This is a genomic window from Calditrichia bacterium (assembly GCA_020634975.1).
In the GTDB taxonomy this organism is placed as follows: Bacteria; Calditrichota; Calditrichia; order RBG-13-44-9; family J075; genus JACKAQ01.
On record JACKAQ010000002.1, the window covers coordinates 173015 to 230685 of the forward strand.

General features: G+C 45.9%; 63 protein-coding genes, 1 tRNA gene and 1 other RNA gene (2 of these 65 running past the window's edge). 36 read left to right on the forward strand and 29 right to left on the reverse strand.

The features are described from left to right. The 8 genes from H6629_14945 to H6629_14980 form a co-directional block, all read right to left on the reverse strand. Positions 1 to 149 carry the 5' end (the start) of a hypothetical protein gene (locus H6629_14945; GenBank protein ID MCB9069092.1) on the reverse strand. The gene continues 421 nt to the left of window position 1, outside the view, so 149 of the gene's 570 nt are visible here — the first part of the coding sequence; it begins with the start codon at positions 147 to 149; its stop codon lies off the left edge, out of view. Positions 150 to 232: 83 nt separating this feature from the next. Continuing rightward, complete coding sequence (locus H6629_14950) at positions 233 to 463, reverse strand: hypothetical protein (GenBank protein ID MCB9069093.1); 231 nt, start codon at positions 461 to 463, stop codon at positions 233 to 235. Positions 464 to 588: 125 nt separating this feature from the next. Next, a complete protein-coding gene (locus H6629_14955; GenBank protein ID MCB9069094.1) occupies positions 589 to 1062 on the reverse strand; it encodes a T9SS type A sorting domain-containing protein in 474 nt (157 codons plus the stop codon). A 2-nt stretch (positions 1063 to 1064) separates the two neighbouring features. Next, positions 1065 to 2105: a hypothetical protein gene (locus H6629_14960; protein ID MCB9069095.1), complete on the reverse strand. Its 1041-nt coding sequence runs from the start codon at positions 2103 to 2105 to the stop codon at positions 1065 to 1067. A 53-nt stretch (positions 2106 to 2158) separates the two neighbouring features. Then, positions 2159 to 2434 (reverse strand): hypothetical protein, encoded by a 276-nt coding sequence (locus tag H6629_14965; protein MCB9069096.1) that lies wholly within the window; start codon positions 2432 to 2434, stop codon positions 2159 to 2161. 29 nt (positions 2435 to 2463) lie between these two features. Then, positions 2464 to 4251: a VCBS repeat-containing protein gene (locus H6629_14970; protein ID MCB9069097.1), complete on the reverse strand. Its 1788-nt coding sequence runs from the start codon at positions 4249 to 4251 to the stop codon at positions 2464 to 2466. A 753-nt stretch (positions 4252 to 5004) separates the two neighbouring features. Then, positions 5005 to 5388, reverse strand: a complete 384-nt coding sequence (locus tag H6629_14975) for an HU family DNA-binding protein (GenBank protein MCB9069098.1) — start codon at positions 5386 to 5388, stop codon at positions 5005 to 5007. Between the two features lie 253 nt (positions 5389 to 5641). Continuing rightward, positions 5642 to 6409: a hypothetical protein gene (locus tag H6629_14980; GenBank protein ID MCB9069099.1), complete on the reverse strand. Its 768-nt coding sequence runs from the start codon at positions 6407 to 6409 to the stop codon at positions 5642 to 5644. A 330-nt stretch (positions 6410 to 6739) separates the two neighbouring features. Here H6629_14980 and H6629_14985 point away from each other — a divergent pair, with 330 nt between their 5' ends. From H6629_14985 to lspA (H6629_15020), 8 genes are all read left to right on the forward strand, one after another. Next, positions 6740 to 7852, forward strand: a complete 1113-nt coding sequence (locus H6629_14985; GenBank protein ID MCB9069100.1) for an ABC transporter ATP-binding protein — start codon at positions 6740 to 6742, stop codon at positions 7850 to 7852. After that, a complete protein-coding gene (locus H6629_14990) occupies positions 7852 to 8703 on the forward strand; it encodes an ABC transporter permease (protein MCB9069101.1) in 852 nt (283 codons plus the stop codon). The genes H6629_14985 and H6629_14990 overlap by 1 nt, the downstream gene beginning before the upstream one ends. Further along, positions 8700 to 9479 carry an ABC transporter permease gene (locus H6629_14995; protein ID MCB9069102.1) on the forward strand — a complete coding sequence of 260 codons (780 nt, stop codon included), beginning with the start codon at positions 8700 to 8702 and terminating at the stop codon, positions 9477 to 9479. The genes H6629_14990 and H6629_14995 overlap by 4 nt, the downstream gene beginning before the upstream one ends. A gap of 245 nt (positions 9480 to 9724) precedes the next feature. After that, complete coding sequence (locus H6629_15000) at positions 9725 to 10858, forward strand: spermidine/putrescine ABC transporter substrate-binding protein (GenBank protein ID MCB9069103.1); 1134 nt, start codon at positions 9725 to 9727, stop codon at positions 10856 to 10858. A gap of 109 nt (positions 10859 to 10967) precedes the next feature. Then, the gene (locus H6629_15005; protein ID MCB9069104.1) at positions 10968 to 12362 is read left to right on the forward strand and encodes an MBL fold metallo-hydrolase; all 1395 of its coding nucleotides are present in this window, start codon (positions 10968 to 10970) and stop codon (positions 12360 to 12362) included. 33 nt (positions 12363 to 12395) lie between these two features. Beyond that, entirely contained in the window at positions 12396 to 13034 is a 639-nt protein-coding gene (locus H6629_15010) for a CDGSH iron-sulfur domain-containing protein (protein ID MCB9069105.1), read from the forward strand. Between the two features lie 44 nt (positions 13035 to 13078). After that, the gene (locus tag H6629_15015; GenBank protein MCB9069106.1) at positions 13079 to 13690 is read left to right on the forward strand and encodes a methyltransferase domain-containing protein; all 612 of its coding nucleotides are present in this window, start codon (positions 13079 to 13081) and stop codon (positions 13688 to 13690) included. A gap of 122 nt (positions 13691 to 13812) precedes the next feature. Beyond that, on the forward strand, positions 13813 to 14415 hold the full coding sequence (lspA, locus tag H6629_15020) for a signal peptidase II (protein ID MCB9069107.1): 603 nt from the start codon (positions 13813 to 13815) through the stop codon (positions 14413 to 14415). A gap of 4 nt (positions 14416 to 14419) precedes the next feature. Here lspA (H6629_15020) and H6629_15025 read toward each other — a convergent pair whose 3' ends face one another. The 16 genes from H6629_15025 to H6629_15100 all read right to left on the reverse strand — a co-directional run bounded on the left by H6629_15025 (position 14420) and on the right by H6629_15100 (position 27444). After that, entirely contained in the window at positions 14420 to 15322 is a 903-nt protein-coding gene (locus H6629_15025; protein MCB9069108.1) for an MBL fold metallo-hydrolase, read from the reverse strand. Next, complete coding sequence (locus H6629_15030) at positions 15303 to 15746, reverse strand: response regulator (protein ID MCB9069109.1); 444 nt, start codon at positions 15744 to 15746, stop codon at positions 15303 to 15305. Before H6629_15030 ends, H6629_15025 begins: the two co-directional genes overlap by 20 nt. A 306-nt stretch (positions 15747 to 16052) precedes the next feature. Further along, positions 16053 to 16496, reverse strand: coding sequence for a DoxX family membrane protein (locus H6629_15035; protein MCB9069110.1), 444 nt, complete (start codon positions 16494 to 16496; stop codon positions 16053 to 16055). A gap of 15 nt (positions 16497 to 16511) precedes the next feature. Continuing rightward, the gene (locus tag H6629_15040) at positions 16512 to 16922 is read right to left on the reverse strand and encodes a rhodanese-like domain-containing protein (GenBank protein ID MCB9069111.1); all 411 of its coding nucleotides are present in this window, start codon (positions 16920 to 16922) and stop codon (positions 16512 to 16514) included. A gap of 112 nt (positions 16923 to 17034) precedes the next feature. After that, positions 17035 to 17736 carry a DUF1573 domain-containing protein gene (locus H6629_15045; protein MCB9069112.1) on the reverse strand — a complete coding sequence of 234 codons (702 nt, stop codon included), beginning with the start codon at positions 17734 to 17736 and terminating at the stop codon, positions 17035 to 17037. After that, complete coding sequence (locus H6629_15050; protein MCB9069113.1) at positions 17733 to 18716, reverse strand: RluA family pseudouridine synthase; 984 nt, start codon at positions 18714 to 18716, stop codon at positions 17733 to 17735. The genes H6629_15045 and H6629_15050 overlap by 4 nt, the downstream gene beginning before the upstream one ends. Next, positions 18713 to 19261 carry a signal peptidase II gene (gene lspA / locus H6629_15055; GenBank protein MCB9069114.1) on the reverse strand — a complete coding sequence of 183 codons (549 nt, stop codon included), beginning with the start codon at positions 19259 to 19261 and terminating at the stop codon, positions 18713 to 18715. Before lspA (H6629_15055) ends, H6629_15050 begins: the two co-directional genes overlap by 4 nt. Positions 19262 to 19265: 4 nt before the next feature. Next, on the reverse strand, positions 19266 to 19643 hold the full coding sequence (locus H6629_15060) for a TraR/DksA C4-type zinc finger protein (GenBank protein MCB9069115.1): 378 nt from the start codon (positions 19641 to 19643) through the stop codon (positions 19266 to 19268). Between the two features lie 60 nt (positions 19644 to 19703). Continuing rightward, positions 19704 to 20147, reverse strand: coding sequence for a TraR/DksA family transcriptional regulator (locus H6629_15065; GenBank protein MCB9069116.1), 444 nt, complete (start codon positions 20145 to 20147; stop codon positions 19704 to 19706). Between the two features lie 256 nt (positions 20148 to 20403). Further along, entirely contained in the window at positions 20404 to 23673 is a 3270-nt protein-coding gene (locus tag H6629_15070) for an isoleucine--tRNA ligase (protein MCB9069117.1), read from the reverse strand. A 31-nt stretch (positions 23674 to 23704) separates the two neighbouring features. Continuing rightward, positions 23705 to 23929, reverse strand: a complete 225-nt coding sequence (locus H6629_15075; GenBank protein ID MCB9069118.1) for a DUF2905 domain-containing protein — start codon at positions 23927 to 23929, stop codon at positions 23705 to 23707. A 17-nt stretch (positions 23930 to 23946) separates the two neighbouring features. Continuing rightward, positions 23947 to 24768, reverse strand: a complete 822-nt coding sequence (locus H6629_15080) for a purine-nucleoside phosphorylase (protein MCB9069119.1) — start codon at positions 24766 to 24768, stop codon at positions 23947 to 23949. Between the two features lie 7 nt (positions 24769 to 24775). Continuing rightward, complete coding sequence (locus H6629_15085; protein ID MCB9069120.1) at positions 24776 to 25405, reverse strand: hypothetical protein; 630 nt, start codon at positions 25403 to 25405, stop codon at positions 24776 to 24778. Between the two features lie 33 nt (positions 25406 to 25438). Beyond that, entirely contained in the window at positions 25439 to 26215 is a 777-nt protein-coding gene (locus H6629_15090; protein MCB9069121.1) for a DivIVA domain-containing protein, read from the reverse strand. A 177-nt stretch (positions 26216 to 26392) separates the two neighbouring features. Then, positions 26393 to 27100 carry a YggS family pyridoxal phosphate-dependent enzyme gene (locus H6629_15095; GenBank protein ID MCB9069122.1) on the reverse strand — a complete coding sequence of 236 codons (708 nt, stop codon included), beginning with the start codon at positions 27098 to 27100 and terminating at the stop codon, positions 26393 to 26395. A 14-nt stretch (positions 27101 to 27114) separates the two neighbouring features. Next, entirely contained in the window at positions 27115 to 27444 is a 330-nt protein-coding gene (locus H6629_15100) for a DUF3467 domain-containing protein (protein MCB9069123.1), read from the reverse strand. 179 nt (positions 27445 to 27623) lie between these two features. Between H6629_15100 and H6629_15105 the strand changes: the two genes are divergently transcribed. The 6 genes from H6629_15105 to H6629_15130 all read left to right on the forward strand — a co-directional run bounded on the left by H6629_15105 (position 27624) and on the right by H6629_15130 (position 33928). After that, positions 27624 to 29474 (forward strand): DNA primase, encoded by a 1851-nt coding sequence (locus tag H6629_15105; protein MCB9069124.1) that lies wholly within the window; start codon positions 27624 to 27626, stop codon positions 29472 to 29474. Between the two features lie 102 nt (positions 29475 to 29576). Further along, positions 29577 to 30062, forward strand: a complete 486-nt coding sequence (locus H6629_15110; protein ID MCB9069125.1) for a hypothetical protein — start codon at positions 29577 to 29579, stop codon at positions 30060 to 30062. Positions 30063 to 30240: 178 nt separating this feature from the next. Further along, positions 30241 to 30894: a LytR C-terminal domain-containing protein gene (locus tag H6629_15115; GenBank protein MCB9069126.1), complete on the forward strand. Its 654-nt coding sequence runs from the start codon at positions 30241 to 30243 to the stop codon at positions 30892 to 30894. A gap of 61 nt (positions 30895 to 30955) precedes the next feature. Beyond that, a complete protein-coding gene (gene rsfS, locus H6629_15120) occupies positions 30956 to 31336 on the forward strand; it encodes a ribosome silencing factor (GenBank protein ID MCB9069127.1) in 381 nt (126 codons plus the stop codon). Beyond that, complete coding sequence (locus H6629_15125) at positions 31299 to 32942, forward strand: arginine--tRNA ligase (protein MCB9069128.1); 1644 nt, start codon at positions 31299 to 31301, stop codon at positions 32940 to 32942. Before rsfS ends, H6629_15125 begins: the two co-directional genes overlap by 38 nt. Before the next feature lie 86 nt (positions 32943 to 33028). Further along, on the forward strand, positions 33029 to 33928 hold the full coding sequence (locus tag H6629_15130) for a sugar kinase (GenBank protein MCB9069129.1): 900 nt from the start codon (positions 33029 to 33031) through the stop codon (positions 33926 to 33928). On the opposite strand, the gene H6629_15135 is transcribed toward H6629_15130, so the two are convergent. Further along, positions 33929 to 35086 (reverse strand): aminotransferase class I/II-fold pyridoxal phosphate-dependent enzyme, encoded by a 1158-nt coding sequence (locus tag H6629_15135; GenBank protein ID MCB9069130.1) that lies wholly within the window; start codon positions 35084 to 35086, stop codon positions 33929 to 33931. It abuts the gene before it with no gap. 129 nt (positions 35087 to 35215) lie between these two features. On the opposite strand from H6629_15135, the gene H6629_15140 reads away from it, so the two are divergent. Further along, positions 35216 to 35443, forward strand: a complete 228-nt coding sequence (locus H6629_15140; protein ID MCB9069131.1) for a hypothetical protein — start codon at positions 35216 to 35218, stop codon at positions 35441 to 35443. Between the two features lie 176 nt (positions 35444 to 35619). Next, positions 35620 to 36741, forward strand: coding sequence for a hypothetical protein (locus H6629_15145; protein ID MCB9069132.1), 1122 nt, complete (start codon positions 35620 to 35622; stop codon positions 36739 to 36741). On the opposite strand, the gene H6629_15150 is transcribed toward H6629_15145, so the two are convergent. From H6629_15150 to H6629_15160, 3 genes are read right to left on the reverse strand one after another with little or no spacing between them, the layout of a single operon-like run. Beyond that, positions 36738 to 38054 carry an MATE family efflux transporter gene (locus tag H6629_15150; GenBank protein MCB9069133.1) on the reverse strand — a complete coding sequence of 439 codons (1317 nt, stop codon included), beginning with the start codon at positions 38052 to 38054 and terminating at the stop codon, positions 36738 to 36740. The two genes, H6629_15145 and H6629_15150, sit on opposite strands and share 4 nt — an antisense overlap. A 10-nt stretch (positions 38055 to 38064) precedes the next feature. Continuing rightward, positions 38065 to 39060 (reverse strand): glycosyltransferase, encoded by a 996-nt coding sequence (locus H6629_15155; GenBank protein ID MCB9069134.1) that lies wholly within the window; start codon positions 39058 to 39060, stop codon positions 38065 to 38067. Further along, complete coding sequence (locus H6629_15160) at positions 39060 to 39491, reverse strand: gamma-glutamylcyclotransferase (protein ID MCB9069135.1); 432 nt, start codon at positions 39489 to 39491, stop codon at positions 39060 to 39062. The genes H6629_15155 and H6629_15160 overlap by 1 nt, the downstream gene beginning before the upstream one ends. Before the next feature lie 313 nt (positions 39492 to 39804). Here H6629_15160 and H6629_15165 point away from each other — a divergent pair, with 313 nt between their 5' ends. The 14 genes from H6629_15165 to folD all read left to right on the forward strand — a co-directional run bounded on the left by H6629_15165 (position 39805) and on the right by folD (position 51830). After that, a complete protein-coding gene (locus tag H6629_15165) occupies positions 39805 to 40530 on the forward strand; it encodes a DUF2927 domain-containing protein (GenBank protein ID MCB9069136.1) in 726 nt (241 codons plus the stop codon). A 94-nt stretch (positions 40531 to 40624) separates the two neighbouring features. Beyond that, positions 40625 to 40698: transfer RNA gene (locus H6629_15170), tRNA-Val, on the forward strand. A gap of 99 nt (positions 40699 to 40797) precedes the next feature. After that, positions 40798 to 42735 (forward strand): threonine--tRNA ligase, encoded by a 1938-nt coding sequence (gene thrS, locus H6629_15175; GenBank protein ID MCB9069137.1) that lies wholly within the window; start codon positions 40798 to 40800, stop codon positions 42733 to 42735. Positions 42736 to 42751: 16 nt separating this feature from the next. Continuing rightward, a complete protein-coding gene (locus H6629_15180) occupies positions 42752 to 43270 on the forward strand; it encodes a translation initiation factor IF-3 (GenBank protein ID MCB9069138.1) in 519 nt (172 codons plus the stop codon). 81 nt (positions 43271 to 43351) lie between these two features. Then, entirely contained in the window at positions 43352 to 43549 is a 198-nt protein-coding gene (gene rpmI, locus H6629_15185; protein MCB9069139.1) for a 50S ribosomal protein L35, read from the forward strand. Between the two features lie 63 nt (positions 43550 to 43612). Continuing rightward, positions 43613 to 43960 carry a 50S ribosomal protein L20 gene (gene rplT, locus H6629_15190; GenBank protein ID MCB9069140.1) on the forward strand — a complete coding sequence of 116 codons (348 nt, stop codon included), beginning with the start codon at positions 43613 to 43615 and terminating at the stop codon, positions 43958 to 43960. A 131-nt stretch (positions 43961 to 44091) separates the two neighbouring features. Continuing rightward, positions 44092 to 45072 carry a phenylalanine--tRNA ligase subunit alpha gene (gene pheS / locus H6629_15195; GenBank protein MCB9069141.1) on the forward strand — a complete coding sequence of 327 codons (981 nt, stop codon included), beginning with the start codon at positions 44092 to 44094 and terminating at the stop codon, positions 45070 to 45072. 67 nt (positions 45073 to 45139) lie between these two features. Further along, complete coding sequence (locus H6629_15200; GenBank protein MCB9069142.1) at positions 45140 to 47518, forward strand: phenylalanine--tRNA ligase subunit beta; 2379 nt, start codon at positions 45140 to 45142, stop codon at positions 47516 to 47518. 3 nt (positions 47519 to 47521) lie between these two features. Next, positions 47522 to 47797: a hypothetical protein gene (locus H6629_15205; protein ID MCB9069143.1), complete on the forward strand. Its 276-nt coding sequence runs from the start codon at positions 47522 to 47524 to the stop codon at positions 47795 to 47797. Between the two features lie 31 nt (positions 47798 to 47828). Beyond that, entirely contained in the window at positions 47829 to 48152 is a 324-nt protein-coding gene (locus H6629_15210) for a cell division protein ZapA (GenBank protein MCB9069144.1), read from the forward strand. Between the two features lie 2 nt (positions 48153 to 48154). Continuing rightward, positions 48155 to 48337: non-coding RNA, 6S RNA (gene ssrS / locus H6629_15215), on the forward strand. 184 nt (positions 48338 to 48521) lie between these two features. After that, positions 48522 to 50075, forward strand: a complete 1554-nt coding sequence (gene rny, locus H6629_15220) for a ribonuclease Y (GenBank protein MCB9069145.1) — start codon at positions 48522 to 48524, stop codon at positions 50073 to 50075. 83 nt (positions 50076 to 50158) lie between these two features. Then, positions 50159 to 50959 (forward strand): TIGR00282 family metallophosphoesterase, encoded by an 801-nt coding sequence (locus H6629_15225; GenBank protein ID MCB9069146.1) that lies wholly within the window; start codon positions 50159 to 50161, stop codon positions 50957 to 50959. Further along, the gene (folD, locus tag H6629_15230; GenBank protein ID MCB9069147.1) at positions 50949 to 51830 is read left to right on the forward strand and encodes a bifunctional methylenetetrahydrofolate dehydrogenase/methenyltetrahydrofolate cyclohydrolase FolD; all 882 of its coding nucleotides are present in this window, start codon (positions 50949 to 50951) and stop codon (positions 51828 to 51830) included. Before H6629_15225 ends, folD begins: the two co-directional genes overlap by 11 nt. A gap of 16 nt (positions 51831 to 51846) precedes the next feature. On the opposite strand, the gene H6629_15235 is transcribed toward folD, so the two are convergent. Next, entirely contained in the window at positions 51847 to 53091 is a 1245-nt protein-coding gene (locus H6629_15235) for an endonuclease/exonuclease/phosphatase family protein (protein MCB9069148.1), read from the reverse strand. A gap of 89 nt (positions 53092 to 53180) precedes the next feature. On the opposite strand from H6629_15235, the gene H6629_15240 reads away from it, so the two are divergent. The 6 genes in view from H6629_15240 to H6629_15265 are tightly spaced (at most 28 nt apart) and all read left to right on the forward strand, a layout consistent with a single transcriptional unit that may run on beyond the window. Beyond that, entirely contained in the window at positions 53181 to 53762 is a 582-nt protein-coding gene (locus H6629_15240) for an RDD family protein (protein MCB9069149.1), read from the forward strand. Between the two features lie 11 nt (positions 53763 to 53773). Then, positions 53774 to 54190, forward strand: a complete 417-nt coding sequence (locus tag H6629_15245; GenBank protein MCB9069150.1) for a hypothetical protein — start codon at positions 53774 to 53776, stop codon at positions 54188 to 54190. A gap of 23 nt (positions 54191 to 54213) precedes the next feature. Further along, positions 54214 to 54603 carry a hypothetical protein gene (locus H6629_15250; GenBank protein ID MCB9069151.1) on the forward strand — a complete coding sequence of 130 codons (390 nt, stop codon included), beginning with the start codon at positions 54214 to 54216 and terminating at the stop codon, positions 54601 to 54603. Positions 54604 to 54631: 28 nt separating this feature from the next. After that, positions 54632 to 56134: an acetyl-CoA carboxylase biotin carboxylase subunit gene (accC, locus tag H6629_15255; protein MCB9069152.1), complete on the forward strand. Its 1503-nt coding sequence runs from the start codon at positions 54632 to 54634 to the stop codon at positions 56132 to 56134. 11 nt (positions 56135 to 56145) lie between these two features. Beyond that, entirely contained in the window at positions 56146 to 56652 is a 507-nt protein-coding gene (locus H6629_15260) for an acetyl-CoA carboxylase biotin carboxyl carrier protein subunit (protein MCB9069153.1), read from the forward strand. Positions 56653 to 56677: 25 nt separating this feature from the next. Beyond that, positions 56678 to 57671, forward strand: the 5' portion of a protein-coding gene (locus H6629_15265) for a hypothetical protein (GenBank protein ID MCB9069154.1). Its footprint extends 272 nt past the window's final position; 994 of the gene's 1266 nt are visible here — the first part of the coding sequence; its start codon is at positions 56678 to 56680; the stop codon falls past the right edge of the window.

Genomic DNA, 57671 nt, shown 5'->3' on the forward strand with positions numbered 1-57671 from the left:
TTTGAAACGGGGTCGTATTCATAATACCGGATGCTGATTCCGGAGACGTTGAGTGTTTTATGCCGCCCAATAATTTCATCACGTCCGTTGCCATCTGTGTCTGCAAGAGTTATGGGTTGGCTGGCGCCATAAACCGCAGCGGTGCCCATCAATCGAAATTTACCGCTATACAAGGATGTATCAATCGCCCAGCTATCTATGATGATGACGGTATCAGCCAGCAGGGTATCAATTACCGGGTATTTATGCGGGCATTTCCTCCCGGTGCGAGACGCTTTTGAAAGGTAGTTTGGGTTTCCCGATCCCTCCAGATCAGCACGCCATCCGCTTCGCTCACCACTTCGTATTGCTCATGCCAGTGCGTTGGCAGTTGCAGCTTATCTATTAACGTTTGGGCGTTGATTTGCGGAGCGGAGAATAGAATCCAGCCAAAAGCAACCAGAAATACTAAACGGTGCATCATGTTAATGCTCCCTTAATGCTAAACGTCGCAATGATTATTGATAATATGCTATATTAACGGCAGGAACAGTATCCCAATAAAGCTTGTTTTAGTAATCGGTTAGGCGGAACGGGCACGACCGTTTGCTACCGCATCAACAGCATCTTCCGGACTTGGGTATAAACGGCACCCGCGCCGGTCGAAGGAGCGGTAGCGCTGAGGCGGCAGAAATACACCCCGGATGCCACCGGTTGACCGTTGGCGGTGCTGCCGTCCCATGTCGCTTCGTGCCTGCCGGTGCCAAAGCTGCCATCGGCAATGGTTGTAACCAGACGACCGTTCAGGTCGAAGATATCCAGTTGAACGGTTGCCGGTTGCGGCAGGGTAAAGGCGATGGTGATCAGACTGTTAAACGGCGAGGGATAACCGGGTAGCAGCTCCGCCGCTGTGATAGTTGGTTGTGGTGTTGCCGGTGGGGAAAGTGCAACCGGAGCTGTCATTGAGAACTGCGGGTTGAACGTATAAATATCGCTCCGAAACTCTCCCCGGCTGGAATCCGGGTTCCAGATATATCCCGAAATAACGATATCATCCAGATCGTCCGCGTTCACATCACCCATTGCTATGCTGGTGTATGACAGGTTGTGATGCTTGATCCAAAAAGCTCATACTTGTCATTACCGGTTGACTTGAATAGCAGCGTCCAACCGGAGATCTCAACGACAAATTCCTCTATTCCATCGCCATCTACATCCCCGTGAGCGATGCCGTTACGCCCGCCAAAGCTCCCCGGGGTTTTAACCGCTATTGATGCCTTGGCCCTGAACTCATTATCCCAGGTGCTTTCCACAATTGTGATCAGCGATTTTCCTTCAACAGTAAAACCGCTTCCTTGTATTATTATTTCCGGCAGCCCGTCGCTGTCCATATCATTTGAGAGGGCACACAGCCCACTATTAACTACTGAAATAGCACCTCGCCAAAAATAATCATATTGATTATCGCCGCTATTTTCAAAGCCAAGCATACGCACATAACCTGGTGTCAAATTATCAAGGTGCTGGCTGGCAAAATAAAATTCTATTAACCCATCTCCGTCCATATCACCTACCAGACTGTTCCCCGCTCCAGAGAGCTTTAGTAAGCGACGATAAGTCTTTTGAAAGTGGTTATTGCCGGTCTGGTGCTCCCATATTCTGCATATTTTATAATAGTAGCCCGCAATAACGGTGTCCTGTGTATATTGCATCTCTACCTTACCGTCCTTGTCAAAGTCATAAAACAGGGCGTTGATCGGGTTTACATCCTCATTTTTGGGTATGATGTGCACCAGCGCATCAGGATAGCCATTGGTATGCTCTGCCTCATAAAAGCGTAGCTCATGATCATAGGTAAACCATGCCTCGGATCGTCCGTCATTGTCGATATCCATACCACCCAGCGCGCCGCCGCCCTCGATTGCAGTCCTTTGGTTATAGCCAAATACTGACGCAAATCCGGGTGAAAATCGGGATTCGCTTGCCTGCCACTCGTAAAACCGGTTAAACCCGCCCCTGTATCCCGGTTCATAAAAAATTTCTACGCCCAGAATATCGTTCACACCGTTATGGTCAAAGTCATAGATGACGGCCGGGTTTCCGTTATCCAACGGCACCTTGCCCAACAGGGAAAATCTCGGGCTGTAGAAAGCGGTGTCCACCGTGGAGACATCTATACTTAGCACAGTATCGGCAAAAGCGTGTCCAGCGGGGGCTCGGGCAGGGAGTCAATCGGTGGCGTAAACAGGCGCGGTTCGTTATGCTTCGGCATCGTAATAAAGATTGTGTTGGTTGTTCCGGTGGCTTTATCCCGGTAGGTAAGCGCCCCGTTGTCGTAGCTAATCACTTCAAATCGTTTATCCCAATGCGGCGGTAGTTCCAGACCGGCGGGTAGCGGTTGGCATATACATATCCGGATAAATATGAGTAGGAAAATCGTAATCATCTTGTTCATTATAATCAGCTTTCCAGTTCAGGTTTTAACTACCGCATCAACAACATCTTCCGGGTTTGGGTATAAACGGCACCCGCGCCGGTCGAAGGAACGGTAGCGCTGAGGCGGCAGAAATACATCCCTGATGCCACCGGTTCCCCGTTGGCAGTGCTGCCGTCCCATGTTGCTTCGTGCCTGCCGGCACCAAAGCTGCCATCGGCAATGGTTGTCAGCAGACGACCGTTCAGGTCGAAGATATCCAGTTGAACGGTTGCCGGTTGCGGCAGGGTAAAGGCGATGGTGGTTGCCGGGTTAAAAGGGTTTGGATAGTTTTGGTCTAAATCAAAAAAAATTGCTGCGAAATCTTCTGTCGGTATGATAGGTAAGCCGGTATCATTCAGGTAAATTCGCAAGCCGTCACTCCATAATGCCGCAACATCTAATGCGCCATCACCATTATAATCAGCTCCGACACAATGAAATGGTACTGCTCCATTTCTAGCTTCAATAAAGGTGCCTATACCTTCGGCGTTTAGTGTGTAATATACTGAGCCGGTAAACTCACCGGGAATTTCATCAACAATTAAATAATCCATTTTTCCATCGGCATTCAGATCAGCAAATGAGGTACGATGATACCCATCTCCGCCACCAATATAAATCGTACTATCAATCATAAAATTGCCGTCACCACTGCTCCTTATAACTAAGTCATTTACTAAAGAAGCAATAAATACATCCAATAAATGATCATTACTATATTCAACAGTTAACACCTGAAAAGGGAAACTAATTATATTAAGTAACGTGCCAGGATAAATCCGTGTATGCAACGTATCTCCATCACTTTTCATAAAAATAGCCGTCAGGGAATTGCGTCCGCCCGGACCGCCGGGCGAGGCATATATGGATGTTGAATAGGCAATGTCATTGATACCGTCGTTGTTAAAATCCCCGCTCGCGGCGTCTGTGATGTAGTCATCGGTCAGGAGAGTATCGGCAAGGGAAAACTGCCCGCTGGCATCGTTGTAAAGGATGGTGACATTATTCCTGATGGGCTCCGGCGGCCCAATACTCACCACGTCACTGGAAATCAGGTCCGGATAACCGTCGCCGTTCATGTCCTCCACATCCCGCAATTCCCGCAGGGGCATATCGTGAACGGGCTGGAAATATCCGCTGTCATCGATTTCGTATATGTGGTGGGTGGTGACGATCTCCATTCGACCGTCCAGATCCAGATCGGTGACGGGGATATCCGCCTGTTCTGCATAGTAAACCGGGAATTGCTGGTGCAGGCTGAAATCTGCCATGCCGTCATTCAGGGCAATAAGGACATTGGCCCAATTGGCGATCACCAGGTCGATATGCCCGTCGTTGTTCACATCCGCCGGATACATTGCCGTGTTCCCATCACCAAAAAAATCATTGAAGATCAATGGTTCCGAAAAATGCGGCGGGGTGACTTTGGTGGGCTTCACATTAAAGCGCCAGTTGTATCCCGGAAAGGCTTCACCGTTTGCCCCGGAGAGGCTGTTGCGGGCGGTAACCTTCACTTCCTCACCCACCAGAAAGGGGCGGGCGGGATGCAGGGTCACCTGATCCAATGCCGGTGATACAGAAACCGTGAAGCCATACATCCCGCGCAAGGTTCCCAGAATGACAAACTGCCCCGCGAGGCTGGTTGTGTCCACCGGGGCGTTGAATGTGACCTGAATATCGGTATCCGTTGCAGCGGTGTTGTCGTGCTGCGGCGGGAAAAGCGCGCTGATTTCCAGTTGCTGGCAAATGCCCGTCTGGATGACCAGCACCAGGCATAAGGTGATGATTTTGTTCATCCTGCCTCCAGAAATAGGGATTTGATTTTTGGATGATATTAGTTATAAGTATATCCTACAATATATATTAAATATACTTTATACAGGTGTAACTCAATCCATATGAGGCATCCTCTTAAAATATTTGTGAACATATATTAATTTGAGAGCTGGTTTCCCCTAAACCGCATCCCCTCAGAAACCGTCGGTAAGTTAGGTATTTACACGGGATGTTGCAATATAATATCAATATAGTTATAGCGCCGCACCCCATCGGAGTGAAAAGTTTATCACTACCTGTTAACCGTATATTTGTTAAAGGTCAGGTTTTTCCTGCTTATAACCCACATAACGCAAAACAAATCACCCGCTGCTTTGTTCGGATGAACCGGTATTTTTTGTAATGACCGGTGATTGCTATCAAAATGTGCGGTTTTCCGCCACAAAATAACGGCTTGCTCAAGTCGTCAGGACGAAAAAAACAAGTCGTCAGGACGAAACGAGCGGCTCGTCAGGACGAAAAAGGCGTTTCATCAGGTCGAATTTTGGGTATTTCATGGGAAATTTAAGGGGTAATTTTACGGTGCAGGGGATGTGTAAGGCGTAAGAAAAATGGTGTCGGCTTCGTGGCGGGCAAAAATGTTCGTTATTATCAGGCAGGTGTTTTTGCAATATGCGGGCAGGCGTTTGGCGATCCGTTACCCACAGGTTAAACCAGAAACTGCGGCGACTTGCCGGAACAGCCTGCCGCCGCAGTTCCAAAAGGGGTGCAGCTTATTTTACCTTCTCAAATACGATCTGGTTCAGTTGATCCCGGGTTTCCTTCTTGAGGCGGAAATTCAACCGACGGGATTTGATGCTGTTGCTGGTTACTTCGTTTGCGGTTGCAGCGCCATCGCTGCTAACGCTCAGCACCAGTGTGCCCAGGTTGCCCAGTTCAACGGTTTCGCCCTCTGCCAGATGGCGCATGGCTAATTCCGCCAGATTCTCGAATGCAGAAAGCATATCACCTTTGGTAAGGGAGCTGCGTTCCGATGCCTCTTTGGCCAGTTTGTGCAAATCACAAACCCCACGCTGGATCACTTGTGCATAATACTTCTTCGGTGCGTCCGGATCAGCGGGATTGCCTTTTTGCACGGTTTGATATTTGGCAGGCATTTAAAATCCTCCTGATTTCAGTTATAATAAATGGTCTGACACGCCTTGTCAAACCGCCGTTTTCCTAACGTTACGCTGTAGTGATGCATCGACAAGTTACATTATCTGATGTTATAGCAAATACTTTAGAAAAAAATGTGTATTGGTGTGTTTTTTTATGGCAGCTAAAAGGGGGATGTATTGCTGGCTGTATATATCGATTACGCCATTCCCGCAATCTTTAAGCGTGTGCGATAAACATCGCCGTGTGTTGTCATCCCGGTTTTTCGATGATTTTTCGAAAAATACCGGGATCTCCCTGCTTGAAACAGGGGATTCCGGTATTCCGCTGAGCTGCAACCGGAATGACCAGCACTTTTCTACACACACATACGAAGCGAGAAAACAATCTTTTCAAACTTTTGGATGCCCGATAGCGACACTCGGGCATGACCAGTTTTGAGCATGTCATTCCCGCAATCTTTAAGCGTGTGCGATAAATATCGCCGTGTGTTGTCATCCCGGTTTTTTCGATGATTTTTTCGAAAAATACCGGGATCTCCCTGCTTGAAACAGGGGATTCCGGTATTCCGCTGAGCTGCAACCGGAATGACCAGCACTTTTCTAACACACACATACGAAGCGAGAAAACAATCTTTTCAAACTTTTGGATGGATGCGACACTGATAGCGACATTCTCGGGCATGACCAGTTTTGAGCATGATTTTTCATTACCGCAATCTTTAAGCGTATTGCGATAAATATCGCCGTGACCAGTTTTGAGCATGTCATTCCCGCAATCTTTAAGCGTGTGCGATAAATATCGCCGTTGTGTTGTCATCCCGGTTTTTTCCCGGTTTTTTTCGATGATTTTTCGAAAAATACCGGGATCTCCCTGCTTGAAACAGGGGATTCCGGTATTCCGCTGAGCTGCAACCGGAATGACCAGCACTCTTCTAACACACACACGAAGCGAGAAAACAATCTTTTCAAACTTTTGGATGCCTGATAGCGACACTCGGGCATGACCAGTTTTGAGCATGTCATTCCCGTAATCTTTAAGCGTGTGCGATAAATATCGCCGTGTGTTGTCATCCCGGTTTTTTCGATGATTTTTTCGAAAAATACCGGGATCTCCTGCTTGAAACAGGGGATTCCGGTATTTCGCTGCGCTGCAACCGGAATGACCAGCACTTTTCTAACACACACACGAAGCGAGAAAACAATCTTTTCAAACTTTTGGATGCCCGATAACGACACTTTGGCATGACAGGCTTATCATTTGTTCAGCGCAGAAAAACAAAATATTGTCAAAACCGATAAATTCAATTAACTTTCCCTCTTGTTAAATATATTAAACCGGGGAAGAAGGTTGACGCAGGATATTCTGGAAGTGCAGGGTGTTTCCAAACGATTTGGCGCGGTTACCGCACTGGATGCGGTCGATGCCGCGTTTGGCAGGGGTGAATTTGTCTGTATTCTTGGTCCATCCGGGTGCGGGAAAAGCACTTTGCTGCGTCTGGTTGCGGGTTTCGACGCGCCGGACAGCGGGCGCATTCTGCTGGAAGGAAAGGACATGCAGGGGGTTCAGCCGGAAAACCGCCATGTGAACATGGTGTTCCAGAACTATGCCCTGTTCCCGCATTTAACAGTCGGGGATAATGTGGCGTTCGGGTTGCGCGTCAAAAAAATGCCTGCCGGTAAAATACAACAGCAAGTGTCCGATGCGCTGGAAATGGTGCAGATGCAGGGGTTGGAGAAACGCTATCCCCGCCAGCTTTCCGGCGGACAGCAACAGCGGGTGGCGCTGGCACGCGCGATCATCAATCGTCCGGGTGTGTTGCTGCTGGACGAGCCGCTGGCAGCGCTGGATAAAAACCTGCGGTTGGCCATGCAGGTGGAACTGCGGGGCATCCAGCAAAAACTCGGGATCACTTTCCTGCACGTCACGCACGACCAGGCGGAGGCGCTAACGCTTTCCGACCGGGTGATGATTATGCGCGACGGGATTATTGAGCAGGTGGGTGCACCGCAGGAAGTGTATAATCGCCCCAAAAACCGCTTTATCGCGGCGTTTTTGGGCACGTCCAACCTGTTTTCCGGCAAATGGGATGCTGCTTCGCAATCGGTTGTGCTCGCCGGTGGACAGCGCTTCTTCGCCGATAATGAAACATTACCCGCCACAGACAGCGACCCCATCGAACTGATGATTCGCCCAGAACGCATCGACATTTATTCCGCGAAAGACACGGATTTACCCGAAACCAATTGCGTTCCCGGAACGGTGCGGCAGGTGGTGTACGCCGGTGCCGAAACCCTTTGCCAGATTGCCATCGAAGGGCAGGAACTGCTCGTGCAACTGCTCAACCGCGATTCCCGGTTTTTCCATTCCGGTGATCGCGTGCATATTTATCTGCCGCCGCAGCATATCGTCCGGCTTTCCGGCGAAAGCAGCAAGCCAGCGGCAACCGGAGCGTTGGACTAATGCGCATCACTTCCCGAATGGTTTGGACAACCGGCCCGGCGCTGGCGATGCTCACCGTTTTTTTTGTGATTCCGCTAACCATCATCATTTATTACAGCTTCCAGTCGCGCGGTGTTTACGGCGGCATCGAAACGGCCTGGACGCTGGAAAATTACCTGAACATTGCCAACCCGCTCTATTTGAACATATTGCTGCGGTCGCTAAAATTGGCGCTATTAACCACGGTCTTTTGCGCACTGATCGGTTTTCCGGTGGCGGTGGCCATCAATAATATGCACGGCAAATGGCAAATGACCGCGCTGATGTTGATTATTCTGCCCTCGTGGATGAACCTGCTCATCAAAAATTATGCATGGATCGTTATCCTGCGGCGGCAAGGGTTGGTGAATACGGTGCTGCTGGGGCTTGGCTGGATCGATCAACCGCTGGAACTGCTCTTTAACGAAGCGGCGGTATTGGTGGGATTGGTGCACAATCACCTGCCGTTTATGGTGCTGCCCATTTACGCGGTGCTGGAAAAACTGGATGTCCGGCTGATCGAGGCTGCCCGCGATCTAGGCGCAACCCGCTGGCAAACCTTCCGAAAAGTGATTCTGCCGCAAAGCTGGAGCGGGGTTGTGGTCGGCAGTATTCTGGTGTTTGTCCCGGCGCTCGGCGCATTCCTAACGCCCGACTTGTTGGGCGGCGCAAATGCCGTAATGATCGGCAACCTGATACAAAACCAGATTTTTACCGTGCGCGATTGGCCCTTCGGCTCTGCCATGGCCATCGTGCTGATGGGCGTTGTGCTGCTGTCGCTGGTTGTATATGCCCGCTTTGGCAACCGGGAAGGGGAGGAGCGCATTTTATGAAACGCATTCGCCTCCGATGGGTGTTTCTGCTGGCGCTGGTGTTTATCTATCTGCCGGTGCTGGTGCTGATGATTTATTCGTTTAACGATTCGCGCTTCGCGATGAATTGGCAAGGCTTCACCCTCAAATGGTATGGCATCCTGTTCAGTAGCCCGGAAACCGCGCTGGCGTTAAAAAACACCCTGATCGTTTCGATCACCGCCACGATTGTTTCCACAGTGTTGGGCACGCTGTTCGCTATCGGGATGCATTTGTATCCGTTCCCCGGCAAGCGATTTATCGAGCCGTTGTTCCTGCTGCCCATTATCATCCCGGATATCATCATGGCAATTGCCCTGCTGGCATTTTATGTGTTTGTTCAGTTGTCGTTGGGGCATCTCTCGATCATCATTGCGCACATTACCTTTCAGATTTCGTTTATCGCGTTCGTCGTCAAAAGCCGTATGCAGGATTTCCCGAAGAATATTCTGGAAGCCGCGCAGGATCTTGGCGCGAACCAATGGCATGTGTTTACCAAAATCATCTTTCCGCTGGTGCGTCCGGGAATTGTCGCCGGTGCGCTGATCGCCTTTACGCTGTCGGTGGATGATTTTTTGATCACCTATTTCACCGCCGGTGCGGGATCGTCCACGTTGCCGATTCGCATTTATTCGATGGTAAAGCGCGGCGTAACGCCGGATGTGAACGCGCTATCCACGATGATTTTGCTGGTGACGCTGGTGTTGTTATATTTGGGTATCCGGCTCCAGCGCACGGAATCGCGCCGGAGTGGGTAAGCAGGTCACCCCTGACGGGGTGAAACGGTTGATTACAAAACATCGATTATTTATTTTGATCAATGGAGATTCCTGACTTTCGCTTCGCTGCATCAGGAATGACCGAAATAAACTTTGTGCACTTTGCGCCTTTGCGGCTGTGTTACAACATTTATCAAACCATGAATCCAATCTGCAAGGTTCTATTTTTTAATCCACTTGCTTTTATTTACTCATACATTATTATATCAGAGAAGGAGCCTTCGATGAACAAAGTGTTAACAAAAATGGTGCTTGCGACAGTTATTGTTATGGGATTATTTATCCTGAGCTGTTCGGAAAAGTCACCGAAACCGGATGCCGCCAACACTGTGACCGCATACGGCGTGTCGGTCGACAAAAGCAGCATCGGCGATAAACTGAACATTTTCATCTATCCCGATTATTTGCCGCAGGAACTGGTTGACAAGTTTCAGCAAACCTACGGCGTGACGGTTGTGATCGATTATTTTGACAACAACGACGCGCTGCTCGCGAAAATGCAGGCCGGCGGTGCCGGGCAATATGACATCGTTTGCCCGTCCGATTATGCCGTAACCATCATGAAAAACCTGAATTTGTTGCAGAAGATTGATCACGCCAACATACCCAATCTGGTTAATCTCGATACCAAATTTCACAATTTGCCGTATGACATGAACAATGAATACACCGTTGCCTATCAGTGGGGAACCACCGGTTTGGGCATTCGCTCCGATCTGGTGGATGTGACCGGTAAAAATGTGGACACCTGGGATATCGTATTTGACCCCGCGAAATCGCTCGGCGCGTTTACCATGCTGGACGACTCCCGCGAAACCATCGGCACTGCGCTGAAATATCTCGGCTATTCGTTGAACACAACCAACGAAACCGAACTGCGTGCAGCCGAAAAACTGCTGCTTGCGCAGCGCAAACGGGTGATGGCTTATGCACCCTCGTCACCGGCACGCGATTATCTGGTCAGTGGCGACGCGGTTGTGGTGCATAACTACAGCGGCGATGTGTTTATGGGACAGGCGGAAGCCGAAGGTATCATTTACGTGATCCCCCGCGAAGGCGGCGTCATCTGGACCGATAACCTGGCGATTCCCGCCGCTGCGCCGCACAAGCTGGCCGCCGAATTATTCATGAATTTTATACTCGATCCTGAAAACGGTGCTGCGCTGACCAACTTCACCCGATACGCCTCGCCGAACAAAGCCGCACTGCCGTTTATCGAGGAAGATATCAAAAGCAATCCGGGCATTTACACAAAAGACCCTTCCGTTCTGGAAAAAATGGAATACGTAATGGATGTTGGCGAAACCGCCAAATTATACGATGAAGTCTGGACCCGCGTTAAAGCCGGCGGTAACTAACCGACTGTGACCTAAAAGTAGGGGCACAGCACCGACGTGCCCCAAATGAAAGCGGGCGGCAACCAAGCTGTTCCAACGCAGTTCGAAAACCGATACAGGAGGATTTGCGATGGCAGAGTTAACATTTTTAGGTGCGGCGGGAACCGTCACGGGTTCCCGTCACTTGCTGGATGTGGATGGAAAACGGGTGTTGGTCGATTGCGGCATGTTCCAGGGCAGCAAACAAAACCGGCTGCGCAACTGGGATCGCTTTCCGGTTGATCCCGGATCAATTGACAAATTACTGCTCACCCACGCGCACATCGATCACAGCGGTTATTTGCCCGCGCTCGTTCGCGACGGATTCAGCGGCCCGATTTATTGCACCCATTCCACCCTCGCACTCATCGACATTTTGTTGCGCGACAGCGCCCACATTCAGGAAGAAGACGCACAGTGGGCGAACAAAAAAGGGTTCTCCAAACACAAACCTGCCAAACCGCTGTACACCATCGAAGATGCGGAACGGGTGCCGGAACAGTGCATTCCCATCTATTACAACGATGCCGTGCAGATCACTGATACCATCCGCGCAAAGTTCCGCGATGCCGGGCACATCCTCGGCTCATCGTTCATCGATGTGAAAAAAACCGATGGCAACCGCAGCCGTAAAATTGTGTTTAGCGGCGACTTAGGTCGCCCCGGTCGCCCGATACTGCGCGATCCGGTTCAGGCGTTTAACGCGGATTATCTGGTGCTCGAATCGACATACGGCAACCGCCTGCACCCGGAAAACAACCCGATGCAGGAGCTCGCAGATGTGATCAATCGCAGCATCGAGCGCGGCGGTGTGCTCATCATTCCCGCATTCGCGGTCGGACGGACACAGACGCTGTTGTATGTCATTCGCGAACTGGAAGAACGGAAAATGATTCCCGAACTGAACGTGTTCATCGATTCGCCGATGGGTATCGATGCGTTAAAATTGTTCAAGGAACACATGCCGGATTTCGATCTGGAAAGCCGGGTGGAGATGGTTCGCGGCAAACGGATTTTCCACCCGAAGAAATTGCACGTTTGCAAATCCCGTAATGAATCCAAAAATATCAATCGCTATACCAATCGCTCGATCATCATTTCGTCCAGCGGAATGGTAACCGGCGGTCGCATTTTGCACCACCTCGTCCAGCGATTGCCGAAAGAACAGAATACTGTGTTATTCATCGGTTATCAGGCCGAAGGTACGCGCGGCAGAACCTTGCTGGACGGTAAGCCCGAGGTGAAAATTCACGGGCAATATGTGCCGGTGAAAGCGCAAATCGAGCAGGTTTCCGGTTACTCCGGACACGCCGATTATAACGAAATTCTGGCATGGCTGATGGGATTCAACAAAGCGCCGGAGCGTATTTTCCTCGTCCACGGCGAACCGGATGCTGCAACCGCGCTGGCGGAGAAAATCCGCGAGCGGTTTGGCTGGGATGTGGTCATCCCGAAGATGGGCGATCATTTTGAAATAGATTTGTAAATATATTATAAATATGAAGATAGGAGGTAGGAAGTGACAGATAAACCGGATAAAAACCAGGTTACTATCGAGCCGAAAGAAAACGGCCCGTTGCTCGTCAAAGGGCTAAAAACGTTGAAAGATGCACAGGGGAATCCCGTCGAAATCAAAAAAGATGTGATCGCGCTGTGCCGCTGCGGGGCTTCATCCAACAAGCCGTTTTGCGATGGCACCCACAAAACCAACGGTTTCACCAGCGCTCGCGAAATCAGCAAACCGCTGGATCGCGAACGGGCGTATCGCGGCAAATCGATCACGGTTCACGATAATCGAACCATCTGCTCTCATGCCGCTTATTGTGTAAAAGAGCTCAAAACCGTTTTCAAAAAAGATGCGCAACCGTGGATCAATCCCGATGGCGATTCGGTGGACGCGATTATCCGTGTGGTCGAAAAATGTCCCTCCGGTGCGCTCAGTTACGAAATAAATGATGATCACAAACGGGATGTTGATGACCGTGATCCGCAGATAAATTTTCTCGCAAACGGGCCGTACAATGTGTGTGGTCACATTCATATCGAATCCGAACTGCAGCCACCATCTGCAGAGCATTTTTCGCTGTGTCGTTGTGGCGCATCAAAAAACAAGCCGTTCTGCGATGGCGCCCATTACGATGTCGAATTTGATCAGTAACTCAATCATTTGTAAAAGAAGCCAAAACAATAGGGAAACACAGATTGCGTGTCCCGTATAAATTTGATAGCTGGGAATCATTGTATCGGGAAAAACCGGAGCACCAGCTTGCCTGGCATTTTGAATCGCTCGATCCGGATATTTTGAAAGCGCTTTCCGTATTTGAAATTGATCCGCGTGCCGCAACTCTGGATTTGGGTTGCGGCACCGGTATTCAGTCTATCGCGTTGGCGGAGCTTGGGTATCGCGTAACCGCAACGGATATTTCGCAAACTGCGGTAAACATTGCCGCTGATCGGGCTGCACAATCTGAAATCCCCGTCACTTTTTTGCAGGATGATATTCTCCTATCCAATCTTCATTTTTCGTACGATCTGGTCATCGATCGCGGTGTGTTGCACTTGCTCGATTTTGATGAGTGGGAAACTTACCGGGATCAATTGATGCGCTGGCTAAAACCGGGCAGCCATTTTTTCCTGAAAGTATTTGGTCCGGACGTGCCCGGCAAAGATGAGCCGCACCGGCTTTCACCAAAAACAGTAACCACGTTTTTCGAAAAACATTTACAATTGCTAACCTGTTCTGAAACAATCTATTACGGCACTCGAAGCCCTTTGCCGCAAGCCTTTTTCTACGTCTTCAAAAAAGGTTTGTGATGCTTGCAAAAGGTTCTGGTTTATTGTAAGTTTTCCGATTGCTTTTGAGAAACTTTGTACCGGAATTCACAGTAGAATAACGTCTAAATAATATTGAATTAAACAGCGGAATTTGTAACCGGATGGAAAATAGAAAACGATTAATTTTTATCTTCATTGTGATTGTCAGTAGCATTTTTGTTGATCAGGTGAGCAAATATATCGTCTCACAGACCATCAAATTTTCTCCGCCAAAGGAATATTTGGGTGGCTTTTTTGTGCTCAAATATGCCGAAAACACCGGTGCGATGTTAGGTTTCGGTTCCGATTTGCCGGAAAGTGTCCGCTTTTGGTTTTTGACCGTTTTTGTCGGCGTGATGCTGATTGTGTTACTCTCATATTTAATTCTCAACCGGGATTTTACAAAAGCACAATCGTTAGGTCTCGCGTTAATCGCCAGCGGTGGCATCAGTAATTTTGTTGATCGCGCAATCAACAATGGACGCGTTGTTGATTTTATGCACATGGATAGTGGGTACGGCTGGGTCAAAACAGGGATTTTTAATTTTGCTGATGTTTCAATAATGGTCGGTTTGGGGATTATGATACTTTGGGGAGATTGGCGGGAGAAGCACAGCGCTAAAGAGGAATCGGATATCGATAATGAACCAAATTTAATCGGTAAATCAGAAAGCGATAATCCGTATGAAATGCCCGAAGACAAGCTACCTCAAAAAGATAGCTAAGTGCTTATAAAACAATAACATCACCTTCCTGTGCCGCTTTGCATGGAATATCATATTGGTGTTTCAGTAAACGACGGCGACTTAACTCCACCATCAAATCAACCGCAGTATCATCGTGATCCGGATCGTGGTGAAACAGAATTAGCTGTTTCACGCGCCCACGAACAGCAATATCCACAGTATATGTATACGGCGAATGTCCCCAGGAAACGCGATCTTCATATTCTTCGGGAAAATATTGTGTATCGTGTATCAGGACATCAGCTTCGCTGATAAAATTGATCAGGTCAATTTCTTCCTTATTATCCATGAAATTTTCGAACCGATTCTCCAAATCGCTGCCCGTTTTGGATTTATATTTCGGTTGGGGAAATGGCTCATTATCGCTGATATAAACAATCGATTTACCTTGGTAATCGAAACGATAACCTAATGTATATCCGGGATGATTTAAAAATTTTGTTTGAATATCTACACCTTCAACCCGCAACGATTGCTCAGAAATAGTAACAAAATTCACAGTAGCGGACATATCTTCAATTGCAACCGGGAAATAGATGGGGTCCATCTGCATTTCGATGATTCGATCCAATTCCACATTGGGTTCGTCACAGCCATAAATGGTAAACTTGTTACCTTTTTTGAATGCAGCCTTAAAAAATGGCAAACCCTGAATATGATCCCAATGAAAATGGCTCAGAAAAATATACGCTACAACCGGTTTTTTCTGTGAAAGTAATTCTTTTCCGAGTTCGCGAATACCCGAGCCGGCATCAATAATAAAACGGGGTTTTCCTGAATATTGGATTTCAACACAAGAGGTGTTACCACCATAGCGGATAGTATGGGGACCGGGAGTGGGAATTGACCCCCGGACACCCCAAAACTTAATTTTGATAGGATCCATTTTGAACGGGATGAATCAGTTCCTTTATTTTTGAGATCAAAACGTTTGCGCGGGTGGGTTTGGTGAAAAAAGCATCGGCACCCATCTCGAGCGCTTTCCGGCGATCGGAATCATAAATTTTACCGGAGTAAATGATGATTCGCGTATCTTCCGTTCCGTTCGTACTTTTTATTTCTTTGCATAACCGCAATCCATCCAGCTTTGGCATCATTAAATCGAGAATTACCACCCGGGGTTTGTTGGTGCTGATAAACTGGAGTGCCTCGGAACTATTTGTTACATAATTCGCCGAAAAACCATATTCTTCGACCAGCATCTTGGTTAAATAGGCTTGTTCCAGATTATCCTCAACAATAATTACATCATATGGAGTGTTTTTTCCACTCATCACTTCCAGTGGCATACTGGTGACTTCCGTGTTCATAAGCATTGCTCCTTCCTGCTCATATTTACAGCCGCTAATCGCCCAATTAAATAAATATTTTCCCTAACCGTAATAAATGTTTGAATTGACTCAACAGTTCCCTGTTGCGATGATGGATGGTAAATGAAATTAAACCAATCTGGTGAAAAAACCCCGAAATTTCCAAAGACCATGCCCCACAACCGCTTCCCCTGTTTGAGTTGCTTGTGGAAAAATATTGACAAACTTGTAGTCATCCGTTGACTGAAGTCACAACAAATTTTATGGAAAACTTTTAAGAAAAGATTAAATAAAGGTAGGATTTGTTTATTTATTCCGATTTTTGCAGGATATATACAAAAGCACGCTAAATAACAACAAAAGCGTATTTGAGGCAACTTTTGTAAGAGTAACCGGAGAACTTTCATCACCAAAACAACCACAGTTAATATCAAGATTTCGAGCATATGCGCTGCTCACAGATAAAAGAAAAACAGCCATCATACAAATATTCAACAGAGTAGCTGCATTCATCCAAATATTTGCAATCAGAAGCACTCCGGTAATCAATTCAAGATATGGCAGCCATATTGCAATCCAACGGGAAATTGTTGCTCCTGTAAGTTGATAATTCTCGACAGCAACGGCAAAATCTATAGGAAAAAGTATTTTATCGATAGCTGCATAAATCAACATCGCCCCAAAAAACAATCGTAATAACACGAGTGTTTTGGGATGAAAAGCGATTGAATTTATTGACTTTATGCCCATTTCTGTCTACCCTGATTACGGTTCAATTGGCAAACCCATTTCCAGCCACCCGGAAAATCCGTCGTATAACACTTTTGTTTTTCGAAAACCATTTTTTTGAAGCAAACCGGCAAATGTTTTTGCTTCATAACAATCCGGATCAAAACAATAAATGATATAGGTCATCTCGTTGTCAAGTTGGCTGATGATTTCTGGTGACCGGATAAATTGTTGCCACGGCATTGATATTGCGCCGGGAAGATGATCAATCTCAAAAGCATCCGTTTCACGAACATCGATTGCTATGGCTTGCCCGTCAATTATTAACGAAAAAGCATCTGGCAAGTTAATAAATTCCACTGAATTGGTTGTGTGCGAAAAGTCTGGTGAGAGCAATGCCCATCGAATGCCATTCGCGTGAAATTGATTAATAATCAATCCTCCCATTAACGTTGCTATTAGTAATATGAGCACTCTAAAAATCATGAATCAACCTATAAAATAAACCCCGGTTTTATTGACCGGGGCTTAGTAAAACTATTTTTTTTATTTGGAATAATTATTCACTGTGCGAAGCATCGTGTTCTAAAATGTTAATAAAAACCGGTAAGCTTTTGCTTTGAAATTTCTTGTTGTTGGTTTCGATTGAAATATTTGAATTCATACGACCGGTTTTGCTGGGAACTAAATCGACCCGTACCAGATGAGACTTTCCTGCAGGAATGACAACGTTCGACGGTGTAATTTTAACAATATCGATATCTGCGGCTATTTTTGTAACGTTCAATTCGGTCTGTGAAGAATTTTCTATTTCGAAAAATTCTGTGTAAACCGTATCCGGATTTAGTGTCACTTTTTGAAAATTGATAAAACGCGGGTTGATCGAAACATCAGTAGTGACGTTGGCTTCAACAAATAGCACTTCGGATTTTGGATCTTCATCCTTAAAAACCAGACGAATGGATTTACGGATAACACCTGAAAAACGTTCTGTTTCAATGGTGTAGGGAATATGTGCGGTTTCGCCGGGTTCGAAAATCTTTTTCTCCGGTTTAACCGCGGTGCACCCACAGCTGGTTCGGACGTCAACCAACTCAACCATTTTGCCGGTGTTATTGACAAATTCTATCTGGCCACTAATGACATCGCCTTGGCTTATTTTTCCGTGATCGATCACTTTTTCATGCTTAAAATCAATTTGAGCAAATGCAGCAGTTGAAAAAATTGTGCATCCGACAATAAACAACAGTATGTTTTTCATGACGAATTCCTCTCGATATTCCGGGATAAATCTAAAATGTTTTGAAAATCTTCTGGCAAATCAGCCGTGAAGCTTATTTTTTCTTTAGAAATTGGATGTTCAAATGTGAGCCGAAACGCGTGTAACGCTTGCCGGTCAATCAATTTCAGCAAATATAGTGCTTTTTGTTTGTAAGATAAAGTTGAAACTCTATTTATTTGTTTCATTCTACCGGCGTATTCCGGGTCACCAAAAACAGGGTGGTGAATATGGTTGAAATGCGTGCGAATCTGATGGGTGCGCCCTGTTTTCAGCCTCACCCTGACGAGCGATAAAAAGGCATGTTCTTCTTCAACTTCAAAAATGGTGATGGCGGATTTCCCATTTTCAGCAACAACAAATTTTTTGCGATCAGATTTACTGCGATTCAACAATGTTTCAATTTTCCCGCTCATCTCTGGCAAATGTCCCCAAACCAGTGCTTTGTATTCACGTTGGGCGGTTTTCTCAGCGAATTGTTTTTGCAAATGGATATGTGCCCGATCATTTTTTGCAACAACCAGCAGTCCGGTTGTGTTTTTATCCAACCGGTGAACTATTCCGGGACGTTGCCTGCCACCCACACCGGATAAATCGCTACAATGATACAAAAGTGCATTCACCAAAGTTCCCGAATGAACACCGGCCCCCGGATGTACAACCAATCCCGCCGGTTTGTTGATCACCAACAGGTATTCATCTTCAAACACGATACTCAACGGAATATTTTCCGGTTGAATGGAGGTCGGTGAAGGGGAGGGGATAACGATATAAATTTCATCGTTTTCGATCAACATATGCGATGGTTTTACGACTTCGCCATTTACTAAAATTTGCCCGCTTTTGATTAATTTTTGATAATATGAACGGGAGTGATCGCTGAATCGATTGGATAAAAAAATATCCAGCCGTTGATTGCTTAAATCACTATTTATTTTGAGTTTATGTTCCATTTGTATCATTTTGTTGCAATTGCAGATATGTGTGTTTTCGAGAGTACGGTTGTGATGACCAGAACCATGCCGATGGTGACGGAAATATCTGCAATATTGAAAACCGGCAACCGGTAAATTGAAACATCATGAAATTGCCAAAGTAGCAGATTTATCGAATCAAAATGAATATCAAAAAAATTGATATCAATAAAATCAACAACATTACCGCGATACAGTCTGTCAAAAAGATTACCGGCTGCTCCGCCTAAAATGGTTGCTGCAGCCACTCGTAACCTCTGGTGATCTCGAATATTTAATAGCACATAAAATATCATAATGGCAATTATCATTGAAATTATGTTAAGCAATGCCGTGTTTTGAATATTGAATCCAAAAGCTATTCCGGAGTTTTCCACATACGTAAAACGCAAAAACTCGCCGAGAACAGTTACGCTGGAGAGCGGTTTTAGGAAGGCAACTGCAAGAAATTTGGTGGATTGGTCTATTAAAAAAATTGCGACAATAACGGATATTGTCGCAATAAAATGGGGCTTTTCGGGCATGGTGGCCATCGATTTAGTTTTTTGTACGCGATTCCTTGTTTTTGCAGGGAACGCAAATTCGGGTGGTCGGTACTATTTCCAGTCTTTTCGCTTCAATTTCTTCGCCGCAGACCCGGCAAATGCCGTATTCGTTTAAATCAATTCGCAGCAGTGCTTGTTGAATTTGCTGGAGATATTTTTCCTCGCGTGATAAAAAAAGGAAAGCTTTTTCACGTTCCATAGCGTCCGTACCCTGGTCCGCCATGTGTAATCCGTATCCTGAATGATCGCCATTGCTTTCCCGGTAATTGGATTCCATCGCAACTTCCCGCAACCGTTCAATTCGGTCAAGGACTTCTACGCGCTTTTCCATAAGCAAATTTTTGAAGTGTAGTGTGGTTTTGTCATCCATGTTGATCTCCTTAGTTGACTAATTAACTTCCAAATCATCCTGATTTTTGATACGGGAGAATTACATTCCTTTTTTCTTTTGCTCAATTTTTGCTTCAACCGTTGTTTCTGTGTGTGGAACCGCATCGAGGCGTTCTTTTGGAATCGGTTTGCCGGTAATTTTGCAAATTCCGTATGTTTTCAGGTCGATGCGTTTTAACGCACGGTCCAGATAGCCAATATATTTTTGCTGGCGAGAGATCATCAGATACAGCATTTCCCGTTCCATTGCATCCGTGCCGGAATCTGCCATATGATATGTGTACCCTTCGGTTTGTTCCTGGGCATCTTTTAGCCTGCTATTCATATCTTCAATTTCTTCCAGCGCTTGGGTCCGCTTTTTTAAAATTAATTGGCGAAAGTGTTCCAGTTCTTCATCAGTCAAATACGTGCGAGGCGGAGAAGCCGGTTTGTCCCCACTATCCAACTCCCCGTTTAGGCCCGCGTTTTTTGATGTTTCACTCATGATATCATCCTACGTTTTGCGTCTGGTTCTAAAACTACCAATTGCAGTTATTCTTCATTACATTTTTGCACTTCTGAAATTATCCCTCATTGAACACTCAGAAATGTTTATTATTTAGCGTTCTTTTGGTTACGTATCTTTAATGAAAACTGATATTTTTTTTACGTTTACACCTCCTTTCTGTCTTTTAAGGTGCAATATTACAAAAAAAAACCACAAAATGCAAAGAAAGTTGGTGCCGCGAATATTTATTCAGTTACTTGATTTTATCGATAACTACGCGGAACGAGACATCGTCAATATTTACTTCAACGGCATTTCGATCAGCCGGTAACCCTGTTGCCAAATCATTTGCGAGCGTTTCCGAACAAATGTATGACTTCAACTGTCGCACAGCCTGAGAAATATTTTCCGGTGCATCAAAATAAATCGAAATTCTGTCTTGCACATCAAATCCGGCATCTTTTCGGAGATTTTGGATGCGGTTTACAAATTCCCGTGCAATTCCTTCCTTTTCAAGTTCCGGGGTGATGGTTGTGCTCAATCCAACAACCAATTCGCCTTCCCGGGAAACTGCCATATCGCCGCGCTGGCTCTCGCGAATTTCAACTTCGTCCAGTTTTATCTGTTCCGTTTGACCGTTGAATTCAATTGAAAACTCACCATCTTCTTCCAATTTCTCGATTTCGGAATTTCCCCATTGTTGAATGGCTTGCGCAACAAACTTCATCTCTTTGCCAAAGCGCGGTCCGAGCGCCTTAAAATTAGCCTTTGCCGTACGGGTAACCAGAGAATCCAGCTTTCCGGAAACGGTCACTTCTTTTACATTCAATTCTTCTTTGATGATAGCACTCATCTGCTGAACGGCGTCCAGCGCTTTTGCAGAACGGCTGGCAACAGCCAATTCTTTCAAAGGCTGGCGAACCCGGATCCGCGTTTCGTTTCGGAGCGAACGCGCCACGCGAACCACTTTTTGAGCAGTTGCCATCAGCGCCTCTAAATCTTTGTTTTGTAACGATTTCTGCGCATCCGAAACAACAGGAAAGTCGCAGAGATGAATGCTTTCCGGATCGTTTTCAGTGCGCAGGTTGCAATAAATTTCTTCCGAAATAAAAGGAATAAACGGTGCGCACAATTTGGCGGTTGTGATCAGCACTTCGTATAGCGTTTGGTAAGCTGCAAGCTTATCTTTGCTGTCTTCACTTTTCCAGAACCGGCGACGATTGCGGCGCACATACCAGTTAGAAACGTCATCGAGCATAAAATCTGCGATGGGACGCATTGCCGGCATGATGTCGTAATGTTCCATCCGGTCGGTGACGCGCTCAACAATTGTGTAAAGCCGCGAAAGAATCCAGCGATCGATTTCCGGGCGATTTTCCACCGGAATTTGCGGCGCTGCGGGATCGAATTTGTCGATGTTTGCATACAGCGCGAAAAACGAATAGGTGTTCAAAAATGTGTCGAAAAATTTGCGCTGAACCTCGGCAATGCCGCCTTCGTCGAAACGTTTGGGCAGCCACGGGTTGTTTTGGGTCATCAAAAACCAGCGTGCCGGATCTGCACCGTATTTATCAAAAATCTGGAAAGGAAACACAATGTTACCTTTCGATTTGCTCATTTTCTGACCGTTTTTGTCCAGCACCAAATCGTTCACAATAATATTTTTGAACGCCGGTTTGCCAAACAAAACTGTGGCAATATTGTGCAATGTGTAAAACCAGCCACGGGTTTGGTCTACGCCTTCGGCGATAAAATCCGCCGGGAAACTTTTTTCGAAAAGTTCTTTATTTTCAAAGGGATAGTGGTATTGGGCAAACGGCATCGAGCCGGAATCGAACCAGACATCGATGATTTCCGGCGTGCGGCGATACACTTTTCCGTTTTTCTCAAAAATGATCCGGTCCACAAACGGGCGGTGCAAATCCAACTCGTTTTCGATCGATTTTGCCGGCACTTTTTCGCCATTCGGGTGTTCGTAGATGCCTTCCAGCAGTTCACTGATCGAACCGACTGCCAGCATATCTTTGCCATCTTCGCTAACCCAAATCGGTAGTGGGGTTCCCCAAAATCTATCGCGGGAAAGCGACCATTCTTTCACATCTTCCAGCCAGTTGCCAAAGCGCCCGGCACCGATTTCCGGCGGTTGCCAGTTGATGGTTTTGTTGAGCGCCACCATATCCTCTTTGTAACTCGGTGAATTGATAAACCAGGACTCGCGAGCGTAATAAATCACCGGGTTATCCGTGCGCCAGCAGTGCGGATAGCTGTGCAAATAATCGTTGGTGGAGCGATAAATTTTGTCCATTTGTTTGAGCGCGATGACCACATCTTTATCCACACCTTCTTCCACATGTCCGTCGCCGTAGGTGAAGGTTTTTACCGGACGTCCGGTAAATTCGCCGATACCATCCTTAAATTTGCCGCCCGGTGTAACCGGATTGATCACCGGTAATTTGAATTTTTTGGACATATCGTAGTCATCTTGCCCGAACGCCGGCGCCATGTGCACAATCCCGGAACCGTCTTCCGTCGAAACAAAATCGCCGGGCAGCAGGCTGAGCACATCGGGGTATTTTTTGGGTTCAAGATCCAAAAAGGTGAAAATTTGCTCATACGTTGTCCCGACAATTTCCGAACCTTTGAAGGTATCCAAAATTTCGTATTCGCCATCGAGCGCAGAGATGCGGCTTTTCGCCAAAACGAGATCGTTGACAAGTTCTGTTTTTTCATCGCCCGATTTGATTTGACGGGAATTTTTCACCAAAACGTAATCGATATCTTCGCCAACGGCGGCGGCAACGTTGGAGATCAGCGTCCACGGTGTGGTTGTCCAGATCACCAGTTCCGCATTGCGGATCGATGCTTTTGGTGATGATGTAACCTTCACTTTTATATAGCAGTTAGGGTCGCGAACATCTTTGTATGCCTGCGATAATTCATGCGAACTCAAAGGCGTTTCGATCGTCGGTGATTGCGGCACAATTTTAAAACTTTTGTAGATCAGGCCTTTGTCAAAAATGGTTTTGATCGCCCACCAAACCGATTCGATGTATTCGTTTTTGTAAGTGATGTAAGCGTTATCGAGATCCAGCCAATAGCCCATGCGATCGGTGAGTTTGCGCCAGCCGTCCGCCATTTCGATGTGTTCGTTGACGAGTTCACGACAGGCATTGTTGAATTTTTCGATGCCGAACGTTTCAATTTCATTTTTCTGTGTCAGTCCGAGCTTTTTCTCGACCGCAATTTCCACCGGTAAACCGTGCGTGTCCCAACCGGCTTTGCGGGGCACCTGATAGCCTTTCATCGATTTATATCGATTGATAATATCTTTAATCGTGCGGCTCAGCACGTGGTGGATGCCAGGGCGGCCGTTGGCAGTCGGCGGACCTTCATTAAAAATATAAGTGGGTGCATCTTTTCGATGCTGGAGGCTTTTTTCAAAAATGTTATGGCTTTGCCAATAAGACAAAACGTCTTCTTCAACTTTTGGAATAAATACTTTTTCTGAGTATTCCTTAAACATTTGCAAGTCCCTTGTCAATTCTCGCAGGTTATCAATTTGCCGTAAATTTTCGGATGATCCAAACCACAATCAATATCAATAAATTCAATATAATCAATGATGTAAGTGGAAAATAAAACGTAAAATTTTTCCGTTGAAAAATAATATCACCGGGCAATTTTCCGATTAAAGGAATCCGGTTTCCCCACATCAGCAATACGCCGATAACCATTAAAACGGCTCCGGCGACCAGCAATGCCTTGCCCAGCGATTGCATCGGAAAGGGTGCCATAACTACAGCTTTTCGACCACGCGTTTCATCAGTAATGTGAGTTTAGGTTGTGCTTCGTTAGCGGTTTTGATGATGTCGTTGATATCCGCGGGCACCAGTGAATCGGGGAAACACTCGTCCGTAATTACAGAAACACCGAGCACATCCATATTCATGTGCCGTGCAACGATGTTTTCCGGAACGGTGGACATGCCCACCACATCTGCACCAATGCCGCGTAAAAAGCGGTATTCCGCACGTGTTTCCAGATTCGGTCCGGTAACAGCGACGTAAACGCCCTTTTGCAGCCGTATTTTTTCGGCAAGCCCGATTTCTTCAGCGAGCGCGATGAGCCGCTTGCTGTAAGGTTCGGACATATCCGGAAAACGTGGTCCGAACTCATCGTCATTTACGCCGATGAGGGGATTATCGCCCAGCAAGTTGATGTGATCATCCATCAACATCAAATCGCCTTTGCGAAATTGAGGATTCATCCCGCCGCAGGCATTGGAAATCAGTAATGTGTTTACGCCCATCATTTTCATCACACGGATTGGATAGGTAATTTCCTGCATTGAATAACCTTCATAATAATGAAAGCGACCTTGCATGGTAACCACCGGACGTCCACCGATTTTTCCGAAAATTAATTTGCCGGCATGATATTCAACAGTTGAAACCGGAAAATGGGGAATGTCCTCATATGAAATGACGGTTTCCTGATCTATTTCATTAACCAGATCACCCAATCCTGTTCCCAATACGATACCAATTTTGGGATCGAGCTGGGTTCTTTGGCGAATAAATGCGACGGTTTCCTCAATTTTTGCGCGGAGTTCGGTCATTTTTTCCTCATTGTGATTCGTTTTTGCGCTTTTCATCCAACTGACGCTGCAACCGTTCCTTTTCTTCCTTGAGGACTTTCAGGCGATTTTCTTCCGCTTCCTGCCGTGCTTCCAGTTCATTTTCGCCCCTGCGAAGTTCACGAACCTGAACCAGTGCCATATTTCGGTCTTTTTTCACGCCTTTTGTTGCGTAATAAATGCTGCCGACAACAAATCCGATACCGGCAGAAAACAACGGTGGCGGATTATCATTTGCCAACCAAATGGGCAAACCTGCTGCAAGTCCGGCCGCGCCGCCAATAACACCACCGCCAATTGCATAGCTCCAGGTATTTTTGTTGCCACGGTATTTTTTTATCTCGGCTTCGCTGATTAAATGCCCTTCGTAGTCAAAATGTTTTTGCGATTTTTCCAATCGACGAATATTTGACATTGGGATCGCCGTTACTTTCTGATCGGTTCCACTGACAAAAACAATATCCTCGCCCTGGCGTTCCAGAACCAATCCTTCGTCAATTTTTCCATCTTTCAAATACAGCTTAACTTCCTGATTAGCCTTTATTTCTGTCGGCGTAATCATGCGATTTCCGGCGCAACCGCTCAATAGTAACATGCCTATTAAGAACAACTTTTTCATCACTATCCCTGCTCCTTGATTTAATGTTACAACCTACTTGTTTTTATTGATATTTTTGATAAGATCGTCAATTTGCAGACCTTTCTTGAAAAAATCGTCGATGTCCTCTTCTGTGAGTGTTTCATCTGTTGCCGATTTGTTCGTTTTTTCTGCAACTTCGTCTGTATCATCGTAGGTTTGAACCAACCGACCCTCATCGGTTTCAAGTTCATCTTCCCCTGTATTGTTTTCATCAATTGTAATCGGCTCGCTTTGGGTTACTTGCGGTTCCGGAGTGCTGCTGGAATCAATCATTCTGCTTTGAATACCACGATGTTTTCGCCAAAGATCCAGCTTTTCTTTTGCTTCCGGCGAGAGCACGTCGTCCAATTCCATTACCGAAAGTAACTCGATTTGTGACACCAGTACGTGACGAATCCGATTGATAAACGATTCTTTCTGCGATTTCAGCCAGTTGACTTCTTCGCGGATTTTCCGGGATTCCTTTCGCGCAGATTCCAGTATTTCCAATGCTTTCAGTTCGGCTTCCTTGATATGCAAATCTGCCTGTCGTTTGCTCGCTTCTTCCGATTGTTTTTTTACTTCCTGCATGTTGAACAGGGTGTCGCGGAGCGTTTTGTCATTGTCCTGATAACTGCGCAAGCGCGTTTCCAGTTCCAGAATTTTGCGGCTGAAATCTTTGTTTTCTTCCTGAAGTTGTTCGTACTGTTCGGAAACCATTTCCAGAAACGTTTGCACTTCAACCGGATCGAATCCGCGTAAGCCTTTTTTAAATTCCTGTTTGCGAATTTCCAACGGGGTTAACTTCAATACTTACTCCTAATTATCAATCAACAAAAATACGTTTTTCGGACTCAATGATAAATGTTGCTTTTGCGCAATAAATATTTTGTCTTTTCCTGAATTTTATTTTTTAAGACGAGAAATATAACGTCTCAAAGTATCAATTGTTAGTAAAAAAATGCAATTATTATTGTGCCGAAAGGCTCAAAGCGTGGGATTTCTGTCACCGAAAATAGCGGAACCGATGCGAACCATTGTTGCGCCTTCGGCGATGGCAACCTCAAAATCAGAGCTCATGCCCATCGACAGCGTATCAATTTTTGCATTCGATAGCTGAAGCTGTTGGGCTTCGTCGTAAATGGCGCGGAGGCGTTTGAAACAGGGACGGACTTCTTCCGGATCATCGCTGTAAATTGCGATGGTCATAAATCCGCGAATAAAAAGATTGGGCAATCTGTCCATCGCTTTGAGGAGGGTGATGGCTTCGCGAGGTTCGCAACCGAATTTTTGGGGTTCGTTGCTGGTGTTTACCTGAATCAAAATAGGCATGGTTTGGTTGAATTTGGCACAGCGGGCGTTGATTTCTTCAGCCAGTAAAATGTCGTCAACTGATTGTATGAAATCGAATAGTTTTACGGCGTATTTCACCTTATTGCGTTGCAAATGACCGATCAAGTGTCGGGTTACGCCGGGTTCCGGCACATCTGTAAATTTTGAGCGGGCTTCCTGAATCCGGTTTTCGCCGATGTGTTTTACACCAGCGTTAATCGCATTTTTTATCACATCTGTATCGAACGTTTTGGTGACGGCAACTAACGTAATATCGTCCGGGGTTTTTCCGGCAGCGATGGCAGCTTTGGCTATTCGCCCGTTAATTTCTGCGAGATTTGTCTGAATCGTTTTTATGTCCATAAATTGGGCTTGCCTTAGCCGTTGTTGTTTTCCGGTGACTGAAAACCGAACGGACGGTTGACAGCGTTTTGAATACCTTGTAATTTGATTTCACCGTGCTGTTTTTCAAATTTTTCGATATTATCCTGTAGTGCGAGCAACAGCGATTTGGTGTGTTGCGGTGTCATTATAATCCGCGATTTTACTTTTGCCTGCGGCACACCGGGCAGAATACGGGTAAAATCGATCACAAACTCCGCCCCGGAATGGGTAATTATCGCAAGATTGGCGTATTCGCCCTGCGCAACTTCCGGCGAAAGCTCTACATTGATTTTTTGCTGCATCTGGGCAGATTGGTCTTTCATAAACAGGTTACTTTCTCTCTGAAATGGCTGAATTCTTCTCAATTAATTTCAACAAAAACAGCGGTGGACAATATACTTCGAACACAAAATGATTGCAAGCTGCGAAAAAATAGCAGCGCTCATTTTCTGCCCGTAAAATTTTCTTTTTACATTATGACGGTTTGGTGTTAAACTTGGGTATGGCAGGAATACCGGAACACATTATTGATCAGATTCGCGATTCATCCAACATCGTGGATGTTGTCGGGCGATACGTTTCGCTAAAAAAACGCGGGCGGAATTTTATAGGATTGTGTCCGTTTCACAACGAAAAAACGCCCTCATTTAATGTGAATCCGGATCGCCAGATTTTCCACTGTTTTGGCTGTGGCGTTGGCGGAAATGTGTATCGCTTTTTGATGATGCACGAAAGCATGGGATTTGTGGATGCGGTGAAACAACTGGCGCAGGAATCGGGCATCGAAATTCCCGTAACTGACGAAGTGCGGCAGCAGGAAAGCGAGAGCGAACGGCTGTATCGATCCAACGAAATCGCCACGCGCTTTTTTCAGCATCACTTGCAGCATGCGCCGAAAAACCTGATAGATTATCTCGCAAAACGCGGTATTTCTGAAGAAAGCCTGAAGAAATTTGAAATCGGTTACGCCCCGGAAGGTTGGGATAATCTTCGGAAATATCTCGAAAAAGGCAATTATCCCATTGCGCTGTACGAAAAACTCGGGCTGCTGCTCAAAAGTGAAAAAAACGGCAATTTATACGATCGATTTCGGCAACGGCTAATGTTTCCGATCCACAATCCCGCCGGAAAAGTGGTCGGTTTCGGCGGTCGTCAATTGGTGGATGAGAAAAATTCACCGAAATACATCAACTCACCGGAATCGCAGATTTACCAAAAAAGTAACGTGCTGTACGGACTGAATTTTGCGCGTGAAGCCATTCGCGAACACGGATTTGCAATTTTTGTCGAAGGCTACATGGACGTGATTCAATTGATGCAATCCGGTATCCAAAACGTGGTTGCCACCAGCGGAACCGCGCTCACGGAAGCGCATGCGCGACTCATTCGCAGATACGCCCAGCGGGTGGTGCTTTGTTACGATGCCGACAATGCCGGCATCAACGCGGCGGCACGCGGCGGCGAAATTTTGTTTCAGAACAACGTGGAAACCGATGTGCTCATTTTGCCGCAGGGCGAAGATCCCGATAGTTACACCCGCCAAAATGGTGCGGATGCATTTTTGAATTTGCTCAAATCGGCGTCTGATTATTTTACTTTCCGGCTGAAACTATTGGCAGACAATAAAAATCTGCAAAACGCCCGCGAACGTTCCGAGGCGGTAAATGAATTGCTGGACGTTCTCGCGCCGATGCAGGATGCCATTCGCGCCAGCTTTTATCTGGAAAAAATTACCGAAAACTGGCAGATTCCCGCAAATGTGCTCATGACTGAGCTGGATAAAAAGCAGGCTGCCATTCAACGCCGTGAACGGTTTGGCAGTTTACAAAATGAACCGCAAATGCCGTCGCCGCCAGACGAATCTCCAAAAACAAAACGCCATGCACCGCTGGTTTTGTCGGGCGCATGGGGTGGGGAAAAAGATATATTATTGTTGTTGCTGACCTATTTTATCGACCTCCACGAATTTGTATTTTCTCATTTGGAGCCATCGGATTTTCTGAATCCGGAGTTTCGACGTGTGTTCGAAATCATCAAATCCCAACCGCCGGAAGTGGGTGAAAACGTGTTGCACCACGTGCTCGATCAAATCGAAAATGAGGAAATGCGTTCGCTGCTCGTCAAAGAAATGTTCGAAAATAATAAAGAATTCCAAAAACCGGTGCTGTATGTTCAGGGCTGCATAAAGCAAATAAAAATAGAAGGTTATCGTTCCAAAATTGATGTGGCGAAACGACGGTTGAAAGAAATTAAACCCGATAACCCGGAATATTTCACAATTCTTGCCGAAATGCAGGAAGCAATGAACGGCATGAAAACCTGGCAAAATGTGGTGCCGAGCGATGAAGGCTGATTGAATCCCCAAAAAGTGCTTTTGTATTCGCTGCGATTTACGTAAATTTTGAAACAAAATGTGTTCAGCCGCATTAAAAATGGCAAACACGGGAGCTATAAAATGAAGAAATTGATCTGGTTTACGTTTGTTGTGATGTTAATTCCGGCATTGGCAAGTGCCCAATACAAAAGCCAAACCAAAACACCGGAAATGCGGGAAGTGATTGCTGCGCCCACCAATTTGTTTCTCGGTTTTTTGAATTCAAATAAATTGACGATGAATCATTCATTTTCCAGCAGCTTTTCGACCGGTGGCGGCGGCAGTATCATGATGAACGCTTATGTGAATAGCATTAATTATCAGTTCAATGATAAACTATGGTTAAATATGGATTTAGGCATTATGAATTCGCCCTATAACTCATATTTGAAAAATTCCCCGGCGCAGGATCAGTTGAATTCAACCAAATTTTTTGGCGGCGGCGAACTCAATTATCGCCCATCCGATAAAATGCAGTTGAGCCTTGGCGTTTATTCCACACCGTATTTGTATCAGGGCGGCTATTATTATTCCCCGCTCAATCAGCATCGATTTGGCGATCAGTAAAGCATTGTAACATTTCATATTAGAATTACCGATCATTTTTAGTCACAATAACGAGGTGAAATGTTTTTTACTTGTATCACCCCGCTGTTGTGACTTATTTTTTGGACTGAAAATTTGATCTGGACTAAAAAAAATTACAACTCAAGGATTGAAATTGGCACAAAGAACCCGACGTAATATGTCTGATCCCCGGATCAAACGCATGGTGAATGCGCAGGAAAATCCAAATCGTTCCAAGCCCGGACGGAACGGTTCCAATAATGCATCTGCGGTTGCATTTCTCAAAGTATTGGTATTGCTTGCGATAATCGTCAGCGGCATTGCGGTTTTGGTGTATCCGAATCAGGAAGTCGTTTCGGAAATTTGGAGAAGTGCGTTTCATTCAAATAAAACAGCGGTACTGCAAAATGATACTGCAGCATTGCCAGCCAAAACGCCCGGCGAACTGAATTTGGAGGCTGAAACAGTTGCATCGGAGAATGGTGATACCAGCGAGCAATCAACAGAAAATACCCAATCGCCCCAACCAGTGGAACGGGGAATTCAGGTTGAAGTGTTGAACGGCTGCGGTGTGAGTGGTCTGGCGGACCGGATAACCAAATTTTTGCGAAAGCAGGACATCGACGTCGTTTCCACCGGCAATTTCGATAATTTTGATGTGCTCACCACCCGCATTCTCGATCGCAGTGATAATCATGAACGTGCCGAAAAAGTTGCCGAAGCGCTGGGTTTGTCAAAAGATCGCATCCTGTTACGCAAGGATGTCAACCTTCAATTAGACGTAACAATTGTTCTCGGTGCGGATTACAAATCGCTGGAACCGTTGAAATAACGAAACAAAGATCACCCATTAAATATCTGTAATTTATTAATTTAAACAGTTGAAAGAACGAATGACGTCAAAAGAACTGGCGAATATGATTTCGCAATTGGCACTGGAGAAAAAGGGCCAGGATATCACAATAATGGATTTACACTCGATTTCAGATATCACAGATTATTTTGTGATTATCACGTGTGGATCGGATATCCAAACCAAAACGGTTGCCAATCACATCGAAAAAACCCTCCGCGATGAAAAAATTACGCTGTACCACCGGGAAGGGATGAACAAATTAAACTGGGTACTGCTCGACTACGTGGACGTGGTTGTGCATATTTTCCGCGATGAAACGCGGGAATTTTATGCGTTGGAGCGGTTATGGGCAGATGCAAAAGTGACAAAGGTGGAAGAGGATGCTGACCTTAGAGTCGTACCTGGCAAATCAAATTAATCTTGCATTAAACGCACTCGGATTTCCCGAAAAAGCATACAATTTTGATCGCCCCAAACTGGATGAACATGGCGATATCAGTGTGAATCTGGCGATGTTGCTGACCAAAGATTTGCGGAAAAATCCCCGGCAAATTGCCCAGGAAATTATTGATGCGCTGAATTTGGATACCTCGATTATCGCCAAAACAGAAATCGCCGGACCCGGGTTTATCAATTTTTTTATCGCGAATGAAAATCTGCGAAACGCCGTTACCGAAGTACTTGATAAAAAAGATACTTACGGTCATACGAATACTGGCAGCGGAAAACGCGTTCTGGTTGAATTTGTGAGTGCAAACCCGACCGGTCCGCTCAGCGTAGGGCATGGGCGGCAGGCGGTTTTGGGCGATACCATTGCCCGTTTGCTGGAATGGAATGGCTTCGACGTAACACGTGAATATTATTTCAATAATGCCGGTCGGCAGATGCGTGTGCTCGGCGATTCCGTGCGGCACCGCTATTTGCAACTTGCCGGCGAGAAAATTGATTTTCCCGATGATTATTATCAGGGCGAATACATTACGGATATTGCCCGAAAGCTATTCGATGAACACGGCGATTCGCTGAAAAAGCTCGCCGATGACGATCTCGATATTTTCAAAAATGCCGCCGAAAGCGAAATTTTTGCGGACATAAAAGCTACGCTGAAACGACTCGACATCGTTTTCGACACGTTTTTTAATGAATCGGATTTGTATTCACGGGGTGATATCGATCGGTTGCTCCAATTTTTACGGGACAAAAATCTGGCGTATGACAAAGACGGCGCTGTCTGGTTTCGGGCAACCGAATTCGGGCTTGAGCAAGATCGCGTGATCGTGAAAAGCAGCGGCGAGCCAACCTACCGTCTGCCGGATATTGCCTATCACCGGGATAAATTTGAGCGCGGTTACGATCTGATGATCGATATTTTTGGTTCCGACCACATCGCCACATATCCCGACGTGCTCGCAGGTGTGCGGGCGATGGGTTACGATTCCGAACGGGTTAAAGTATTGATAAATCAATTTGTTACGCTGTTCGAAGGCGAGGAAAAAGTGAAGATGTCCACTCGCCGGGCGAATTTTATCACCGTCGATGAATTGATGGACGAAGTTGGCGAAGACGTTACCCGCTGGTTTTATTTGATGCGCAGCATGACCAGCCACCTCAATTTTGATTTGAAGCTCGCCAAAACGCAATCCGACGAAAATCCGGTGTATTACAATCAATATGCCCACGCCCGGATTTGCAGCATTTTGCGCAATGCGGAAGAGCAGGGCATCACGTTTTCGGATAGCAAATCCGTTTCGCGGCTCGGCGAAGCGAGTGAAAAAACGCTCATCAAAAAATTAATGGAATTTCCGCGAATGGTGCAAAAAAGCGGACTGGAACACGAGCCGCATTTGCTGATCATGTTCATGTCGGAAATTTCTACCGCGTATCACAAATTTTATACGGAATGCCGGGTAATCAGCGATGATGCTGAACTGACGCAAGCGCGACTTGCGCTGTGTCTCGCCACAAAAACGGTGCTGGCAAACGGGTTCAAAATTTTGGGTGTTGCTGCTCCCGAAAAAATGTAAACTCAATAAAAACAATAGTAAAAATAAAAAGGGAACGCTGCCGGTGTTCCCTTCATTTTGTAAATTTTGGGAATGGGAATTGAATTATGTCTATTTTGGTTGTCGGTTCGATTGCGTTGGATTCTGTGGAAACACCTTTTGGTAAAGTGGACAATGCGCTGGGCGGCTCCGCGCTGTATTTCAGTAATGCTGCCAGTTTATTTTCCCCGGTGAATATTGTTGGTGTCGTCGGAAATGATTTTGATTTCGCCGAAATTGACTATTTGAAAACCAAAGGCTGCGATTTTTCCGGAATGACTGTCGAAACCGGCGAAACCTTTCGCTGGGGCGGACGCTACCACAAAAATGTCAACAAACGCGATACGCTGTTCACCCATCTCAACGTTTTTGAAAAATTCAAACCGGTCATTCCCGAAAAATACGGCGATTGCGAATTGATTTTTTTGGCAAATATCGATCCGGAATTGCAACTGGATGTGCTTCGGCAGATCAAAAAACCGCGACTGACCGTGCTGGATACCATGAATTTCTGGATTCACGGGAAACGCGATGCGTTGCTGGATCTCGTTCGAAAAGTAGATGTGATGATTTTGAACGATGAAGAATTGACCGATCTCACCGGAAAATTAAATCTGTACGAAGGCGGCGCAGAATTGCTCGATATGGGATTGCAGGCGATTGTCGTCAAAAAAGGGCAGCACGGCGCAGTGATGCTGGATAAAGACGGACAGTTTTTGGCACCCGCTTTTCCGGTCAGCAAAGTGGTTGATCCGACCGGCGCCGGCGATACGTTTGCCGGCGGATTTTTGGGTTACCTTTCCACATGCGCGAAAATTGACGATGCTGCGTTCCGGAAAGCGGTCATTTACGGTACGGTTTCCGCATCGTATGTTGTTGAAGGATTTAGCTTTAACCGGCTTCGAGAAATTGGCAAAAGTGATCTCGATGCCCGTTTTGCCGAACTTCAGCAAATGACCCGTTTTTAGTTAAATTTCACTCAATGCACGGGCGAAATCGCTGATCAAATCGCCGGTGCTCTCGATGCCCACCGAAACACGAATTAACCCGTCACTAATTCCCAACGCCTGCCGTTCAGCGGGCGTCATGCCGATATGCGAAGTTTGCGCCGGCAGCGTAACCAGCGTTTCCACACTGCCCAAACTTGGTGCAAAAATCGCCAATTCAAGCGATTGCACGAGTTGCAGTGCAGCATCAGCGCCGCCACTCACTTCGAAACTGAGCATTCCGCCATAGCCGTCAAAAAACCGGCGAGCCATCCGGAAAGTCGAACTTGCAGGAAGTCCCGGATAATTTACCTTCAACACTTTGGGATGCCCGACCAAAAATTGCCCCAAATCCATTGCGTTGCGATTGTGCTGCGCCATCCGAACTGCCAGTGTTTTCATGCCGCGTTCCAACAAAAAGCAGGCATGCGGGTCCAGCGATCCGCCCAGTCGGTTCAGTTTCGGCAATGTGTTGGCAATTTGCGATTCGCTGCCGCAAATCGCTCCGGCAATAATATCTGAATGCCCGTTGAGGTATTTTGTGCAACTGTGCAAAACGATGTCGAAACCAATTTCAGCCGGACGAAAATTGACCGGGCTGGCAAACGTATTGTCGATCAACGAAATCAGGTTGTGTGCTTTCGCGAAGCGGATAATTTCTTTGAAATCAACAACTTCCATCGTTGGATTGGTGATGCTTTCCACATAAATTGCCCGGGTTTCCGGGCGAAGCTTCGCTTTCCAATTGTCAGGTTCTGACGCATCAACAAAATCGAATGCGATGCCCATTGCCGGCAAATCGTTCACGGCAAACGCATGCGTTCCGCCATACAAACTGCGCTGAAAAAGAACATGATCGCCGGCATTTAATACGCTCATCAACGCGGTTGTGATCGCTGCCATGCCGCTGGCGGTGACAACTGCGGCTTCCGTATTTTCCAAATCCGCAATCTTTTGGCTGACTGCCAATTGGCTGGGATTGTTGTTCAAACGGGTGTAGCGTACATCTTCCGGTTGCCCCACCTTGGTTGTCAAAAAAGTAGATGCCTGAAAAATGGGCGTATTTACCGCACCTTTGATGCGCTCCGGGTGAGAACCGTGAACAACTTTTGTGAAGATTCCAGATTTTTTTATCGTCATCGGACAAGCTCCGTTATTTGCATTGTGAATTCAATTTCGAGTGTTAAAAAATACGCAAAATTTCTTTTATTTTTGAGTGAATTTTACTATCATCGTGTACGTAAACATCAACAAATGGCAGGGGTAAGCATGCAGTCACAGGGGAATTGGTCGATCGAATACAGCCATTCAGAGGGCACCTTTCATATTGGCAGAACCGCGGAAATGCTCCAGCGGAATATTTTGTCGATATCTACCGGCAAACCGGTTGAATATATTTGCGTCGGTATTTTCCCTTCCCGGGAACAGGCTGTCGACGCCATTTTGGAATTTCGCCGAAACCGCATTCCAGGTTACACGATGTCTCTGCCATTTTAGCGGAAACGCCCCACTTTTGAAAGCTGTAAATTATTATTTTTGCGCAACATCACACCTGTTATTTCTGTGCCCGGTTAAACTAAAAAACTGATTCCGGACTGTGGAAAAATTCTATTCTGCTCGATCCGCATTGTGGTTTTTTCTAAATATTGATCATTTGAAACCCCGAAGAATAAATGAAAACCAACCTTATTTTTTACGCCGTTGCTGTTGTTTTGATCGTTTTTTTGTTGATAACGTTTTTTCGATTGCGCAAAAAAATTGCCGGAGACGTTCGAAAAGGCATCCGGATTGCGATTGAAAAAGGCACCGTAAAACTGATCGTTCCCAAAATGAAATCTACATACAAGTTGCTGATGGGACCGCAAGAATACGAACGCCAGCGCCGCAAACTGGAGGGCAAATTGCTCGTTTTGGAACCATTGGTGGATGAGGTGAAAACGGTCATTCGCAAACAAAAAGAAGTTCAATCGGTAGAGGAAGCGGTGTATTTTACCGGATATCATCCCAAAATGGTGCCGGTTGGTAAATGGCAATTATTTGTGTGTTACATGCACGTCAAATCCGCAGTTTCGGCAATGCGAAAAGATGTGATTTCATTTATCGACGATGTTGATCATCAAATTCCGCCGGTGGTCAGCCATAAAGAAGCCTGGCTGAAATTTGGCACTAAAATTACCCTCATTCCCAAAGCACCGGGACTGGTTTTTAACCCGCCGATTGTTACCTGCTGGTGGTCGGACGATTTGAACAGGGCTCATTTTTACGTTCGCGGCAAACGCGAAAGCGTCAACCGGGAAGTGAAAGGCGAGTTGAGTGCGTTTGTGGGGTTGGTTCAGGTGGCTTCGTTGCCGTTCACCATCAAATTTTATGAGAGTAAAAGCCATCCGCAATTGTCATTCCGCGATTACGATATGAGCCACGCAAAAATGTATCGCAACATTATTGCATCGTTTGCGCTGGAAGATAGCGAAGCGCTGCACCATTTGCTGAATGCGTTGGTGGCGACCGGTGACGAAGGCTTGATCAACAGCATCCTTCAGCGAGATCAGGCTGATTGGCTCAAAAAAAGCAAACGGCTGATGCTTTCAGCCGAATCGTTTCAACTGTTTTGGTCGCAATATTCGGCAGTTTGTCCGGTCGTGCGGCAGGAATGGGAATTTGCAAAACAGATCGAAACCCAACGCGACGGCCGGTTTGTTCGCCCGATTTATTGGGAAACCCCGTTTCCGGTTCCGCCGCCGGAATTGCCCTCCGCTGATTTTACTTTTGCTCCGGTTCGCGAAATGCGGGATTAATTGTCGCCCGCGGTTGACAACCAGATTCGCATCCGAAATTTTGCGTAAATCCACAGCGAAACACCTCTGGCAAGCATGAAAATGGTCATCGCAAGCCACAGCGCATGATTCCCGAGAACATCCCGAAACAGCCAATAAACCGGCAAATAAAATATAAATGTGCAGATCAGCATTGCGTTGCGCAACGCCTTTCCATCAGTTGCGCCGATAAAAATGCCATCCCAAATATAGCTGAATCCGTTGATGAGCGGCGCGATCGCAACCCAGCCGATAAACGGCATCGCCAGATCAGCAAGGTGCGTTTTATCTGTAAAAATGAAAATCAGATCGCGATAGAAAATGTAATAAAAACAAGATGTTATGGCACCCAATCCCATCGACCAGAAAAAGCTGAGCCGAATCACTTCCCGCAACGATTTGCGGTTTCGTTCGCCGATAAATTTACCGATCAAGCTTTCTGCGGCGAAAGCAAATCCATCAGTGCCGTATGCGAGAATGAGCAAAAGCTGCATCAAAATGGTGTTCACCGCCAGCAGATCGTCGCCGAATTCCGCGGATTGCGCGGTAAAATAGGCTAACGCAAAAACCAGGCATATCGTGCGGATAAAAATATCGCGATTGATTTGCAAATACCGCCGGAACGTTTCCGATTTAAAAATGGCACTGCGCGTAACCGATCGCCAGTCCGGTTGGTAACCGCGAAACAATAAAAATAATCCGGCAATCAGCGACAAATATTGCGCGCAAACGGTGCCGAGCGCCACGCCATCGGAATTCATCGCGAAAAACCGCACAAAAATAACGCTGAAAACAATATTTGTAAGGTTCACAAAAACAGAGAGATAGAGCGGGAATTTCGCATTTTGCATTCCCAAAAACCAACCGTTAAGCACAAACAACGCCAGTGTTGCAGGCGCAGCAGTCATGCGGATGTAAAAATAGCGGCTGGCAAAATGTTCGACATCCGAAGATGCGTCGATCAGATAAAAACTGAGCTTGGCGGCTGGCACCTGAACCGCCATCAACAGTAGCGCGGAAATCCCGGCCACTACCAATGCCCGTGCCAAAATCAGCGACATTTCCGGCTGATTTTTTTCGCCGAAAGCCTGCGCTGTCAATCCGGTTGTGCCCATCCGCAGAAACCCGAAACCCCAATAAATAAAGCTGAACATGGCGCTGCCAACTGCCACTGCGCCGAGAAAATGGGTGTCGTCCAATCGCCCGACGAGCGCTGTATCAACCGAGCTGAGCAGCGGCACAGTAAGGTTGCTTAGGATGTTGGGAATTGCCAGACGGAGAATTTGCCGGTTCATGCTGTCGTATTTAAAGTGCTGAAATTATTTTATTTAGGTGGTCGATGTTTTCAAAATGATGCACGTCGCTCCCGGTCAATTCTTTCAGACAGCCAATGGTGGGAACGATCACTGTTTTGTGGTAACTCCGCGCCAAAACCACGCCGCCGGATTGTAAAATATCGCGATAATTGAAGATGACAGTATCAACAGCGTTGAAAAATAACGGCACTTCTGTTTCGGGAATGTGCGCTGTAATGATGTGGATATTTGCAGCGCGATCGGCGATAATTTTCAGCGCGTGGGCATATTCCTTTCCTTCGCGTTTGACGCTCCCGGCGATGACCAGCACTTTGTCCGGGTTCATTTTTTCGAAAATTTCAGCAACTTCCAGAATACCTTTATATGGAGCGATGTATCCGAACATCAAAAAAATGCGTTGCTTGGTGGAAAATCGTAAATTGGGAAATTGTTCGGCAAGCAGTGTTTTTGCGCGATCAGCAGGCAAAATTTGGGCAGGGTAGGGCGGGTGTTCAACTACAAAAAAACGGTGCGCCGGGATGCCCAATTCTTTTGATACGGGCTGGATTGCAGATTTACAGTGAACGTGTATTTTCTGTGGAAATTTGCTCCAAATTTTTCTCAGAAATCGATTAATGCGCAGCCATTTTCCGCTGTGCGGCAAACGGTTGTGTACTGTCCAGACAATTTTCCCGCCAAAAAAGCGGTAAATCCCCAAAATCGTAAACTTCCAAAAAACATTGAGTAAGCCCGGAAAATCGCGACACTCGAACCAGTGATGATGAACCACGGATTGCTCACCGGATAATCGTCGCAGAATAATTGCTAATGGCACAATTGAGAAGCTCTGCACGGCAACCGGCGAATTTTTGTCGAGCAAATTTCCGTAAAGCAATTGCAAATAGGTGTTGTGTCGGGAAAATTTTTCGATATCGGGAATGACATAAATTTTCCCGACAGACGGGGAAATAGACCGGTATAAATTGAGCAACGCAGTTTCGCTCATCAGCGCGCCTTCCGCATGCAGTGATTCACATAATCGCCATCAGGAATCGGGATCATATTTTCAATTTCACGATGATACAGATAAACCCACGCACGGACAATGTGATTCCCCAATTTTACGGTGCATTGCCTGCGAACATATTCCGGCGCTGGCCCGTTGCATGATTCGTATTCATCTAAAATACGCAATAATTCAAGATATGTCGAAGGGTTCAATGCGTAGATTTCTCCAACAACCCGGTTCTCGGGATCGGTTGCGGCAATGGCTGCCGGATAATTTCCCAGATCAAACAATTTTCCACACAAAAATCCCCGTCCCAAAATCTGGGCATGCATATTTAAAAATTGTTGATATGAATTTTCGGAAAATTCGCTACGCAATGTGCCATAAACAAATAAGAGCGTTTCTTCCGGGAATGGGAATTTTTGCATTTTTTAATTCAAATAAATTGAGATTAACAGATAAAATTAAAGCGATAAAAATAATGTGATATCGTTTGCTGAGCAAGTGAATTACCGGTCATTTTGCAATATGGGACATCATATTTATCGAAAAAAACATTTGGAAAAAAAGTTCTGAAACAATATTATTAAAAGTTTTGCGACAGAATTTAATTTTTACAAATAACGGATTTTCAAAAATCAGTTTTTCACCAAAATTGGCGATAAATGGAATTAGAAATTGAAAACAGGATGTTTTACAGTGACTAATAAATGGTGGTTTAAATACTTGTTGTTATTGAGGTTGACAGCTTTTGTTTCAATTGCCGGATTGTTCGCATGTGCCGGCAATTCGCCAAACACGTTGCTGTCTCAGCCGAAAATAGATAAAGCTGTTGGTAACACTGTAAAAAATTCAGATTACAACATTTTACAGTATGATGATTTGGATTATTTCTCAGAAATTGCATTTGGCTCTGAGTATGGTTTCAGCAATTATGAAATCAAAAAATGGGAGAATGATGTTGAATTGCAGGTGATGGGGCATCCGACACAGCAGGATATTGCTGCCCTTGCTGCGGTAATCGCCGATCTGAACCAATTGATTAGCCCCAACTTGCACATCACTTTGGTGGAAAATGGCGGAAACGCGGAAATTCATTTTATTCCGCATTCGGAATTTTACCAATTTGAGCTTCCCGGATTGTTGTTTTACGGTGGTTTTTTCCGGAATTGGTGGCAGGCAAACGGGGAAATTTATCGCGGGTTGGTTGTTATCGGAACGGATAAAACGGATCAAGAACTCCGAACACATTTGATTCGTGAAGAATTAACCCAAATGTTGGGTTTGATGAATGATTCAGTAAAATACCCGGACAGCATTTTTTTTCAGGCCAACAGTTTGACCGATAAATTTTCGGCGCTGGACATGCGATTGATCCGCTATTTATACAGCAACGCAATTCAGCCGGGAATGAACATGAACGAAGTTCGAAATCGCCTAAAAAATGCCCTGGCAAAAACCAACTGAAACCTTGTGAAAACAACAGCTTCATTTTTAATTTACACTTGCATTTACAGACCTTGTCTTGTATATTCCTCGCCACTTAAAGTGGTATAAAAAAGGGGCTGTAGCTCAGCTGGTTAGAGCGCCACGTTGACATCGTGGAGGTCATCAGTTCGACTCTGGTCAGCCCCACTCATGCAAGCCACGAATCTGCTGTTCGTGGCTTTGCTCAATTGAGCCTTTACTGTTATTTTAAATGAGTTTACGTAGTTACAAATGATGAATCAGCAAATTAAAATCAGCTTTCCGGACGGTAATCAGCGCGAATTTGATTCGGGTATTACCGGCGGCGAAATCGCCAAATCAATCAGCGGCAAGCTGGCAAAAGTTGCACTTGCTGTTAAATTCAACGGAAAGGTTTTGGAGCTTTGGCGTCCATTAGACCAAGACGGCGAGTTGCAAATCCTGACGTTTGATGATCCCGAAGGAAAAGAAGTTTTTTGGCACAGTACCGCGCATTTGATGGCACAGGCTATCAAGCGGAAATATCCGAAGGCGCAGTTGGGCATCGGTCCGCCAATTGACGGCGGCTTTTATTATGATATTGATCTCGATCAGGCGATTACCCCTGAAGATTTTGACGCACTCGAATCTGAAATGGCCGCTATCGTCGATAAAGATTTCCCAATTAACCGCGATGTGTTGAGCCGGAGTGATGCGCTTGATTTTTTCAAAAAGCATAACGAAGAACTCAAGCTCGAACTGATTAACGATTTGCCTGAAGATTCAACGATTACTGCATATTCGCAGGGGGAATTTACAGATCTTTGTCGTGGACCGCACGTGCCTTCGACCGGAAAACTGGGAAAGCATTTCAAGCTTCTCAGCGTTGCCGGCGCGTATTGGCGTGGTGATGAAAAACGGCAGCAACTGCAACGTATTTACGCTACAAATTATCCCAAACGGCAGATGCTGGACGAGCATCTCCGGCGAATTGAAGAGGCAAAAAAACGCGACCACAGAAAGCTTGGTAAAGAACTGGATTTATTCAGTTTTCATTCCGAAACGGCAGGTGCCGGGTTTGCATATTGGCATCCGAAAGGTGCTCTGGTTCGCACAACTATTGAAAATTTTCTGCGCGATGAACAGGAAAAGCGTGGTTATGAATTTGTGGTCAGCCCTCATATTGTTTCCGCTGAATTGTATAAAACCAGCGGTCACTATGACTGGTTTTTGGAAAATATGTATCCGATGACCATCGAAGGTGAGGAATATTTCATCAAGCCGATGAATTGTCCCTGCCACATTAAAATATTTGAAACCAAACTGCACAGTTACCGGGATTTACCGGTTCGGCTGGCAGAATTCGGTACTGTTTATCGGTACGAAAAAAGTGGTGTGTTGCACGGTTTGTTGCGTGTTCGCGGATTTACTCAGGACGATGCTCACATTTTTTGCACCGAAGAACAATTGAATGATGAAATTGTTGGTGTGCTCGATTTGCTCGAATTTGTGATGCAGAAATTTGGATTCACCGAGTATAAAATTGAGCTCAGCGTTTGGGATCCCGAAAATACTGCAAAATACGCCGGCGAAGCCAGTGAATGGGATCGCGCTGAACAAGCGTTGGTAGAGGCATTGAGTGGCAAAGGATGGGATTACACCCGTCACGAAGGCGAAGCTGCTTTTTACGGACCCAAAATCGATGTAAAAGTTGTTGATGCACTCGGGCGTTTGTGGCAATGCGGCACGGTTCAGTTTGATTTTAACCTGCCCCGCCGTTTTAAATTGAAATATATCGGAACTGATGGCAATTCACACATGCCATATATGGTCCACCGGGCTTTGGTCGGATCGATCGAGCGATTCGTCGGTGTGCTGGTCGAAAACTATGGCGGTCAATTTCCGCTGTGGCTGGCGCCGGTGCAGGCAGTTTTGATGCCGATTACGGATCGTCATTTGCCATATGCCCGTCAACTGGCTGAAGAGCTGCATCAAAAAGGTCTTCGCGTGGAAGTTGACGATCGTAATGAGAAAGTCGGTTTCAAAATTCGCGAAGCTGAAGTGATGAAAATCCCGTATATGCTGGTTGTCGGCGATAAAGAAGTTGAAGATCAGCAGGTATCGGTTCGTCACAAAGGCGAAGGTAACCTTGGTTCCATGCCGGTTGCAGCATTAGCCGATCGGTTGGTTCATGAGATCGAGAACAAAGTTATTTATTCATCATAACACACAGGAGTAAAGTATTAACAAAAAGAACGATACGACCCGGATTAACAACCAGATTCGCGTACCACAGGTAAGGGTCATTGGTCATGACGGGGAACAGTTGGGAATTATGAATACCCGCGACGCAATGAAAGCTGCATTGGATGTGCGCCTCGATCTGGTTGAAGTTGCGCCAAATGCCTCGCCACCTGTTTGCAGGATCATGGACTTCGGCAAATATCAGTACGAAAAGAACAAAAAAGAGAAAGAAGGACGGAAGAAAACCCATACCGTTACGGTAAAGGAAATTCGCCTGCGTCCCAAGACCGATACCCATGATATGGAAACAAAGATGAAACAGGCAAAAAAGTTTCTGGAGCAGAAAAACAAAGTCAAATTTTCTGTGATATTCAAAGGCCGGGAACTGGCGTATAAAGATATGGGTAGAGTACTCCTGGAAGAAGTGTTAAAAGAACTTGAAGAAGATGGTGTCATCGAACAGCCGATTAAGTTGGAAGGGCGACGGATGACCTTGTTATTGAATAGTAAACATTAAAATACACATTTAAACCCTGTTCGCGAAAGATTCACCCCCGACCAGAATCCGGAACGAACGCTAATTGGAAAGGATTACACGATGCCTAAAATGAAATCCAACCGCGGCGCGAAAAAGCGTTTCAAATTGACCGCCAGCGGGAAAGTTAAGCATCGCCGAAATTACAAAAGCCATATTCTGACCAAAAAAAGCACGAAGCGTAAGCGCGATCTTCGCAAATACAAATACGTCCACGATTCGGATGTGCCGCGTGTAAAGGAAATGTTGCTGGCTAGCTAATCTGGCTTCGGCGGTTTTTTATGAATTCAAGATGTAACGATTATTGTAACGGAGAAATTAATCATGCCAAGAGCAAAAAATAATGTCGCAGCACGTAAGCGACACAAAAAAGTAATGAAAATGGCGAAAGGCTATCGCCTGAGCAAAAGCAACCTGTATCGTACCGCAAAAGATACGGTCGAAAAAGGATTGCAATATGCCTATCGCGATCGTCGCCAGAAAAAACGGAGTTTCCGCAGTTTGTGGATTGCCCGTATCAACGCTGCATGCCGTTTGAATGGCACAACTTATTCGCAATTTATGCACGGTTTGAGCGCGATTAATGTTGAACTGGATCGTAAAGCTTTGGCACAAATGGCCATGCACGATCCGGAAGGTTTTAAAGCGTTGGTCGATCAGACAGCTGCCTGAGCCATTCGCTGATTTTGATAAAAAAACAAAATAGGAATCGAGCTGTTCAGGTTTGGTTCCTATTTTTTTTACACCGGGAGATGCCCAGTTGACGGCATTTATTTTTGCACTAAATTCTTGAAAATAACACCATGAAAAATCAAGTATCAGAAGTTCGGGATCAATTTTTAAGAGAAATCCAGTCTGCAAACGACGCTAATTCGCTGGAAGCACTGCGCGTAAAATATTTGGGAAGAAAAGGTTCCGTAACCGGGTTGTTCAAATTGATGGGCAAAGTTTCAGCCGATGAAAGACCCGCTTTCGGAAAATTGCTAAACGAATTGCGCGACGAAGTTGAAACTGCGTTGAAAGAAAAAACCGAACAAGCCGACAGCACACCCAAAACAGCATCCATCGACCTGAGTTTACCGGGACGCAAACCTCGGGTCGGGCGGTTGCACCCGCTGACCCAGATTGCCCGCGAAATCAAACAAATTTTTGGACGAATGGGCTTCAGCATCGCGGAAGGGCCGGAAGTTGAATCGGATTATCTCAACTTTGAATCGCTAAATACGCCCAAATTACATCCTGCGCGATCGATGCAGGATACGTTTTATGTGAGTGCGGAATTGCTGTTGCGAACCCACACTTCGCCGGTTCAGATTCGCACGATGCATGCTAACAAACCGCCAATTCGTATTATTGCGCCGGGCAGGGTGTATCGACGCGATACGCCGGATGCCAGTCACTCACCGGTTTTTCACCAGGTTGAGGGATTGTATATCGACGAAGGTGTAAGCATGGGCGATTTGAAAGCCATTTTGGCAACCTTTGCCCGTGAAATGTTTGGCGAGGAAACAAAAGTTCGCTTTCGCCCAAGCTTTTTCCCGTTTACAGAACCGAGCGCAGAAGTGGATATTTGGTGGGAATCCGCTCGCGGCGGTCGCTGGCTGGAAATTATGGGCTGTGGAATGGTTGACCCGAATGTGCTCGAAATGGCCAATGTCGATCCTGAAAAATATACCGGCTGGGCATTTGGAATGGGAATTGATCGCATTGCAATGCTCAAATATTCGCTAAAAGATATTCGCCTGTTCTTTGATAACGATATGCGTTTTTTAGAACAGTTTTGATGCTTTAAGCGCATTTTAAACAATAGTTTATACACTTGTTCGACTCAAAAAAACAAACGTGATTTAAATGAAAATTTCATACAATTGGCTTAAAGAATTCGTCGATATTGAGATGGACGCCGAAACTCTGGCAGAGCGATTGAGTTTGGTGGGCTTCGAAGTTGACGAAGTAAAAACGCAAAGTTTGGACATTCCCGGTATTGTTATCGGAAAAGTATTGAGCAGAGAAAAACATCCGAATGCAGACAAGCTTTCTGTGTGCAGCGTTGATGTTGCAGATGGCGAACCACTGTCCATTATTTGCGGTGCACCGAATGTTGCTGCGGGACAAACCGTCATCGTTGCCAAAATAGGCGCAACACTGCCGATCGGGCTAACAATTCGCAAAGCCAAAATTCGAGATATCGCATCCCACGGGATGATTTGTTCGCAGGAAGAATTGGGGCTGGCTGAAAAATCTGACGGTATATGGGTGCAAAATGACAATCTGGTAGCCGGTACGCCGTTGGCGAAAGCGCTCAATTATGAAACGGATTACATTCTGGATATCGGCGTAACGCCCAATCGTCCGGATGGATTGAACCATATTGGCATCGCCCGCGAAGTTGCGGCGATTTGCGGTAAACAACTACACATCCCGACACCAAAATTTCATGAATCAACAGAAAAAACGGCAGAAAACATTTCGGTCCGAATCGACTGTCCGGAAACTTGTCCGCGATACGCGGCGCGTTTGATTAGAAATGTAAAATTGAGCCCATCTCCGGAATGGATGCAGCGCAGGCTTGACGCCGTCGGAATGCGTCCGATCAATAACGTTGTGGATATTACCAATTACGTCATGTTGGAAACGGGGCAGCCGTTGCACGCGTTTGATTACGATTTGGTTGCCGATGGGCAAATCATTGTCCGAGAATCTCAAAAAGGTGAAAAATTTGTAACACTGGATGACAAAACCCACAAACTGCAGGCTGGTACCGTGCTCATTTGCGATGCGGAAAAACCGGTCGCTTTGGGTGGCATTATGGGTGGTTTAAATTCCGAAGTAAATGCCAAAACCACTAATATTTTGTTGGAAGCTGCCTATTTTCACCCGGAAAATATCCAGCGGAGCCTGCGTTATTTAGGAATGAATTCCGAAGCCTCAATGCGATTTGAACGCGGTGTCGATCCCAACGGAACGCTGCACGCCCTTTCCCGGGCAACGGAATTGCTGATCGCGTACGCTGGAGGAGAAGCTTCAACCGGCGCAGTGGATGAATATCCGAATCCCGTTCATCCCGCAACAATTGAACTCGATGTTCATAAAATCAACCGCTTGCTCGGCACTAACCTCGATGCTGGCTTGATGACGCAACTTCTTGAAAAAATAGAAATTACAAAAAATGGAAATCAGGTGATTGCACCAACCTTCCGGCCCGATTTGGAGCGCGTTGCGGACATCGCAGAAGAAGTTGCCCGGCTTTACGGTTACGAAAATATCGAAGAAGTGGTATCGACGCCAGTTGCCTACCGACGTCTGTCAAATCCCTTTGATGATTTTGTGGATACTGTAAAAGATATTTTGACTGGCACCGGATTGCAGGAAGTTGTGACCAATAGTTTGATCAATTCTGAAGAATATACCAAATTGACCGGTGATCCGATTTACACTGTGCTCAATCCCTTAAATGCGGATTTAGACGGGTTGCGTAACAACCTGATTCCCGGTTTGCTGAACGTTGTTCGTCACAACTTGTATCGCCAGCGTCGCGACCTGGCAATTTTTGAAATCAGCCGGGTTTTTCACCATCCCGGATCGCTCGTGGAACGGGCAAGAGAAGAGTTACATCTGGCAATAATACTCAGCGGCAAGCGTGAAGGCGACAACTGGCTGGCATCATCTGATGAGTATAATTTCTATGATATTAAAGGATTTGTGGAGTTTTTGGGTGACAAGATTTCGCTTGACAACTTTGCATTTATTCCGTATGATAACCCATTGGTGGAAACACAAAGTGTCAAATTAAATCTGGGAAATCGGGAGGTTGGTTTTCTCGGTAAGCTAGGAAAATCGATCCAAAAGTATTATGACATTGAACATCCGGTGTTTGTTGCGCAGCTAAATCTTGAAACGCTTTTCGAAAGTTACGGTAAAACTTTCCAATATCAGGATCTGCCCCGTTACCCGTTTGTCGAACGCGATTTGGCACTCATTTTGGCAAACGACATTCAAACAGGAGATGTGTTGCAAACCATTCAGAAATCTGGTGGAAAGTTGCTAAAAGATACCTCTGTATTTGATGTTTATGCCGGAAAACAAATTGAATCAGGGTTGAAAAGTGTTGCATTTCGGTTGATATTTCAATCGAACGAAAAAACGCTTACAGAACAAGAAGTTAACACTGTTTTTGATAAAATTTTAAATGCAGTGACTAAATTGCATGATGCAAAATTAAGAACCTGATATATGCCTCAGCCAGAAGAAACAACTATGGATCGCTTGTTCAACAAAGTCGACGCTTTGCTGAAATTGGTTGAAAATCTTAAGGCTGAAAATACTTTACTGAAAAAAAAAATAGCTGAAATACAGCGACATCCGAAAACCAATCCGGATGATAGCGAAACGAATGACAAAGAATTGAGCCACCTGAAAAAAGAAAACAAACTGCTGAAGGAGAGAGAGAAGCTAATCAAAAACAAGGTTGAACGGCTTATGGTCAAACTTGAAAATATTGAAAGTTAGCGGGGTCCGAAAGCGTATTTGGGAATCTAAAATGAGCAAAGACAGAGATCTGCATTCTATAAAAGTTGAAATATCGGGAGATACTTACCTTCTAAAATCCGACAAAAATCCCGAACACGTTGCAGCAATTGCCAAGTATGTCAATGACAAAATTCGTACGTTTACGATCAAATCGGCTGTTAAATCCCCAACAAAAATTGCGGTATTGGCAGCCCTGAATATATCAGAAGAACTTTTGGAATTGCGCGAAAAATATGCAAAATTGATCGGGCAATTGGAGCTGTACGAAAAGCAAAGCAAAGATGTTTCCGATACGATTGATGAAGTTTTAAGTGATTCGATAAATAGCAATTAAAAAAATCCCTGCACCGGTTCTGGTGTCGTATTTGGAAGAACCAACACTATTATATTGGGAGTTTGACTCTATACGCCTATTGCAAACCTTCCTCGTTAGAAGGCAGCATGAATCGTTTAGGCAGGCACCCACTGTGTAAAATTGGAAGGTTCTTCTCAAATCCGCTGGAACTCTGCAGGGTTTTTTATTTTAAAAAGTTCGTGTTCGCATATGAACAGATTATTTCTTATTTTTGGCTTAACTTAAAAACTGATATTATTTTTATGTTTTTGTTTGAATGGCGACAAAATTCAGTTTTTAAGTTGACCCAAAATTACTGAAATTCAAGCGACAACAGAAACGACGGAAATAAACGGAGGAAACGAACAAATGCTCATAGCCCTGGCGTTGGTAATTGGTATTGTTTTGGGCGGAGCCGGAATATTTTTATATCTGAAATCAACTTCCAATAAAACATTACTGAATGCGCAACAACAAGCAACTGCAATTTTGGCTGATTCGCATAAAGAAGTCGAATCTTTAAAAAAAGAAAAGTTGTTTGAAGCTGAAGAAGAAATTTTTGAACTAAAACAAAAACTGGAACTTGAGTACGAAAAACGACGCGACGGTCTGAAAGATACGGAAAAATCGCTCGACCAAAAGGAATTGGAAATCGATCGTAAGGCCGAAATTGTCAGTAAAAAAGAGATAGAATTACTGAAGTTGGAAGATCAGCTTCGTGGCGAACAGCGAGAACTACGAGAGAAATCCACTGAATTAGCGCAAAAGTTGAATGAACAGACACAAAAATTGGAAGAAATATCCGGTCTCAACCGTGAACAGGCACGTGAACTGATTGTTTCGGAAATGCGGGCAGCCGCAGAAGAAGAAGGGCAACGCGTTGCTCATACTATTTTGGAGCAATCGCGATTGGAAGCACGGCGGAAAGCGCAGGAAATTATCATTCAGGCGATTCAGCAAATTGCAGCTCAACAATCGGTTGAAGCTACGGTTTCAGTTGTGGAGTTGCCAAATGATGATATGAAGGGAAGAATCATCGGACGCGAAGGCCGAAATATTCGTGCATTCGAATTAACAACAGGTGTGGATGTCATTATCGATGATACTCCGGATATCGTTGTGTTGTCTTCCTACAATTCCTACCGGCGGGAAATTGCCAAACGGTGTTTGGAAAAATTGATTCACGACGGCAGGATTCACCCCGCGCGTATCGAAGAAGTAAAAGAGAAAACCGAAGAAGAAATGAAAGAATCGGTTCGCGAAATTGGTGAGCAAACCCTTCTCGAACTTGGCATTCACGGTGTTGCCCCGGAGTTGACGGAGATTGTGGGGAAATTGCAATACCGGACTTCATACGGACAAAATGTTCTGGCTCATTCGGTTGAAGTTGCGCATTTGTGCGGCATCATCGCTGCAGAATTGGGTATCGATGCGCGTTTGGCGCGTCGCGCCGGAATTATGCACGATATCGGAAAAGGGCTGGATAATCACGCCGACGCCAATCACGCAAAGCTCGGCGCCGACTGGTTACGAAAATATAACGAGCATGAATATGTTGTTAATGCCGCAGAAGCCCATCACAACGAGCGCGATGTAACCAACGTTTACACGATTATTGTGATGGCATGCGACGAAATATCGGCAAACCGTCCGGGTGCCCGGCGTGAATCGCTGGAATCATTCATCAAGCGAATGGAACAACTGGAAAATATCGCCGCAGAATTTACCGGCGTTCAGCGGGCATACGCGATTCAAGCGGGTCGAGAAATACGGGTAATTGCTGATACATCGCATCTTGACGACGCCAAAGCACGCGAGCTTGCCCGAAATATTGCCAAACAAATTCAACTGCAAGTTGAATTTCCCGGTCAAATAAAAGTGACCGTGATCCGCGAGTTCCGCGCCTATAATTTTGCAACCTAATCCGCAGATATCAAATATGAATACCGGACGACTGACAGTGATAATTGGCAGTCGTCCGGAAATTTTTAAAACAGATTGAATCCATGAGAATATTATTTATTGCAGACCTTGTCGGCGAAGAAGCCGTCGGGCTGGTTGGTGATTTAATTCCTCGAATCCGGCAACGATACAAAGTTGATTTTACGATAGTAAACGGTGAAAATGCTGACAAAGGCAAAGGGATTACCGTTAAACAAATTAAGCGCCTGCAGGAAGTCGGCGTCGATTGCCTCACCTCCGGAAACCATATTTGGGAACCCCGAAAACGCGATGTGCTGATCGATTTTAGCGGTTATTTGTTGCGTCCGCTAAATTATCCACCCGGAAACGTTGGTGTCGGCTCGCATGTTTTTCAAGCCGCAAACGGTGCCAAAGTAGCGGTGATGAACCTACAGGGACGCAGTTTTATGTATTCAATTGATTGCCCGTTTCGCGCAGCTGAAAAAGAAGTCAAACGGCTTCGCAGTGAAACGCCCATCATTTTTGTGGATTTTCATGCGGAAGCCAGCGCCGAAAAAGTAGCGCTTGGCTGGTTTCTCGATGGCAGCGTGAGCGCCGTTGTCGGCACACATACCCATGTCCAAACCGCCGATGAACGCGTGTTGCCAAAAGGCTGTGCATACATTACAGATGCAGGTATGTCCGGCCCGGAAGATTCCGTAATCGGGATGGAAGTGCAGCGGGCAATTGAGCGGTTTATGTTGACATCGCATGTTTATTATGCGGTTGCAAAAAGTAAAATACGGTTGAACGGATTAATCATCGATGTTGATGAAACAACCGGAAAAGCGTCGCACATCGAGCGGCTGAATTTCACGAAAGAGGAGTTCAATAATGCCGGCTAAAAGAATTGACGGGAAAGAAACCGCAGAATTCGTGCGGAATGAATTGAAATCAAAAGTAGAAGCGCTGTCTTCCGGTGGCAAAACACCCGGTTTGGCTGTTGTTTTGGTTGGTAATAATCCTGCATCGGAAGTGTATGTGCGCAGCAAAGGCAAAGCGGCCGAAAAAGCGGGTATACGTGCCATAACCGAACGTTACGCGGATGATATTTCCGAGGAAAAATTGCTTTCGGTGATTGACCGGCTAAATAACGATCCAGAGTGGAACGGCATTCTGGTTCAGTTGCCGTTGCCGGGACATATCGATGAGCAAAAAGTGATCGAGGCAATTCGCCCGGAAAAGGATGTGGATTGTTTTCACCCGTTCAACGTTGGGCGATTGGTGATTGGGATGTCGGTATTTGATCCCTGCACACCCGCCGGAATTGTGGAATTGTTGCATCGCTATCAGATCGATCCGGCAGGCCAACATGTGGTCATTTTGGGACGCAGCAACATCGTTGGCAAACCGCTGGCGAATCTTCTCGTCCAAAAAGCAAAAGGCGCCAACGCAATTGTCACTGTCGCGCATTCCCGTGCGAAAGATATTGCAGCGTTGACCCGCGAAGCGGATATTCTGGTTGCTGCAATTGGTGTTCCGGAATTTGTGAAAAAAAATATGGTGAAACCCGGTGCAGTGGTTATCGATGTGGGAATCAATCGCGTGGATGCGCCCGAAACAGAAAAAGGCTACAAACTGGTTGGCGATGTGGCGTTTGATGAAGTGTCAGAAATCGCCAGTTTTATTACACCGGTTCCCGGCGGCGTCGGCCCCATGACCATTGCGCTGTTGTTGAAAAATACCGTAAAAGCATTTGAAATTCAGAATGCCTGATCGCAATCGCAAGCGATCAGATCGGTAAATCGACGCAAATCGGCAAGTGATCTGAAACCCGCAACCCATTAAATTTCGGCAAAACAGATGGATGTCCGTCAACCGCAAACGGCGATATCGCCCGCAGCGGATTGATGTTTTTTCCCGCCAGCCAATCCAGCCTGATTGGCACTCTTCCTTCAAACGGCTTCAAACGATTCGATAACCAATTCTGCAATTTTACGGAAGCGTATTTATCCATCTTTTTTTGGATGGTCGTTTCGTGAAAATCGTAAACCAGAGTGCCCGTCAACGGCTCATTGAAATGCGAGTAATCGAAGCCGAAATTTGCAAACGCTTTTGCTACCGGTTGCTCAAAAAATTCCCCCGGAATGTTGTAATGCTTGATCGCTCCGTGAACGCCGGTGAACAAACATTTGTAAACGAAGCTGCCAAACAGTTTTAATTTGGTTTGCATGTTGTATGTGTGGGTGTTTAAATCGCCACCGATAATTTGCTTTAAATGTTGCGATTGCATCATTTCGGACAACATCGATTTTAGTTGTAATGCCCGCTGTTTGGCGGAGGTTCGCAAATCGAGATGCACGGTTGCGGCGTCGAAGACGGTTTTTCCGGCGCGAATGCTGCAAATTAATCCTCGGCGATGTCCCAACCGCTTTTCGTATGCCCGGAATTCATCTTCTACTTTGTGCAGCATCGGTGTTCGGCAGGAGAGGATTGGAAAACGCGAAAGCACCGCACAGCCATGCAGCGATAGGGTGTTTTCACCCTCGAAATGCTGTTCGCCAACATCACCTTTGGTGAGCTCGATAAACGAGTTGGCAAAAACGTAATTCATTTTCAACGCTCGCGAAATTTCCTCCGGCACATTTTTGTTGCCGCTTCTGCTCATCCCGATGTCGGTTTCGGTCAACAACAGCACGTCCGATTCCCTCAAAACCGGATGATTTTTCAGCAAATGGATGATCCCTTGCAAATTGATCCCACGCTCAATATTCCATGCGGTAACTCGCAGCCAATCGCGCTCCGGTTCGCGCTCGAAATTATTTTCCCAATCCAACCCATTTTCCACACGATGAATTTCTTCACTGAGATTGCGATATAAATCAGAGCGAAAAAAATCGTTTTGTGATGAATATTGGCGAATTTCACCAAAAAATGGTGTAAGTTTGTGACTTAATTTATGCCGGATATTGTCCAGTTCGATTTCCGGACAAATTCCGTTTGCGGATGATTTTTGTATTCGATTGATTATGCGCATTTGCTCTTGATTTGTTTTTATGAAACGGCTAATTTGCAATTGTCGGTACTGAAAATCAATAAAATAGATAACTTATCCCGATCTACGAAATGACTACCGGAATCATTCATCGCTATCATTTTGCGAATCGACAACAATACAATCTGGTTCCGGCGGAATTTAAGGATCGTCTTATTGCCCAGTTGATCGATGGAATTATTTTAGGCCTTTTTTGTGGTTTGATATTTTTTATCTTTAGCAAAGGTGAAGTTTACAGTGTTTGGGCAATGCCATTTATACCGGTTTACCTGTTGCAGGTTGCCGATGCGCATGTGAATAGCTTTTCGGATTTTTGGTGGGGCGGCGCATATTTTACAATTGATTCGCCGTTTGGAAGTAATGTGTTTGTTAACTACCCTTCGCCGCTGTTGTGGGTCGGATATGCTTTATATTACACCGTTTTTACAGCTATTTACGGACAAACACCGGGAAAAATGTTCAAAAAGCTGGTTGTGACAACCCAACATGAACAGAAACCGGGATTTGCCCGGTCGTTTTGCCGGTGGATCGGGTATCTAATTTCAATATTTTCTTTGGGTTTTGGGTTTTTAATTGCAGCCCGGGAGGGACAAGCTGCCTGGCACGATGCCATCTGCGTAACCCGGGTTTACCAGTTTGATGCTAATTCTTGAAAGGAGTGGCAATGCTTGGCAAATTGCAGAAACGAAAATTGAGCGCACTCACCAAAACAGCTGTGATGGTGCGTTTGATCGAAGCCCCGGAAACGCTTCCCGAAGTATTCGACGGGTTATCCGCACACCAAATGCAGGATCTGCGGAATTATTTGACCGATCAGATTATTTATCTCTCCAGTATGACAAATGACCAACCGCTCACCAGAGAAGCGGTGACCGCTCGCCTCGAGCCGATTCCCAATTATTATCACAAACAATATTGCCGCGAACCGCTGGAAGCATGTTATAATGAAACCTGCATGACTTCCAATCCCAGTTGTTTTTCCAAAAAAATGCGTTCGCAAATTGATGTGATGGTTGAGATGATTTTGCCGTATCTGCAAGAAAAAACTGACGAGCAGGCAGTGAGTAACGGTTCTTATTGAATACTTCCGGAGACGATCGATATATGAATTTCTTGAAACGAAACAGGGATACTGATCACGAAAAGCAGCGAAAAACCTATGCGTTACCGGACAATCAGGAAGTTATTTTTAACACCAACAGTTTGGTTCCGGTAGTTTTGCAACATCTGCACACCAAAGAAGTGCTGCATTTGGGGTATATGGATCAATTGGCTTTGAGATCATCGTTGGAACGCAAGGTTGTTTATTTGTACCGGCGTTCAAAGGGAAGGTTGGAGGCTTTCGGTAGTCGAAATAAACTTGAATTTTCCATCGAATCTGTTAAATTGGACAAAACGCATCGGTCACTGTTGATGCTGATTTTACCGAATCACAAAACCGAATCCGAAATTGCTGAACTGCACTCCTTTACCCGGGATGTGCGAATCGGTTGAGCAATTTCCAACCGAAATGGGGGCAAACATGGCAAAAATACAAAAGGTGTTAATTGCCAACAGGGGTGAAATTGCCGTTCGCGTTATGCGAACGTGCCGTGAAATGGGTATTACTTCCGTTGCCGTATTTTCCGAAGCAGACCGGCGCGCGCCGCATGTGCTTGCTGCCGACGAAGCGTATTGCATCGGTCCTGCGGTCGCATCCGAAAGCTATTTGAAAATGGACACCATCATCGATGTCGCGAAAATGGCCGGTGCAGATGCGATTCATCCCGGTTATGGGTTTTTGGCAGAAAACCGGGAATTTGCGAAACGCGTGATGGACAGCGGGCTGATTTTTATCGGACCGTTACCGGACACAATTCACTTGATGGGCAGCAAAACGGAATCGCGTAAACGGATGATGGACGCCGGTGTTCCGGTGGTTCCCGGTGCCCGAGAATCCGTAGAAACCGTTGCCGCAGCGGAAAAATTAGTTGAGCAGCTCGGCGGATATCCGGTGCTGATCAAAGCCGCTGCCGGTGGTGGCGGAAAAGGAATGCGCACCGTTCGCAAATCAGCAGAACTGGCGCGTGCATTTGAAGCCGCCCGAGGCGAAGCGCTCAAAGCTTTTGGCGATGACACCATTTACATCGAAAAATTTATTGAAAATCCCAAACACATCGAATTCCAGATTATCGCGGACAATCACGGTAACGCCGTGCATTTGTGGGAACGCGACTGCTCCGTCCAACGTCGCCACCAAAAGGTCATCGAAGAATGCCCTTCAATGGCACTGACGCCGGAGATCCGCGAAGCGATGGGCAATGTTGCCGTGCAGGCTGCTAAAGCCTGTAATTATCGCAACGCGGGAACGGTTGAATTTTTGTTTGATAACGGCGAATTCTATTTTCTGGAAATGAACACCCGCTTGCAAGTAGAACATCCCGTTACGGAAATGGTGATGGGGCTCGATTTGGTCAAATTGCAAATCGAAGTTGCCGAAGGCAGCCCGCTACCATTTGTACAGGAAGATTTGAAACCGCGCGGTTGGGCGTTCGAATGCCGGATTAACGCAGAAGACGTGTTCAATAATTTTGTGCCGACCACCGGAAAAATTACCCATCTAAAATTGCCGGAAGGCCCGGGTGTTCGGGTGGACAGCGGGATTGCCGCAAATTCAGAAATATCAAGATATTACGATCCGATGGCCGGCAAATTGATCGTCTGGGCAGAAGATCGCAACAGCGCCATAAAACGCATGAAACGTGCGTTGGAGGAATTCCAGATCGAAGGCATCAAAACGACCATCCCGTTTTGTTTGCTGGTGCTCGATCACCCGAGTTTTATCGACGGCAGTTTCACGACAAAATTTGTGGATAATTATTGGGCTGAATTGCAATCCAAATCAGCAATCGACCCGGAAATTGCGGAAGTGATCGCAGTTGCGGTTGCGCATCATCGCGACGCCCAAAAAATGCCCCAAAACGGAGTGGCGCACGCCAAACAGTTGCCGCCCGCTTCAACCTGGAAACTGCAAATGATCAAATGAGTGAGGCCAAAATGATGAAATATTTCATAAAAAAAGACGATGGTTTCCAGCCGATGGAAGTTGCTGTAAACGATGATCATCTGAAAATCAGCAATGGAAAATCGACCCGTGATGTGCAAATTACCGCGCTGGAAAATCACTATTATTCGATTGTTATCGATCACCAGTCATACCTTGTTCAGGCGAAGCCGGAAAAACAGGATTATTTGCTGAACATCAGCCATCGCGAAGCGAAAGTGCGCGTGCTGGATCCCCGCCAAAAGCTGGAAGCGGAGATGTTCGGTGCAGCGGAGCAGGACGAGCGTTCCGGCGATGTGAAAGCGCCGATGCCCGGCATGATTTTGCGGGTCGATGTAAAACCCGGCGACGAAGTGCAACCCGGACAACCATTATTGGTGATGGAAGCAATGAAAATGGAAAATGAACTCCGCGCACACGACAGCGGAAAAGTGGCTGAAATTTTGGTCAAACCGCAGCAAGCTGTGGAGAAAAATGATTTACTGATCCGAATGGAATAGCTGCTCAATTGAAATTGAACGCAACATGAGGCGTCCGGTTTACGGACGCCTTTTTTTATTTGCAGAATCACGATTCGCAACCGCAAAACAATCGTTTTTGAACACCAGAAAAGAGTGGTTATATTTGACGATGGAATCGAAAAAGGGAAAAATATTGCCCGAAAACCGCCGGAAAAACGGCGTCACAAAACCGTTGTTGGTGATGGCGCATCGCGGCGAAGCGCAAATGTTTATCAAAAATTGGCAAATGTCTCGGGTCGATTTTCCGTTTGCAGAGATGTTCGAACAAAGCGATGCGCTCCTGCTGATTTGCGGTGAAGGCATGCAAAATGCCACTGCAAAAACCGCCGCCGTTTGCGGTGCCTTTCGCGACCAAATTTGCGAAGTACTCAATTTCGGGATTGCAGGTGCTCTGGACGAACGGCTGTCGATTGGCGATTATTATTCTATCCGAACGGCTTACGGTGAACTTTCCGGCGAAGCCGTTTTCCAGACATTTACATCTGCCGATGCAACTGCGACAATCGATTGCATCAGCGCCAGTCGCAGGGTTCGCGACGGCGAATTTGCCCGGAAATTATTGCCGTTTGCGCCAATTGTTGATCGCGAGCTTTGGGGAATTGCCTCGATTTGCAAAATGTTCCGGCTGCCGTTCCGCTCATTTAAGTTGATCAGCGATGTGCCCGCCGTGGAGAATGATTGTGCCCCGATCGCGGAAAATGCAGCGGTTTTCAGCGAAAAATTGTTCAGCTTTGCCGAAAAAATAATGCCAAATTCGGAATCCGGATTTGCAGAAAAATACGAATTTACCTTTCCCGAGCAATTTCATGTGACATTTTCGCAGCGCAAACAAATTGAAAACATGATGCAATCGCTTTGCCTAAAGCACCGTATTGCAGAAATTGAAATTTTGGAAAAAGCCGGCATTGCAAAAATTGCCCATTTTGACATATCGCCGAAACAGCGCACCGCGCTGTTGATTGAATCGTTGAACGATATGCTCAATCCGTTTAACGCGC

Coding starts and splice junctions, on each gene's coding strand:
- H6629_15145 (MCB9069132.1), top strand. CDS start 35,620: ATGAAAACCAACCTTATTTTTTACGCCGTTGCTGTTGTTTTGATCGTT.
- H6629_15115 (MCB9069126.1), top strand. CDS start 30,241: ATGTCTGATCCCCGGATCAAACGCATGGTGAATGCGCAGGAAAATCCA.
- H6629_15140 (MCB9069131.1), top strand. CDS start 35,216: ATGCAGTCACAGGGGAATTGGTCGATCGAATACAGCCATTCAGAGGGC.
- H6629_14965 (MCB9069096.1), bottom strand. CDS start 2,434: ATGAACAAGATGATTACGATTTTCCTACTCATATTTATCCGGATATGT.
- H6629_15245 (MCB9069150.1), top strand. CDS start 53,774: ATGCTTGGCAAATTGCAGAAACGAAAATTGAGCGCACTCACCAAAACA.
- H6629_15200 (MCB9069142.1), top strand. CDS start 45,140: ATGAAAATTTCATACAATTGGCTTAAAGAATTCGTCGATATTGAGATG.
- lspA (MCB9069114.1), bottom strand. CDS start 19,261: ATGGCCACCATGCCCGAAAAGCCCCATTTTATTGCGACAATATCCGTT.
- folD (MCB9069147.1), top strand. CDS start 50,949: ATGCCGGCTAAAAGAATTGACGGGAAAGAAACCGCAGAATTCGTGCGG.
- H6629_15080 (MCB9069119.1), bottom strand. CDS start 24,768: ATGACCGAACTCCGCGCAAAAATTGAGGAAACCGTCGCATTTATTCGC.
- H6629_15045 (MCB9069112.1), bottom strand. CDS start 17,736: ATGAAAAACATACTGTTGTTTATTGTCGGATGCACAATTTTTTCAACT.
- H6629_15085 (MCB9069120.1), bottom strand. CDS start 25,405: ATGAAAAAGTTGTTCTTAATAGGCATGTTACTATTGAGCGGTTGCGCC.
- H6629_15005 (MCB9069104.1), top strand. CDS start 10,968: ATGGCAGAGTTAACATTTTTAGGTGCGGCGGGAACCGTCACGGGTTCC.
- H6629_15210 (MCB9069144.1), top strand. CDS start 47,829: ATGAGCAAAGACAGAGATCTGCATTCTATAAAAGTTGAAATATCGGGA.
- H6629_14980 (MCB9069099.1), bottom strand. CDS start 6,409: ATGCTCAAAACTGGTCATGCCCGAGTGTCGCTATCAGGCATCCAAAAG.
- H6629_15050 (MCB9069113.1), bottom strand. CDS start 18,716: ATGATACAAATGGAACATAAACTCAAAATAAATAGTGATTTAAGCAAT.
- H6629_15105 (MCB9069124.1), top strand. CDS start 27,624: ATGGCAGGAATACCGGAACACATTATTGATCAGATTCGCGATTCATCC.
- H6629_15030 (MCB9069109.1), bottom strand. CDS start 15,746: ATGAACACGGAAGTCACCAGTATGCCACTGGAAGTGATGAGTGGAAAA.
- rpmI (MCB9069139.1), top strand. CDS start 43,352: ATGCCTAAAATGAAATCCAACCGCGGCGCGAAAAAGCGTTTCAAATTG.
- H6629_15095 (MCB9069122.1), bottom strand. CDS start 27,100: ATGGACATAAAAACGATTCAGACAAATCTCGCAGAAATTAACGGGCGA.
- H6629_15000 (MCB9069103.1), top strand. CDS start 9,725: ATGAACAAAGTGTTAACAAAAATGGTGCTTGCGACAGTTATTGTTATG.
- H6629_15130 (MCB9069129.1), top strand. CDS start 33,029: ATGTCTATTTTGGTTGTCGGTTCGATTGCGTTGGATTCTGTGGAAACA.
- H6629_15100 (MCB9069123.1), bottom strand. CDS start 27,444: ATGAAAGACCAATCTGCCCAGATGCAGCAAAAAATCAATGTAGAGCTT.
- H6629_15250 (MCB9069151.1), top strand. CDS start 54,214: ATGAATTTCTTGAAACGAAACAGGGATACTGATCACGAAAAGCAGCGA.
- H6629_14955 (MCB9069094.1), bottom strand. CDS start 1,062: ATGGGTGATGTGAACGCGGACGATCTGGATGATATCGTTATTTCGGGA.
- H6629_15125 (MCB9069128.1), top strand. CDS start 31,299: ATGCTGACCTTAGAGTCGTACCTGGCAAATCAAATTAATCTTGCATTA.
- H6629_15155 (MCB9069134.1), bottom strand. CDS start 39,060: ATGAGCGAAACTGCGTTGCTCAATTTATACCGGTCTATTTCCCCGTCT.
- H6629_15260 (MCB9069153.1), top strand. CDS start 56,146: ATGATGAAATATTTCATAAAAAAAGACGATGGTTTCCAGCCGATGGAA.
- H6629_15060 (MCB9069115.1), bottom strand. CDS start 19,643: ATGGATGACAAAACCACACTACACTTCAAAAATTTGCTTATGGAAAAG.
- H6629_15205 (MCB9069143.1), top strand. CDS start 47,522: ATGCCTCAGCCAGAAGAAACAACTATGGATCGCTTGTTCAACAAAGTC.
- H6629_15075 (MCB9069118.1), bottom strand. CDS start 23,929: ATGCAATCGCTGGGCAAGGCATTGCTGGTCGCCGGAGCCGTTTTAATG.
- H6629_15150 (MCB9069133.1), bottom strand. CDS start 38,054: ATGAACCGGCAAATTCTCCGTCTGGCAATTCCCAACATCCTAAGCAAC.
- H6629_14995 (MCB9069102.1), top strand. CDS start 8,700: ATGAAACGCATTCGCCTCCGATGGGTGTTTCTGCTGGCGCTGGTGTTT.
- H6629_15235 (MCB9069148.1), bottom strand. CDS start 53,091: ATGCGCATAATCAATCGAATACAAAAATCATCCGCAAACGGAATTTGT.
- rplT (MCB9069140.1), top strand. CDS start 43,613: ATGCCAAGAGCAAAAAATAATGTCGCAGCACGTAAGCGACACAAAAAA.
- H6629_15225 (MCB9069146.1), top strand. CDS start 50,159: ATGAGAATATTATTTATTGCAGACCTTGTCGGCGAAGAAGCCGTCGGG.
- H6629_15160 (MCB9069135.1), bottom strand. CDS start 39,491: ATGCAAAAATTCCCATTCCCGGAAGAAACGCTCTTATTTGTTTATGGC.
- H6629_15110 (MCB9069125.1), top strand. CDS start 29,577: ATGAAGAAATTGATCTGGTTTACGTTTGTTGTGATGTTAATTCCGGCA.
- H6629_14950 (MCB9069093.1), bottom strand. CDS start 463: ATGATGCACCGTTTAGTATTTCTGGTTGCTTTTGGCTGGATTCTATTC.
- H6629_15065 (MCB9069116.1), bottom strand. CDS start 20,147: ATGAGTGAAACATCAAAAAACGCGGGCCTAAACGGGGAGTTGGATAGT.
- rsfS (MCB9069127.1), top strand. CDS start 30,956: ATGACGTCAAAAGAACTGGCGAATATGATTTCGCAATTGGCACTGGAG.
- accC (MCB9069152.1), top strand. CDS start 54,632: ATGGCAAAAATACAAAAGGTGTTAATTGCCAACAGGGGTGAAATTGCC.
- H6629_15135 (MCB9069130.1), bottom strand. CDS start 35,086: ATGACGATAAAAAAATCTGGAATCTTCACAAAAGTTGTTCACGGTTCT.
- H6629_15240 (MCB9069149.1), top strand. CDS start 53,181: ATGACTACCGGAATCATTCATCGCTATCATTTTGCGAATCGACAACAA.
- rny (MCB9069145.1), top strand. CDS start 48,522: ATGCTCATAGCCCTGGCGTTGGTAATTGGTATTGTTTTGGGCGGAGCC.
- H6629_15035 (MCB9069110.1), bottom strand. CDS start 16,496: ATGGGCATAAAGTCAATAAATTCAATCGCTTTTCATCCCAAAACACTC.
- H6629_15070 (MCB9069117.1), bottom strand. CDS start 23,673: ATGTTTAAGGAATACTCAGAAAAAGTATTTATTCCAAAAGTTGAAGAA.
- H6629_15025 (MCB9069108.1), bottom strand. CDS start 15,322: ATGGATCCTATCAAAATTAAGTTTTGGGGTGTCCGGGGGTCAATTCCC.
- H6629_14975 (MCB9069098.1), bottom strand. CDS start 5,388: ATGCCTGCCAAATATCAAACCGTGCAAAAAGGCAATCCCGCTGATCCG.
- H6629_14970 (MCB9069097.1), bottom strand. CDS start 4,251: ATGAACAAAATCATCACCTTATGCCTGGTGCTGGTCATCCAGACGGGC.
- H6629_14990 (MCB9069101.1), top strand. CDS start 7,852: ATGCGCATCACTTCCCGAATGGTTTGGACAACCGGCCCGGCGCTGGCG.
- H6629_15040 (MCB9069111.1), bottom strand. CDS start 16,922: ATGGGAGGATTGATTATTAATCAATTTCACGCGAATGGCATTCGATGG.
- lspA (MCB9069107.1), top strand. CDS start 13,813: ATGGAAAATAGAAAACGATTAATTTTTATCTTCATTGTGATTGTCAGT.
- pheS (MCB9069141.1), top strand. CDS start 44,092: ATGAAAAATCAAGTATCAGAAGTTCGGGATCAATTTTTAAGAGAAATC.